The following is a 56,370-nucleotide window of genomic DNA, read 5'->3' on the forward strand; positions in this document are numbered from 1 at the left end:
GCCCCCACCTCCCGCCGACAGCCGGATTCTCCGGCACACCGGCCCCCCTCCCGCCGACAGCCGGATTCCTCCGGCGCACCGGTCCCCCTCTCCCGCCGACAGCCGGATTCCTCCGCGCCGGTGCTCCACACGTCTCGCCGGCGCGAGCGCTGTCCCCTGTGTCCCGGCACGGGCCGCTCTCACCGGCATCGGCGCCCGCATCGTCGGACCATGAAGCTCATCACCGAACCCTTCACGCTCCGCGGAGCCGCCCGGCACGGCCTCGACACCTATGCACTCACCGAGCTCTGCCGCGCCGGTGAACTCATCCGTCCTCATCAGGGCGTCTACATTCCGGTGGACCTGGCTGACAACCTCGACGCACGCATCGCGGCCACCGCTCTCGTGCTGCCGCGAGGCGCCGCAGTGGCACGTGAGTCGGCGGCCTGGATCCTCGGACTGGACGTGCGACCGCCTGAACGGTGGCGGGCGCCACCGCTTCTCGAGTGTCTGGTTCCCCTCGGCGCCGTGCGCCCGGACCGCCCGGGGATCAACGCCTTCATCAGCGACCTCCCGCCGGAGGACATCGCCATGGTGAGTGGGCTCCCTGTCACCACGCCGACCCGCACGGGAATGGACCTCGCCCGCTACCGGCCGCGCTTCATCGGCCTGGGGTCTGTCGACGCCCTCACCCATGCCGGGTTGACGACGATCGACGAGCTCGCGGCGGCTGCCGAGCGGCTGAACGGAAGGCGCTTCATCCGTCGCGCACGTGATGTCATCGATCTCTGTGAGCCCGCTGCCGAGTCACCTCCCGAGTCCTGGTGCCGGCTGCGCCTCATCGAGGCGGGGCTGCCTCGCCCGGTGGTCCAGATCAGCCTCACCGATGAGCACGGCCGGGAGGTTTACCGCCTCGACATGGGGATCCTCAAGGAACGGGTCGGTATCGAGTACGACGGCAGGGAGCACCATCTCCGGACCGTTGCCCAAGAGCGGCATGACGAGAGGCGTCGACGCGACATCCACGACCGCTTCCGGTGGACCGCACTGGCCACGACCTCGCGAGACATTCTGGGCCGCGAGCCGCTGCTCGAGCATGCGGTCATGGAGCTTCTCGGCATCTCGCTGGAGGTGCGGAGAAGGCGCTGGGAGCACGAGTAGCCGATCCAGCGATGGGGGTCGAGCCGGACAGGCTGCGGAGGAATCCGGCTCTCGACGCACGATGGAACGCGGGCCGAGAGCGCGGCACCCGCTGTGGAGGAATCCGGCTCTCGGCGCACGAGGAGAAGGCAAGGCGCTGGTCGAGAGCCGGGCAGGGAAGGCGAGGGGGACGTCACTGGGAGCTCGCCCGCCCGTGGGGTGACAATGGTCGGATGCCTGATGGCCCGCTCATCGTCCAGTCCGACAAGACCCTCCTCCTCGAGGTCGACCACCCGCGCGCCCGGGACGCCCGCCGCGCGATCGCCCCCTTCGCGGAGCTCGAGCGCGCCCCGGAGCACATCCACACCTACCGGCTCACGCCTCTGGGGCTGTGGAACGCGCGCGCCGCAGGACACGACGCCGAGCAGGTGGTGAGCGCGCTCATCGACTTCTCGCGCTACCCCGTCCCGCACTCCCTGCTCGTCGACGTCGCCGAGACGATGGACCGCTACGGGCGCCTGCGTCTGGTCGCCCACCCGGCCCACGGGCTGGTCCTGGAAAGCACGGACAACGCCGTGCTCGAGGAGGTGCTGCGGTCGAGGAAGATGGCCGGCCTCGTGGGTGAGCGGCTCGACCCGAGCACCGTCGTCGTCCACGCGAGCGAGCGCGGCCAGGTCAAGCAGGTGCTCGTCAAGCTCGGCTGGCCGGCGGAGGACCTCGCCGGGTACGTCGACGGCGAGGCGCACCCGATCGCCCTCGAGCAGGACGGCTGGGCGTTGCGGCCCTACCAGGAGGAGGCCGTCGACACGTTCTGGCACGGCGGCTCCGGCGTCGTCGTCCTCCCCTGCGGGGCGGGCAAGACCCTCGTCGGCGCGGGGGCGATGGCCCGCTCTGCGACGACGACGCTCATCCTCGTCACCAACACCGTCTCGGCCCGCCAGTGGCGCGACGAGCTGCTGCGCCGCACGACCCTCACCGAGGACGAGATCGGTGAGTACTCCGGGGCGCGCAAGGAGGTGCGACCGGTGACGATCGCGACCTACCAGGTGCTGACGACGAAGCGAAAGGGCCTCTACCCGCACCTCGAGCTGCTCGACGCCCGCGACTGGGGCCTCATCCTCTACGACGAGGTCCACCTGCTTCCGGCGCCGATCTTCCGGATGACGGCGGACCTGCAGGCGCGCCGCCGGCTCGGGCTCACCGCCACGCTCGTGCGCGAGGACGGCCGGGAGGACGAGGTCTTCTCGCTCATCGGCCCCAAGCGCTACGACGCGCCGTGGAAGGACATCGAGGCGCAGGGCTACATCGCGCCCGCCGAGTGCACCGAGGTGCGCCTGACCCTCCCGGACGGCGAGCGGATGGTCTACGCGACCGCCGAGGCGGAGGACCGGTACCGGCTCGCCGCGACGGCCGGTGGCAAGGAGCGCGTCGTGGAGGACGTCGTGCGCCGGCACCCCGGGGAACAGGTCCTCGTCATCGGGCAGTACCTCGACCAGCTCGAGGACCTCTCCGCGCGGCTGGACGCCCCCGTCATCACCGGCGCGACGAGCGTGACCCAGCGCGAGCAGCTCTTCGGGCAGTTCCGCGCCGGTGAGCTGCCGGTACTCGTGGTGTCGAAGGTCGCGAACTTCTCCATCGACCTGCCCGAGGCCTCGGTCGCGGTGCAGGTGTCCGGGTCTTTCGGCTCCCGGCAGGAGGAGGCGCAGCGGCTCGGCCGGCTGCTGCGGCCCAAGGCCGACGGCAAGACCGCGCACTTCTACACGGTCGTCACCCGCGACACCGTCGACCAGGAGTTCGCCGCCCACCGGCAGCGTTTCCTCGCCGAGCAGGGCTACTCCTACCGAATCGTCGACGCCGAAGACCTCAGCGACCGGGCTCTGCCCGCCGACGGCTGATCCCTCGCCAGACGGCCGGCCGGCTGCCCGAGGAATCCGGCTGTCGGCGGGGGTGAGGTGAGGCCCCCGGTACCCGAGGAATCCGGCTGTCGGCGGGGGTGAGGAACCCGGTACCGGAGGAATCCGGCTGTCGGCGGGGGTGAGGTGAGGCCCCCGGTACCGGAGGAATCCGGCTGTCGGCGGGGGTGAGGCCCCCGGTACCCGAGGAATCCGGCTGTCGGCGGAGCGGGCCGGTCAGGCGTAGGCGAGCTGGGTGATGCGCTCGAGGGTCGCCGCGGTGCGGCGGGTGAGCGCGGCGTCCTCGGGGTCCGGCGTGCCGGTGCGCACGCGCTCGGCGAAGCGCGCGACCTCCGTGCCGTACTGGTCCCCCTCGACCTCGACGACGGCGGTCTCCTCACCGTCGCGCTCGACGACGATCCGCGCCCGCCCCTCCCGCTGGTCCGCCCGGAACACGTCCGGCAGGTGGATCGTGCCCGCGCTGCCGATGAGGCGTGCCTCAGCGCGGAAGGCCGCGTCGAAGGAGCAGTGGAGGTTCGCCGTCACCGTCCCGTACCGCGCCGCGACCGAGACCCGGGTGGCCGCGCCGCCCGGCTCCTCGACCTGCGCGACCACGCCGAGGTCGTCCGGCTCGGCACCGGTGAGCCAGCCGAGCAGGTCCACCGGGTAGCAGCCGATGTCGTTGTGGGCGCCGCCGCCCAGGTCGCGGCGCAGCCGGATGTCGAGCGGCTCGGTGCGCGCCTGGACGAAGTGGAAGGAGGACTCGACGGTGACGAGCTCGCCGATCTCCCCGCCGTCAAGCATCTCGCGCACCCGCTGCAGCTGGGGGTGGTAGCGGTACATGAAGGCCTCGGCGACCTGGACGCCGGCCTGCCGGGCCGCCGCCTCGACGGCGTCGAGCTCGGCCACACCCTGGACGATCGGCTTCTCGCACAGCACGTGCTTGCCGGCCTCGACGGCGGCGATGGTCCACCGCGCGTGCTCGGTGTTGGGCAGCGGCACGTAGACGGCGTTGACCTGGGGGTCGGCGAGGAGCTCCTCGTGGCTCGCGTAGTGCCGGGCGATGTCGAGCCGCTGCGCGTAGTCCTGCGCGCGGCCGCTGGCCGAGCTCACCGCCACGACATCACCGGCACCGGCTCGCCGGATGGCCGGGATCACGGCCTTCTCCGCGATCCGCGCCGCACCGAGCACGCCCCACCGCACCACGTCCACCATCGAGCTCCTCCTCCTTGTCACGGGCTGCGGCCAGGCTAGCGCGACGCACCGACGGGCCCGCCCGACCGCCGTCGTCGTCCCGCAACCGGGCATGATGGGGCCCGACATGACGACGACGGGAGGCCAGGTGGACGAGGAGCGCGTGAGCGCCGAGCTCGTCGCCGTCATCACCGCGGTGCAGAACGACGTCCCGCTCGTCCTCACCACGGCCGACGGCCGGCTCCTGCCCTCGGGCCCGCTCCAGCCCGGCGGCGGGTCCATGCAGGCCGGCATGCGCTCCTGGGTCACCCGCCAGACCGGCTACGAGCTCGGCTACGTCGAGCAGCTCTACACCTACGCCGACCGCAGCCGCGGACCCAGTCCCGTCCTGGAGATCTCCTACCTCGGCCTCACCACCGTCTCCGCGGTGACGCCGGGCTGGCGCAGCTGGCTCGAGTACTTCCCCTGGGAGGACCAGCGGGCCGGCGACGGCGTGGTCGAGGCGGTCCTCGCCCCCGCCCTGGAGCGGTGGGCCACGACGACGGCGGACGACGACCTGGCCCAGCGGCGCCGTCTGCGCACCGCGGTGACCTTCGGGCTCGAGGACCATCCGTGGCTGCCCGAGCTGGCCCTCCAGCGCTACGAGCTCCTCTACGAGGCGCACCTCGTCCCCGAGTCGGGGGGCGCCGGCGCCCCCGGTCTGCCGATGCAGCGTGATCACCGCCGGATCCTCGCGACCGGCATCAGCCGCCTGCGGGCCAAGATCCAGTACCGGCCGGTCGTCTTCGAGATGCTCCCCGAGAGCTTCACCCTCGGTCGGCTGCAGACGACGGTCGAGGCGGTGGCCGGGCAGCCGCTCCACAAGCAGAACTTCCGGCGGCTCGTCGAGCAGCAGGAGCTCGTCGAGGAGACGGGCGAGCTAGACACGTCCACCGGTGGCCGTCCGGCCAAGCTCGTCCGCTTCCGGCGCGCCGTCCTCGACGAGCGCGAGGCTGTGGGGACCAAGCTGCCCATCGCCCGGCCCCGGTAGGCGCATTGCGCTGCACCGACGGGGAGGCGAAGATCGCAGGGTGAGCCAGACCTCCCCGCGGCGCCTGCGCGCCGTCCTCGTCGCCCCCCTCCTCGTCCTGCTCGGGCTCCTCGCCGGGCCGGCGGCCGCGGAGCCGCCGCTCTACCTCCAGGACCAGGTCACCGACGAGGCCGGCGTGCTCGACGGCGGGCAGGCCTCGGACATCGAGGACGCGGTCAGCGAGCTCCAGGAGGAGCGCGACGTCGACCTCTTCGTCGTCTACGTCGACACCTTCGACGGCATGGATCGCGAGGCCTGGGCACGGGAGACGATCAGCACCTCCGACCTCGGCACCGACGACGTCCTCCTCGCCGTCGCCGTCGAGGACCGCAACTACTGCCTGTGCGGGGACACCACGACGATCTCCGAGCAGGGTCTGCAGGCCGTCAGCACCCAGCACGTCGAGCCGGAGCTGCGGCAGGACAACTGGGGCCAGGCGGCCGTCGCCGCCGCCGAGGGCCTGCGCGAGTGGGACGGCAGCGGCGCGGGGGCGCCCGGAGCGGGGAGCAGCAGCAGCGGCGGGATCGGCTTCGGGACCATCTTCGTCATCGGCCTGCTCGTCATCGCGGCCATCTCGCTCTTCTCCTGGGTGCGCGGGCGGGGCAGGCAGGGCGCGGCCCCGCGCGGGCCTCGCGGCCAGGAGCTGCCCGCCGACCACCCGCTGCGGCTACCCACCGAGGAGCTCAGCAAGCGGGCCGGCTCCGCGCTCGTCGCCGTCGACGACGCCATCCGGTCCTCGGAGGAGGAGCTCGGCTTCGCGCGCGCCCAGTTCGGGCTGCAGGCCACCGACCGCTTCAGCAATGCTCTCGCCGAGGCGAGGGCGAAGGCCGCCCGGGCCTTCCAGGTGCGCCAGCTCCTGGACGACGACCAGCCCGAGACGGAGCCCCAGGCCCGCACGATGATGGCCGAGATCCTCACCCTGTGCGACGACGTCGCCACCACTCTCCACGAGCAGGCCTCCCACTTCGCCGAGCTGCGCGACATGCAGTCCCGGGCGCCGCAGGTGCTCGGGGAGATGGAGATCCGCGCCGGGGAGGTCGAGGGCCGGCTGCCCACCGCACGTGTCGTCCTCGACGGGCTCGCCGCTCGCTACCCCGCCTCCGCCCTCACCTCGATCTCCCAGAACCCGCAGCACGCGACCGGCCTCCTCGCGGGGGCGCGGGAAGCCATCGCCGAAGGACGGCGGCACGTCGAGGCCGATGACCGGGCGGCGGCCGTCGCCGCTGCCTACACCGCGCAGGAGGCGATCGGCCAGGCCGCGACCCTTCTCGACGCCGTGGACCGCGCCGGGGACGACCTCGCCCAGGCGGGGCAGCGGCTCGATGCCGCCCTCGCCTCCATCGGCTCCGACATCCGGGACGCCGCGCGCCTCGCGCCGGACGACGCCGTCGTCGCGCCCCGCGTCGCGGAGGCGCGCGCCGCGATCGAGCAGGGAACCCGCGCCCGCCAGGGCGGGGACCCGCTCGCCGCCCTCGAGCGGCTCAGCGCCGCCGAGGACGCCCTCGACGCCGCACTCGCGCCCTCCCGCCAGCTCGACGAGCGCCGCGAGCGCGCCCGCACCCAGCTCACGCACCGGCTCGACGCCCTCAACGCCCGCATCGGCGCGGTCTCCGACTTCATCCGCACCCGCCGCGGCGCCGTCGGCAGCGAGGCCCGCACCCGGCTGTCGGAGGCCACCCGGCTCGCCGAGCAGGCCGCCGCCCTCGCCGGCAGCGACCCCGAGCGCGCCCTCCTGCTCGTGCAGCAGGCCGAGCAGCGCATCGCGGCCGCCCAGCAGCTCGCCGAGCGGGACATCAACTCCTTCGGCGGCTTCGGTGGCGGATTCGGAGGCGGCTACGGCGGCCAGCGCGGCGGCGTCGACGTCGGTTCTCTCATCCTCGGCGGCATCCTCCTCGGCGGCGGCAACCGCCACAGCGGCTGGGGCGGCGGCGGCTTCGGCGGAGGCGGCGGTTTCGGCGGGGGCGGAGGCGGCTTCGGCGGAGGCGGAGGCGGCTTCGGCGGGGGCGGCGGACGCTTCTGAGAACCCGCGCCCAACTCGGGCACTTTTGCAAGAATCCATCTGGACCACACGACGAAGGGCAGCACCATGACCGAGAAGCAGAGCATTCTGGGGCGTATCGCCCAGCTGACGCGGGCGAACCTCAACGCGCTCATCGACCGCGCGGAGGACCCGCAGAAGATGCTCGACCAGCTCGTGCGCGACTTCACGAACTCGATCGTGGAGGCCGAGGAGGCGGTGGCGGTGACGATCGGCAACCTGCGCCTCGCCGAGCAGGACCACTCCGCGGACCTCGAGGAGGCCCGCGACTGGGGCAACAAGGCCCTCGCCGCGTCGAACAAGGCCGACGAGATGCGCGGAGCGGGCAACGCCGCCGAGGCGCAGCGCTTCGACGACCTCGCGAAGATCGCCATCACCAAGCAGATCGCCGCCGAGCAGGAGGCCCGTGACGCCGAGCCGATGATCGCCTCGCAGAACGAGGTGGTCGACAAGCTCAAGACCGGCCTCACCCAGATGCGCACCAAGCTCGAGGAGCTGAAGTCCAAGCGCGACCAGCTCGTCGCCCGCGCCAAGACCGCCGAGGCCCAGGGCAAGGTCCAGAGCGCGATCTCCTCCATCAACGTCCTGGACCCCACGACGGAGATCTCCCGCTTCGAGGAGCAGGTCCGCAAGGAGGAGGCCCGCGTCGCCGGCCGCGCCGAGATCAACGCCGGCTCCCTCGAGTCGCAGTTCGCCGAGCTCGAGGACTACGGCACCAAGAGCGAGGTCGAGCTGCGCCTCGCCGCCCTCAAGCAGGGCAAGACGCCGGGCCAGATCGAGGCCTGAGCCACCAGCCGTCCCACCGTGTGGGGTTCGGGTCGGTGACCGACCCGGGCCCCGCACGGTCTCCCCGGACACGACGCGGCCCGGCAGCCGCCGTCGTCGTCCACTCGTCGCTAAGGTGACCCCATGCCCGACGCGCCGCGCACGTACCTGCTCATCGACGGTGAGAACATCGACGCCACCCTGGGGATGAGCGTCCTCGGCCGGCGGCCGGCCCCCGAGGAGCGTCCCCGCTGGGACCGCATCCTCGACTTCGCCCACGCCGCGTTCGACCAGCCGGCCAAGGGCCTGTTCTTCCTCAACGCGAGCTCCGGGCAGATGCCGATGAGCTTCGTCCAGGCGCTGCTCGCGATGAGCTTCCACCCGATCCCGCTGTCCGGCCTCTCCTCGGAGAAGGTCGTCGACATCGGCATCCAGCGCACCCTCGAGGCGATCGCGGACCTGCCCGAGGGCGACGTCCTCCTCGCCAGCCACGACGGCGACTTCCTCCCCCAGGTGGAGCAGCTCGTCGACGCCGGCCGCCAGGTGGGCGTCATCTGCTTCCGGGAGTTCGTCAACCACCAGCTCACCGAGCTGACCTCCCGCGGGCTGCGGATCTTCGACCTCGAGGACGACCTCGGCGCCTTCCAGACGCCGCTGCCCCGCGTGCGGATCATCCCGCTCACGAGCTTCGACCCGAGCCGCTACCTCTGACCGTGACGAGCCTGCTCGTACGGCGGGCACGGCTCGTGCCGGTCGCCTCCCGCCGCGGCGCCCCCTCCCCGGGCGGCGCCGTCGTCGACGTGCGGGTGACCGACGGGCGCGTCGTCGAAGTCGGGCCGGGGCTCGCGGCCGGTGGCGAGGAGCTGGACGCGGACGGCCGCTGGCTGATCCCCGGGCTGTGGGACCAGCACGTCCACAGCGGCCAGTGGGCGCGGTCCTTCACCCGCATCGACCTCACGACGGCGCGGAGCGCGGCCGACGCGGTGGCGACGGTGCGGGCGGCCGTTGCCGCCCGTCCGCCCGCCCCGGGCGTGCTCGTCGAGGGCTACGGCTTCCGTGACGCGCTGTGGCCCGACCTGCCGACGACGACGGCGCTGGACCGGGCGGCACCGGGCGTCGCCGTGGTCCTCGTCTCGGGAGACGTCCACTGCGGCTGGCTGAGCAGCGCCGCGATGCGGCAGCTGCGGGTCGCGCCCCGCGACGGGCTCGTCCGCGAGCACGAGTGGTTCGACGTCCTCGCCGCGATCGGGCGGCTGCCGCAGTCCGACGACGACGGGCTGCGGGCGGCGATGGCCGCAGCGGCGGCCCGCGGGGTGGTCGGCGTCGTCGACATGGAGTTCGCGGCCAACCACCGCGGGTGGCCCGAGCGGGTGGCCGCGGGTCTGGACGCGCTGCGGGTGCGCACCGGCGTCTACGCCGACGACCTCGACGACGTCCTCGCCGCCGGTCTGCGCACCGGCGACCCGCTGCCTGGCGGACGCAACCTGCTCACGATGGGGCCGGTCAAGGTCATCTCCGACGGCGCGCTCAACACGCGCACCGCCTTCTGCCACGAGCCCTACACCGCCGTCGGCGCCGACGCCGGAGCCGGGGCGGGGCACGGGGAGCAGACGGTCCCGCCGGCCGAGCTGCGTGAGCTCATGCACCGCGCCGCCGGGGCGGGGTTGACGACGGCCGTGCACGCCATCGGGGACGCCGCCGTCACGATCGTCCTGGACGCCTACGAGGCGACCGGTGCCCGCGGGACCGTCGAGCACGCCCAGCTGGTCGCCGCGGCCGACGTGCCCCGCTTCGCGTCGCTCGGGGTGGTGGCCAGCGTGCAGCCGGCGCACCTGCTCGACGACCGCGACCTCGTCGAGGCCGCGTGGCCCGGCCGCGCGGAGCGGACGTTCCCGCTGCGGCACCTGCTCGACGCCGGCACGGAGCTGCGCTTCGGCTCCGACGCACCCGTCGCGCCGCTCGACCCGTGGCTCGCCATGGCCGCCGCCGTCGCCCGCACCGCCGATGAGCGCCCGCCGTGGACCCCCGCCCAGTGCCTCACGCCCGCCGAGGCGCTCGCCGCGAGCACCGACGGGTGGGGCACCGTCGCCCCCTGCCACCCCGGCGACCTCGTCCTCCTCGACGCCGACCCACTCGCACCCGGCACCGACCTGCGCACCGTCCCCGTCGCCGTCACCATCCTCGCCGGCCGCGTCACCCATGCAGCGGGTGTTCAGGAAAGTTCCAGGTAGGAGCGGCAGACTTGGTTCATGACCGGGGACCAGGCACGCCTGCTCGTCGTCGACGACGAGCCGAACATCCGTGAGCTCCTCACGACGTCCCTGCGCTTCGCGGGCTTCGAGGTCGTCGCCGCCGCGGACGGCAACGAGGCGATCCACCTGGCCGTGGAGGCCGAGCCGGACCTCATCGTCCTCGACGTCATGCTGCCCGACATGGACGGCTTCACCGTCACCCGCCGCCTGCGCGAGCGCGGCCACCACACCCCGGTCCTCTTCCTCACGGCCCGCGACGACATGTCCGACAAGGTTACCGGCCTGACCGTGGGCGGTGACGACTACGTGACCAAGCCCTTCAGCCTCGAGGAGGTCGTCGCCCGCATCCGGGCGATCCTGCGCCGCACCCAGCAGCAGGAGCCGGACGAGGGCGTGCTGCGCTACGCCGACCTCGAGCTCGACGAGGACGCCCACGAGGTCCGTCGTGCCGGGCGTGTCATCGAGCTGTCCCCCACCGAGTTCAAGCTGCTGCGGTACCTCATGGTCAACGCCGGCCGCGTGCTGTCAAAGGCGCAGATCCTCGACCACGTGTGGGAGTACGACTGGGGCGGCGACGGCGCGATCGTCGAGTCCTACATCTCCTACCTGCGCCGCAAGATCGACGGCCGCGGCACCGACGGCGAGAAGCCCGTCCCGCTCATCCACACCCGCCGCGGGGTCGGGTACATGCTCCGCGAGCCCACCGGATGACTCTGCACGAGCGCCTGAGCGCGGTCCCGATCCGCCACCGGCTCGTGCTCATCGTCGTCGTCGTGCTCGGCCTGGGCCTCACCGTGGCGGGGACGGCCACCGGCACCCTCCTCCGTGCCTACCTGCTCGAGCGGACCGACGAGCAGATCGCGACGGCGGCACGGAACGTCAACGTCGACACCCTCGAGCGGCTGAGCGCCGAGCCGGACGCGGGGTCCGTCATGCCGTCCGACTACTTCCTCAGCCTCCGTCTGCCCGGCACCACCCCGTTCGACATCTACGCCAAGTGGACCCCATCGCGCTTCGGCACGCCGGAGCTGCCCGACACAGTGTCGACGCTCGGTGAGGCCTACACCGTGGGCAGCGACGTGTCCGGCCAGCGGTGGCGCGCCGTCACCTACGGCGTGCAGGACGCCCCCACCGGCACGACGCTCACCGTCGCCCTCCCGCTCGAGGGTGCCGACGAGACCGCGTACCAGGTCGCCCGGACGATCGTCGTCTCCGGGGTCCTCATCATCCTCCTCGGCGCGGCGCTCAGCTGGTTCGCCGTCGAGCGCGCCCTGCGTCCGCTGCGGCAGATCGAGCAGACGGCCGGCGCGATCGCCGCCGGCGACCTCTCCCAGCGGGTGCCGGAGAAGAACCCGCACACCGAGGTGGGGCGGCTGTCGCACTCGCTCAACACGATGCTCGCCCAGATCGAGCAGGCCTTCGCCGCCCAGGCGGCCTCGGAGAGCCGCATGCGCCGCTTCGTCTCCGACGCGAGCCACGAGCTGCGCACCCCGCTCGCCACGGTCCGCGGCTACGGCGAGCTCTACCGGATGGGCGCGATCCCCGGGGCTGAGCTGCCCGCGGCGATGGCCCGCATCGAGAGCGAGGCGAGCCGCATGGGTGGCCTGGTCACCGACCTCCTCCAGCTCGCCCGCCTCGACGAGGGCCGTCGCCTCGCCCGCGAGCCCGTCGACCTCGCCGTCCTCGCCCACGACGCCGTCGCGGACCTCCGCGCTCTGGACCCCGGGCGCACCGCGGCGCTCGTCCCGCTGGCGGAGGGCATTCCCAGCCCGGACGCGATGGTCGTCCTCGGCGACGAGAACGCCCTGCGCCAGGTGCTGTCCAACCTCACCGGCAACGTCGTACGGCACACCCCGGCGCGCACTCCCGTCGAGGTGGCGGCCGGACGAGAGGGCCGACACGTCGTCGTCGAGGTCCGTGATCACGGGCCCGGCATCTCGCCCGAGCACGCAGAGCGAGTCTTCGAGCGCTTCTACCGCCTCGACGACTCCAGGGCACGCTCCTCCGGCGGCTCCGGACTCGGGCTGGCGATCGTCTCCGCCCTCATCGCCGCGCACGGCGGCACGGCGCGGGTGCTCCCCACCCCCGGGGGCGGCACGACGGTCCGCATCACACTCCCGGCCGCCGGGTAGCCGCCGGTCCTGGCGGGTCCCTGACAGATCGCGCCACAACGGCGCCGGCAGTGACGCGACACGCCGACGACACGCCGATGCTGGCCGTCCCCCCGCCGGCGTCGGAAGCTCCTTGTGGCGGGATCCGGACGCCGGCGCGGGCGCGGGCCGCGCGGCGGGGTACCAGCCGGTCCACAGCGGAGACCTGCATCTGCGCTGCCCACAGTTATTGCTCGTCTTCCGACCCGCGATCGGGCTCCGGTCCACGCTTCCGTCATGGATGTGGTCGAGAGGCTGGCCGAGCTGGGCGGCGTCGCCCGCCGCTCGGAGCTGGTCGGTTCAGCGGCGGACCGACGTGCGCTCGCAGAGGCAGTCGCCCTCGAGGCTCTGCGTGACCTCGGAGGTGGCTGGGTCGCCGCCGTGGACGCCGATGCGGCCGTCGTGGCCGCCCGCCGGTTCAACGGCACCATCACCTGCGTCAGCGCGGCCCCCTTCTACACGCTGCAGCAGCTCAGAGCTCCCGAGCGCGTGCACATGGCCGTCCCGCGCGTCCGAGGCGCTCGTCCGACGCCTCTGCGTCGTGAGGTCGTCGTGCACCGCGAATCGAGATGGACCCGCCCGCCCGGCCTCGGTCCACCAGTTGCACCACTGGCGGAGGTCCTCGCCCGGGTCCTCCGGTGCCGCGCCGAGGAGGAGGCGGTCACCATGGTCGACTCCGCGCTGCAGCTCGGACAGATCACGGTGGACGAGATCGACCGCATCCTCGAAGGTCCCGGCAGTCTCCGGGCACAGACGGCGCTCCAGCGCTGTGACGGCCGCAGCCGTTCGGCGATCGAGACGCTCGCGCGGCTTGCCCTCCGTGCTGCGGGGTACAGCGTCGAGGCCGGCGTCCCGATCGCAGGCGTCGGCGAGGTCGATCTGGTCGTGGCCGGAAAGGTGGTCGTCGAGTGTGACGGGTTCAGCTACCACTCGGGCCGGCACGAGTACCGGGAGGATCGCCGGCGAGACCGAGCTCTCGCCGCACTGGGCTACGTCACCCTGCGGTTCACCTGGGAGGACATCATGAACAATCCCGGGGTGGTCGTCGCTGCCGTCAGGGCCGTGCTCGAGCGGAAGCAATCGGCACGCTAGAGACGGGCCGCGCGCGGATCGCGCCACAACCACCGCCAGACGGGCCGTGGATCGCCGGCATCACGCGAAGCCTCGCGCTCGCTCACTGCCTGATGAGCCTCTTTGTGGCGCGATTGGCGAACTGAGTGGCTAGGCGTCGTAGATCTCCACCTCAGCGGCCTTGACGACGAGGACGACGTCGTCTCCCACTCCGATCTGCAGGGCGCTGAGAGATGCCGGGGTCACGTCCGCGGCGAGGCGGGAGCCCGACGCCGTCTCCCCGCGCACCCGGACGAGGGCTCCCTGCTGCTCCAGCCCCGTCACCCTTACCGGCAGCACGTTGCGCGGACTGCCGCCCGGGGCGGCCCGGTGAACCGCCACCGCGCGCGGGGAGAACGCAGCGGCGGCGCGACCCGTCGTCGCCGGCTGCGCGTTCGCGAGCCCGTGGACGACGTCGTCACCGGCCCGCACGGCGGCCGTCGCCACCCGCTCGCCGAGGAGCAGGTTGACCCCCGCGAGCCGCGCACCGAAGCCGGACCGCGGCCGACCGAGCACCTCCGCCGTGGTCCCCTGCTCGACGACGCGGCCTCCCTCGAGCACGATGACGTCGTCGGCGAAGGCGAGGACGTCGAGGAGGTCGTGGGTGACGACGACGGCGGCCCGCCCGGAGCCACGCAGCGCCGCGCGCAGGACCTGGCGCAGCTGGGCCGCGGCGTCGACGTCGAGGGCGGAGAGGGGCTCGTCGAGCAGGAGGAGGTGCGGGTCCGGCGCGAGCGCACGGGCGAGGGCCACGCGCTGCGCCTGCCCGCCGGACAGCCGGTGGACGCGCCGCTCGGCGAGCGCCTCCGCGCCCACCTCCGCCAGCCGGGTCCGCGCCACCTCGTCGGCCGCGCGGCGTGCCACCCCGCGGGCGCGGGGGCCGAAGGCGACGTTGGCGAGGACGTCGAGGTGGGGCAGGAGGAGCGGCTCCTGGGCGAGGAGCGAGATCCGGCGCTCGTGCGGCGGCACCCAGGCCCCCTCCCCCGCCACCCGCCGCCCGGCCACCTGGACCTCACCGCTGCCGGGCCGTACGGTGCCCGCCGCAAGCCCGAGCACCGTGGACTTACCCGCGCCGTTGGGCCCGAGCAGCGCGAGGACCCGGCCCGCCGGGACGGTCAGCTCGACCTCCACGTCCCGCTCCGGGACGGCCGCCCGGACGCTGAGGGCCGACGCGCTCACGAGCCCGCCCCGCCGCGCCGGGGGCGCTGGGTGAGCAGCACGATGCCCGCCGCCACGACGACGAGCACGAGCGACAGGGCGATCGCGGCGTCGGGGTCCGTCTCCCGCTGGAGGTAGATCTCCAGCGGGAGGGTCCGGGTGACGCCCTGGAGGGAGCCGGCGAAGGTGAGCGTGGCGCCGAACTCCCCGAGGCAGCGGGCGAAGGCCAGTGCCGTCCCCGAGCCGAGGGCGGGCATGAGCAGCGGAATCGTCACGCGGCGCAGCACGGTCGTCGGGCGGGCGCCGAGAGTGGCGGCCACGACCTCGTGCCGACGCCCGGCAGTTCGCGCGGCGCCCTCGACGGCGATGACGAGGAAGGGCAGGGCGACGAAGGTCTGGGCGAGCACCACCGCCGTCGTCGAGAAGGCGATGTCGATGCCGAGCACCTCGAGCCGCTGCCCGAGGAGGCCACGGCGGCCGAAGGTCGTGAGCAGGGCGAGCCCGGAGACCACGGGCGGCAGGACCAGCGGGAGGAGGACCACCGTGCGTACCACCCGGGCGCCGGGCAGCCGGCCCCAGGCGAGCACGAGGGCGAGGGGCACGCCCAGCACGACGGCGAGGACGGTGGCGGCGGCCGAGGTCCGCAGGCTGAGGGCGAGCGCAGCGAGCGAGGCCTCGGAACCGAGGAGGGTGGGCAGCTCCACCCACGGCACGCGCAGCAGCATCCCGAGCACCGGCAGGGCGATGAGCAGGACGCCGACGGCGGCGGGCACGATTGCCCAGCGCGGCAAGCCACCGAGGTGGTCGCCGGGCAGCGCCACCCCGCGGCGGTCCCGGACGGCGGTCACGGCGCGCCGAACCCGGCGTCGCCGAGCAGCGCACGGCCCTCCGGGCCGACGAGCAGCTCGACCCACGCGCCGGCCAGCTCGGGGCCGGCGGCGCCGGCGGTCAGGGCCACCGGGTACCGGTTGACGACCTCCTCCGCCCGGGGGACGGTGATCGTCTCGACGGTGTCCCCCGCGGCGGCCGCGTCGGTCCGGTAGACGAGCCCGGCGTCCGCCTGCCCGCTCGTCACCTTGCCGAGGACGTCCGTCACGCTGCCCTCCTCGCTCACCGGCGCGAGGGAGGCCCCGAGGAGGTCGGCGAGCGCCGCGGTCGCCGCGCCGCACGGCACCTGCGGTGCACAGACGACGAGGGCGGCGTCCTCGAGGCTCTCGTCCAGGCCGGTCACGCCGGCCGGGTTCCCGCTCGGGACGACGAGCGTGAGGACGTTGCGCGCGAAGACCTGCGGCTCGCCGGCGACGGTCCCGGCCGCGACGGCGCGCGCCATCGTCGTCTCGTCCGCGGTGGCGAGCACGTCGGCCGGGGCGCCGGCGTCGAGCTGTGCGACGAGGTCGGAGGAGCCCGCGAAGGAGAGGATCACCTCCGTCCCGGGGTGCTGCTCGGTGAAGACCTCGGCGAGGTCCTCGAACACGCCGTGGAGGGACGCCGCAGCGAGGACGGTGAGGCGCTCGTCCGGCGCCGCGGCGCTCCCCGCGTCCGCCCCGCCGCAGGCCGCCAGGCCCAGGGCCGCGACGACGGCGGCGGCGAGGCCCGGCCTGCGCGTCACCGGGTCTCCCGGGGTGCTTCCACGATGACGGTCGTCGCCTTGACGACGGCGGAGGCGAGGGAGCCGGGCTCGAGCCCGAGCTCCTCGACGGCCTCGGCGCTCATGAGGGAGACGACTCGGAAGGGTCCGCACTGGAGGTCGACCTGGGCCATGACGCCGTCGGCCCGGACCCTGGTAACCAGTCCGGTGAAACGGTTGCGGGCGGAGCTGGAGACCCCACCGACCTCCTGCAGCTGGCGCCGCTCGGCAAGCTCCTGGGCGTAGCGGGCGAGCTCGGCGCCGTCGAGGACCTTGCGCCCGGCGTCGTCGGTGCCGGCGGTGAGGTGTCCGTCGTCGACCCAGCGACGGACGGTCAGCCCTCCACCTCGCTGGCGAGGTCGGACTCGTAGAGGCTCTCGAGCTCGGTCTGGACCGTGCCCATCTCCTCCGCCACGTCGACGTCGGAGGTGAGGATCCGCTGGAGCGTCTGGGAGAGCAGGAGGTCACCACCGGGCACGAAGACGCGCGCGAAGTCCTGGACGCGGGCCCGGCTCAGCTGCTCGACCGCCGTCTCGAACTGCGGCCGCTCCGCGTAGACCTCGGACATGTCGGCCTCCGTGTGCACCGGGACGTACCCGGTCGCCGCGGAGAACTTCGCGGTGGACTCCGGGCTCGTCATGTGGCCCATGAACATCGCCGCGGCGAGCTGACGCTCCGGCGTGCTGTCCGAGGCGATCATGAGGCCCGCGCCGCCTGTCGGCGTCTCCCCCTCGGCGGCCGGACCGCCGGGCAGGAACGCGGTCCCGACCTCGAAGCTCGCGGTCTCGAGGATGCCTCCCAGCGACCCGGTGGACTGGACGATCTGGCTGGCCGCACCGGAGGAGAAGTTGTCGGCCGGGTCGCCAGAGGCGACCGAGGCCCAGTCCCCCACCGCGCCCTGGGCGAACTCCAGGGCCTCGACCGTCTCCGCGGAGGCGACCGGGGAGAAGTCCCACTCCTCGGACCAGGAGCCGCCGTAGCCCCAGACGATGTTGGCCATCCACCACGCGGGGTACTGGTCCTGCGGCGGGAAGGCGAAGGCGGTGTCGGCGACCCCGGCCTCCATCAGCTGGCGGGACACCTCGGCGACCTCGTCCCACGTCTCCGGCGGGGCCTCGATGCCCGCCTCCTCGTAGTGGTCGACGTTGTAGTAGAAGAGCGGGGTCGAGCGGGCGTAGGGCACGCCGTAGTGACTGTCCTCGTAGAGATAGTCCTCGTAGAGCGCCTCGACGTACCCGGACGTGTCGACCTCGGCGGCCTCGAGGAGGTCGTCGACCGGCGTGAGTGCGTCGTTGAGGTAGTTGGGGAACCAGGTGGCGTCGGACAGGACGACGACGTCGACCTCGGCGCTGCCCTGCGCCGTCTGGAAGCGGGTGGAGGTCTCCTCGTAGTTGGCCCCGGAGGTCACGACGTTGACGGCGATGCCGGTCTCCTCCGTGAACTCGGCGATGAGCTCGTTCTCGACGTCGGCCGAGCCGCCGGGGTGGTTGGTCCAGAAGGTGATCTCGTCGGCGGGCTCGACGCCCTCGAGGTCGGTCCCTGTCGGGTCATCGGTGGCGTCGCCGCCGCCGCTCGTGTCGGGACCGCAGGCGGTCAGGGCCAGGGCGGCGACGCCGAGGACGGCGGCGCCGCGGGTGACGCGGCGAAGTGGCTTGCGCATTGGGCGTTTCTCCTTCAGATCGGTGTGGGCGAGGGGCAGGGCGTCACTTGACGGCGCCCTGCGTGAGGCCGGCGACGACGTAGCGCTGCAGCGCGGCGAAGATGACGAGGACGGGGACGGTCACCATGACCGCACCGGCCATGAGGATGCCGTAGCTACCGGTCTGCGACTCGATGGACTGCAGCAGGTTGAGGCCGACCGGCAGGGTCATCTTGTCCGGGGAGTCGATGATGATGAGCGGCCACAGGAAGTTGTTCCACTCGTTGACGATGGTGACGAGCGCGACGGTGGCGATCGCGGGCACGGACACGGGGACGGCGATCTGGAAGAGCTTGCGCCCGTGGCCCGCGCCGTCGAGCTCGGCGGCCTCGAAGAGCTCCTTCGGCAAGGCCTTGAAGTGCTGGCGCAGCAGGAAGGTGCCGAACGCGGTACCCAGGCCGGGCAGGATGATGCCCCACAGCGTGTTCCGGCCACCGAGGGCCGTGACGGTGAGGTAGTTCGGCAGCATCGAGACCTCGGGCGGCACCATGAGGGCCACGAGGATCCCGAGGAAGATGAGGTTCGCCCCGGGGACCCGGATGAACACGAGGGCGTACGCCGTCGTCACCGCGAGCAGCACCTTGATGCCGGCCCCGACGACCGTGACGACGACGCTGTTGCCCAGCACCGTGAGCAGCGGCACCCGCGCGGCGACTGCCCCGTAGTTGTCCAGGGTGGGGTCCTGCGGCAGGAGCGCCGGGCTCAGGGTGACGATCTCGCCCGCGGGCTTGAAGCTCGACAGGATCATCCACACCAGCGGCAGCACGATGATGACGAGCGCGATGAGGATCGGCAGGTAGCCCGCGAGGATCGTGTCGGTGAGGTTGCGCGGGGCGAAGGCCTTGGCGAGGTCGGACGTGCGACGGCGGCGCGGGTGCGGGGCGGCCGTCCCGCCGGCCGCGGGCACGGGGCTCACCACGGTTCGATCGGTCACTGGTAGTGCACCTTCCGCTCGACATAGCGCAGCTGCACCGCGGTGATGAGGAACAGGGTGAAGAAGAGGACGACGGCGATGGCCGCGGCGTAGCCAGCCCGCTGGTAGGCGCCAAAGGACTGGAGGTAGATCTCGAAGATGATCGTGTTCGTGCCGTGCCCGGTGGGCGTCATCGTCCGCAGAATGTCGAAGGCGTTGGTCATCGAGAAGATGATGTTGGTGACGAGCAGGAAGAACACCGTGGGCGTGAGCAGCGGCAGCACGATGGAGAAGAAGCGCCGCACCGGCCCCGCCCGGTCGAGGGTGGCCGCCTCCATGAGGTCCTGGGGCACCGACTGCAGGCCCGCGAGGAAGACGACGGCGCAGTAGCCGAGGTTCTTCCAGACGTAGACGATGAGGACCATGACCAGGGCCCAGTCCTCGTCGAGGTACCACTCCGGGGACGCGATCCCGAAGAAGCCCAGGATGTGGCGCAGCGCGCCGATGCTCGGGTCGAAGATGAAGTTCCACACCATGGCCACGCCCACGCCCGAGAGCACGTAGGGCGCGAAGACGGCGGTCCGGGCCACCGTGCGGCCCGGGATCTTCTTGTTGAGGACGAGGGCGATGAGCAGCCCGAGGACCATCGACCCGAGGACCGCCCCGGCGGTGAACAGACCGGTGACCCGCCAGACCTCGAGCCCCGAGGGCGAGGTGAAGAAGCGGGCGTAGTTGTCCAGCCCGACCGGCGTGGCGCGCGGTGAGCCGAGCCGCCAGTCGAGCGTCGAGTAGTAGATGTTGCTGAACAGCGGGTAGTAGATGAACGCGAGGATCAGCAGGATGTTGGGCCCGGCGAAGAGCAGGAACAGCGACCAGTTCCGCGACAGCCGCTTGCGGCGGGCTCGGGTGCGTACCCGGGCCCGTTCGGTCTGCTCGTCCAGTTCTGCGGGCATCTCACGTCCGATCTGCGCCGTCCGCGTAGATCGGGCGCTGCTCGTCGCACTGTAGCGCCCGGTCACCCCGTCTTCTCCGTGTACACGGGGAGGACGGTAGCGCCACCGGGTGACCGGGCGATGACGCGCAGGTGAACAGGACCAGGAGCTCAGAGCTCGGTGCTGGTGGGGGTGCTGCGGCGCTTGCGGTCCTGCGGAGTGCCCACGGGCTCCCAGCCGCGGCCGGGCTCGCGAGTGCCGCGGGAGACCGAGCCGCGCGAGCGGTAGACGACGAGCGGACGCGTCGTGTAGCCCACCGGCGCGGAGAAGGCGTGGACCAGCCGGGTGAAGGGCCACACGAGGAAGAGCAAAAAGGCCGCGATGATGTGGAGCTTGAACTGGAAGGGCACGTCGGCCATGAGCTCGGGCTGCGGCTGGAAGTAGAACAGCGAGCGCAGCCACGGCGAGATCGTCTCGCGGTAGTCGTAGCCGTGACCGCCGGCGGCGATCTGGTTCTGGATCGTCGCCCACATGCCCAGCGCGATCGGCATGGCCAGCAGGACGTACATGAACTTGTCCATGCGGGTGGTCGCGAGGAACACCGGACCGGTCTTGCGGCGCCGGTAGATGAGGATCGACAAGCCGACGATCGTCATGATCCCGGCCAGCGCCCCCATGTACGTGGCGATGAAGTGGTAGAAGTCCTGCCCGATCCCCACGGCCTCGGTCCAGCTCTTGGGGATGAGCAGGCCCATGAAGTGGCCGGCCGCGACGAAGAGGATGCCGAAGTGGAACAGCGGCGAGCCGAGCCGCAGCAGCGCGTGCTCGTAGAGCTCGGAGGACCGGGTGGTCCAGCCGAACTTGTCGTAGCGGTAGCGCCACAGCAGGCCGACGACGAAGACCGCCATCGACACGTAGGGGAAGACCACCCACGCGATCGTGCTGAGCCCGTTCATGCCCTGACCTCCATCTGTGCGGCGCCACCGGGCGAGTAGGGCTCGAGGGGCCCCAGCGCGTTGAGGCCGACCATCTCGGTCGGCGGCCCGGACGTGATGAGCTCGAGGTACCGGTCGCGGACCTCGTCGGTGACCGGTGGGAGCGTGAGGCACACCGCCTCGACGACGGCGGCCCACGGGCTGGACATCGTGGTGAGCGCCGAGCGCAGCACCTCGATGCCCTGCCGGTGCGAGCCGAGGAGCGCTCCGGCGATCTCGCCGTCCCCGCGCGCGGAGAACTCCAGGACGATCGGCAGGAAGTCGGGCAGCTCGGGGCGGTCGACCTCCCAGCCGGCGGCCCGGTAGGCCTCGACGAAGCGCACGAGCGCCGTCCCCCGCTTCCGGGTGTCCCCGGTGAGGAAGTAGGACAGGTACATCGAACACTTGCGCTTGAGGTCGAAGGTCGCGACGTAGTCCTGCGCGAGCGCCTCGTCCCCGACGGCCGCGGCGTGGTCGAGGAAGCCCCACAGCCGCTCCCGGACCGCGCCCGGCAGGTCCTCGACGGCGTCCCGGACGGTGCCGTACGCGGCCAGCCGCTCCGGCGTCGGGTAGTCGAGGAGGATGGAGGCGGCCATGTGCGCGAGCGCGCGGTCCCGGTCGCTCACCCGCACCGGCTTGAGCGGTGTCAGCTCGGGGGCGCGGATGAAGCCGCTCATCGCGGGGCTCCCGGCCGGGGCTCGTCACCGGGTGACTGCTCGCGCACCCGCTCGGTGCCGAAGGCCTCCGGGCCGGGGTCGCCGGCCGGGTAGGGGTCCTCGGCGTACACGGCGGGCCCGGAGTCGATGTCGCCCGAGTGCAGGTCCTCCCCGCCCTCGGAAGGGGCGTCGTCGATGGCGACGGCGACGCTCGCGCTGCCGCTCACCTCGTCGGCGCTCTCGTCGGCACGGGGCGGGAAGAGCCCGCTCGCGCCGCGCCCGTCCCAGTTGAGCAGGTTGGTGCGCCCGGCGGTCGAGGGCGAGTGGGGCGAGGTCTGCCGGTCCTTGAGCGCGTGGAAGTTCTCCACGGTGGCCGGGACGTCCGGTCCGGAGCCGGTGCCGAAGGGCCCGCCGCCACCCATGCCCGGGCCGCCGTGGACGTCGAGCGAGCACGCCATCTCCTCGAGCTCGCGGCTGATCTCGGCGTGGGCGGAGGGGATGACGTAGCGGTCCTCGTACTTGGCGATGGCGAGCAGGCGGTACATCGCCTCAATCTCCTCGCCCGTCATGCCGACGGCGGCGGCTGTCTCCTCATTGGGCTCCTCACCGAGGTTGATGTCGCGCATGTAGGAGCGCATCGCGGCCAGGCGACGCAGCACCCTCTCGACGGGGGCCGGGTCACCGGCGGTGAAGAGCTCGGCGAGGTACTCGAGCGGGATCCGCATGGTCGATAGCGCGGTGAGGAGCGTCTTGGCGTCCTCGCCGTCGTTGCCGGAGGCGGTGACCACGTCGACGACGGGGCTCAGCGGCGGGATGTACCAGACCATCGGCAGCGTGCGGTACTCCGGGTGGAGCGGCAGCGCGACCTCGTACTCGGTGATGAGCTTCCAGATCGGGGAGTTCTGCGCGGCCTCGATCCAGTCCTCGGGCATGCCCTCGCGGCGGGCCGCGGCGATGACCTCGGGGTCGAAGGGGTCGAGGAAGACGCCGCGCTGGGCGGCGAGGAGGTCGTGCTCGTTGGGGGTGGCGGCGGCCTCGGCGACGCGGTCGGCGTCGTAGAGGACGAGCCCGATGTAGCGCAGGCGGCCCACGCAGGTCTCCGCGCACACGGTGGGAAGTCCGGCCTCGATGCGCGGGTAGCACATCGTGCACTTCTCGGCCTTGCCGGTCTGGTGGTTGAAGTAGACCTTCTTGTACGGGCAGCCGGTGACGCACATGCGCCAGCCGCGGCACTGGTCCTGGTCGACGAGGACGATGCCGTCCTCGGCGCGCTTGTACATCGCGCCCGAGGGGCAGGAGGCCACGCACGAGGGGTTGAGGCAGTGCTCGCAGATGCGCGGCAGGTAGAACATGAAGGTCTCTTCGAACTCGGCCTTCACCTGCGTGTTCATCTTCTTGAGGATCGGGTCGTCGGCCATCGTCTCGGTCGAGCCGCCGAGCATGTCGTCCCAGTTGGCCGACCACTTGATGTCGATGTTCTCGCCGGTGAGCAGCGACTTCGGCCGCGCCACGGGGGTGTGCCGCGAGTCCGCGGGCGCGTTGAGCAGCATGTCGTACTCGTAGGTCCACGGCTCGTAGTAGTCGTGGATGGTCGGCATCTTCGGGTTGGAGAAGATCGTCGCGAGCTTCTTCGCCCGGCCGCCGGCCTTGAGCTTGAGCTTTCCGCGCCGGTTGAGCGTCCAGCCGCCCTCCCAGACCTCCTGGTCCTCGTAGGTGCGGGGGTAGCCGAGGCCCGGGCGGGTCTCGACGTTGTTGAACCACACGTACTCGGTGCCGGTCCGGTTCGTCCACGCCTGCTTGCACGTGACCGAGCACGTGTGGCAGCCGATGCACTTGTCGAGGTTCATCACCATCGACATCTGCGCCATGACCTTCATCAGTACTGCACCTCCTGGCTGCGACGGCGGATGACCGTCACCTCGTCCCGCTGGTTGCCGGTGGGCCCGGTGTAGTTGAACGCGTACGCCAGCTGGGCGTAGCCACCGATGAGGTGGCTGGGCTTCATGAGCACGCGGGTGAGGGAGTTGTGGATGCCGCCGCGCTGACCGGACGTCTCCGCCACCGGCACGTCGACGACCCGCTCGGTCGCGTGGTGCATGTAGACCGTGCCCTCGGGCATGCGGTGGGAGACGACGGCGCGGGCGACGACGACGCCGTTGCGGTTGTAGGCCTCGATCCACTCGTTGTCCCGCACGCCGATCTTGTCGGCGTCCTGCGGGGACATCCAGATGTTCGAGCCGCCGCGGGACAGGGACAGCATGAAGAGGTTGTCCTGGTACTCGGAGTGGATCGACCACTTCGAGTGCGGCGTGAGGTAGCGGACGGCGACCTCCGCGTGCCCGGCCGCTGCCGGGTCACCGGTGGGGGTGGTGTCACCGGGGACGGCGTCCCCGTAGAGGCGGTGCATGTCCAGCGGTGGACGGTAGACGGGCAGCGTCTCGCCCATCTCCTCCATCCAGTCGTGGTCGAGGTAGAAGTGCATGCGCCCGGTGAGCGTGTGCCACGGCTTGAGCCGCTCGACGTTGGTCGAGAAGGCGGTGTAGCGCCGCCCGCCGGTCTCCGAGCCGGACCACTCCGGGGAGGTGACGACGCTCGTGGGCCGGGTCTGGGTGTCGCTGAAGGTCACCCGCACCGACTCCGACTCCGCGGCGAGGTCCGCCAGCTTGGTCCCGGTGCGCTTCTCCATGTCCTCGAAGCCCTGGGTGGCCAGTCGCCCGTTCGTCGTGCCGGACAGCGCGAGGATCATCTCGATCGCCTTGGTGTCCTTGTCCAGCGACGGGCGGCCCTTGGCGATCCCGGAGACGACGCGCCCGTTGCGGGCGGCGAGCTCGGCGACCTCCTTGTCTGGCATGAACTTCACCCCCTTGGTCTGCATGCCGAGGGTGTCGGTGAGCGGGCCGAGGGCGTTGAACTTCGCCAGGGTCTTCGTGTAGTCGCGCTCGACGGTGATGAGCTTGGGCATCGTCACGCCCGGCACGAGGGGCGTCTCCTCCAGCGGCCTGACGGCGCCGTGGGGGGTGGCCAGGGCGTCGGCGGTGTCGTGGTTGAGCGGTGCGGCGATGACGTCGCGCCGCGCGCCCAGGTGCCCGACGCTGAGCTCGGAGACCTTCCCGGCGAGGTCCTGGAAGATCCGGAAGTCGGTGCGGGTCTGCCAGGGCGGGGAGATCGCCGGGTTGAAGGAGTTGACGAAGGGGTGCATGTCCGTCGTCGAGATGTCGTGCTTCTCGTACCAGGTGGCGGCCGGCAGGACGATGTCGGAGTAGATCGTCGTCGAGGTGTTGCGGAAGTCGATCGTCGTGAGGAGGTCGACCTTCCCCTCGGCGGCCTCGTCGCGCCACACCATCGAGCTGGGCCGGCGCCCGGGCGGGGACTGCTCGTTGCGCACGGCGGACTCCGCGCCGAGGAGGTGCTTGATGAAGTACTCGTTGCCCTTGCCGGAGGAGCCGAGGATGTTGGAGCGCCACACGGTGAGCACCCGGGGGAAGTTCTCCGGGGCGCCGGGGTCCTCGACGGCGTACTTGAGCCGCCCCTCGCGCAGCTCGTCGACGATGTGCTCGGCGACCTCCTTGCCCGCGGCCTGCGCCTCGTCCGTGAGGTCGAGGGGGTTGCGGTTGAAGGTGGGGAAGCTCGGTACCCAGCCGCGCTTGGTCGCCTCGACGAGGGTGTCCGCCGTCGTCTTCCCCTCGAGCTTGCCGGTGGCGAGCGGTGAGGTGAGGGTCTGCGCGGGCAGGCCGTCGTAGCGCCACTGCTCGGTGCCGAGGTACCAGAAGGCGGTGGAGATCATCTGGCGGGTGGGGCGCTGCCAGTCCAGGCCGAAGGCGTACTGCTGGAAGCCGGTGATCGGGCGGACCTTCTCCTGGCCCACGTAGTGCGCCCAGCCGCCGCCGTTGACGCCCTGGCAGCCGGTGAGCTGGACGAGGGCGATCATCGCGCGGTAGATCGTGTCGGAGTGGAAGTAGTGGTTGGTGCCGGCGCCCATGACGATCATCGAGCGGCCCTTGGAGCGGCGGGCGTTGTCCGCGAACTCCCGGCCGATGCGGATGATGGCGTTGATCGGCACGCCGGAGTGCTCGGCGGCCCAGGCGGGGGTGCCGGGCTGGGCGACGTCCTCGTAGCCCTCGGGCCACTCCCCCGGCAGGCCGGGGCGGCTCACGCCGTACTGGGCGAGGAGGAGGTCGAAGACGGTGGTGACGAGCCGGCCGCCGACCTCGCGGACGGGCACGCCGCGGCGCAGCACACCGGTGCCACCGACGTGGAGGCCCACCTCGCCGGTCTCCTGACCGGGGGCGACGTCGAAGCGCGGCAGGAGCACCTCGACGGCGCCCGCGCCCTCCCCCTGGACGGACAGGAGCGGGTCGCGGCCCTCGAGGTCGAGGTTCCAGCGGCCCTTGCCCTCGTCCCCGAAGCGGTCACCGAGGGTGCCCTTCGGGACGAAGGGGGTGCCGTCGTCGTCCATCATCACGGTCTTGAAGGCCGCGTTCTCGGTGCCGGCGTGCTCGGGAAGGTCGGAGGCCGTGAGGAACTTGCCCGGGACGTAGGCGCCGTCGCGCTCCTCGAGGGAGACGAGGAACGGGGAGTCGGTGTACCGCTTGACGTAGTCGGTGAAGTACGGCTCGGGGCTGTCGACGTGGAACTCGCGCAGGATGACGTGGCCCATGCCCATGGCGAGCGCGCCGTCGGTGCCGGGGTGGACGGCGAGCCACTCGTCGGCGAACTTCGTGTTGTCCGCGTAGTCCGGGGAGATGCCCACGACCTTCTGGCCGCGGTAGCGCGCCTCGACCATGAAGTGCGCGTCCGGGGTGCGGGTCACCGGGATGTTCGAGCCCCACATGATGAGGTAGCCGGCGTCGAACCAGTCGGCGGACTCGGGCACGTCGGTCTGGTCCCCGAAGATCTGCGGGGAGGCCATCGGCAGGTCGGCGTACCAGTCGTAGAAGGACAGCACGTTGCCGCCCATGAGGGAGAGGAAGCGCGTGCCGGCGCCGTAGGAGACCTGCGACATCGCCGGGATGACGGTGAAGCCGGCCAGGCGGTCCGGGCCGTACTGCTTGGTCGTGTAGACGTGGGCGGCGGCCATGATCTCCATGACCTCCTCCCACTGGGCGCGCACGAGACCGCCGCGGCCGCGGGCCTTCTTGTAGCTGCGCGAGCGCTCGGGGTCCTCCACGACGTCGGCCCACGCGAGCACGGGGTCACCCAGGCGGGCCTTGGCCTCGCGGTAGTAGTTGAGGAGCTTCCCGCGCACGTAGGGGTAGCGGACGCGGGTGGGGGAGTAGGTGTACCAGCTGAAGGCGGCGCCGCGCGGGCAGCCGCGGGGCTCGTACTCCGGCTTGTCCGGGCCCGTGGTGGGGTAATCCGTCTGCTGCGCCTCCCACGTGATGATGCCGTCCTTGACGTACACCTTCCACGAGCAGGAGCCGGTGCAGTTGACGCCGTGGGTGGAGCGGACGACCTTGTCGTGGCTCCAGCGGTCGCGGTAGAAGGAGTCACCCTCGCGCCCGCCCTTGAGGAAGAGGCGGGACAGGTCCTCCGAGGCCTCCCCGCGGCGCAGGAAGGTCCCGAGCTTGAGCAGCGCGTCGGTCGCCGCGGTCTGCGGCTTCTCCGGTCTCGTCGTCGTCATCGCGTCGTCCTTTCCGTGGTCTGTCGGGAGGCTCGGCGGACGGGCCCCCAGCAGAAGGCGGCCACGCCCAGCGCGCTGAGCGCGAGGAGGACGAAGCCGAGGGTGTAGGCGTCGGTCGCGCCGTAGACGGCGCCCATGACGAGGGGCGGGAAGAAGCCGCCCAGGCCGCCGGCCGCACCGACGATGCCGGTCACCGAGCCCACGGTGCCGGGAGGAGCGACCTTGGCGACGAGCGCGAAGCACGCCCCGGAGGCCGCGCCGAGGGTGGCGGCCATCGCGAGGAAGGCGACCGTGCCCGCCGGGAGCAGCTCCAGGCGCAGCGCGGCGAGCACCGCCATCGCCCCGGCGATGATGAAGGCGATCGTGAGCACCGGGACCGGGTGGAAGCGGTCGGAGAGCCAGCCGCCGACGGGCCGGGCGATGACGGCGAGCACGATGAACCCGGCGGTGCGGAAGGACGCGTCGGAGCGGTCGAGGCCGAAGTCGTTGATGAGGTAGGTCGGCAGGTAGACGCTGAAGGCGACGAAGCCACCGAAGCCCATCGCGTAGATGAGCGAGAGCTGGAGGGTGGCGGGGATCTTCAGGGTGGTCCACGTGCGGCGCAGCATCGACCCGGTGGCCGGCGCCGGCCGGTCGGGCGAGTCGCGGAGCATGACCCGGGCGACAGCGGCGTAGACGGCGAGGACGACGGCGACGAGCACGTAGGGCGCGGGACGGCCGTAGTCGTCGGCGATGCGGACGGTGGTGAAGGCGGCGACGGCGGTGCCGGCCGTGCCCATCCCGAAGATCCCCAGGGCCAGGCCGCGGCGTGCTGGCGGGTACCAGGCATTGACGAAGGGCACCCCGACGGCGAATGCGGTGCCCCCGATACCGAGGAAGAACCCGCCGATGATGAGCATGGTGAAGCTGTTCGCGACGAAGCCCACGAATAGCGTCGGGATGATCGTCACGAGGCTGACGGCGGGGAACATCACGCGTGCCCCGAAGCGGTCGGTGAGGGCGCCGACGGGAATTCGTCCGAGTGAGCCGACGATGACCGGGACGGCGACGACGACCGACACCTGGAAGGCGGTGAGGTCAAGCTCCCCGCCGTAGGTGTTGCCCAGCGGCGCGATGAGGTTCCAGGCCCAGAAGTTCACCAGGAAGCCCACGGTGGCCAGCGCGAGCATGAGCCCGGGTGAGCGGGCGGCCCCCTCTGTCGGCCTCGTTGCGACGTCGTCCTTGCTCACGTGCCCTCCCGATCCGGGCGGGCCGTGTGACCTGCCCCCGGGGCGATTATGCACATGTTTCTCGAGTGTTGCCGTCGAGATTGCCGAAGGCCCTAGTTGTGCAATACCGGCATAACTTTAAGGTTCACTCGATCGAGCGTCCGGTCGTATTTGTCCCGGTATTTTCACAGAGGTAGTCGTCGCGGTCCGCCCACGTGTCGATGTCGCGCACCTCACCCTGCGCGGCGGGGACCGCGAGGAGCAGGAGCGGTCCCACGAGGGCCCGCACCGGCGCGCCGCGCACCCCGCCGGCAGCGGCGACGGACGCGATCGCGGCCTCGAGCGCGGGGCGCGCGTAGAGCCCCAGCAGCCACTGCTCGCGCCCCCCGTCGTCGCTCAGCACCACCCCGTCCCCGTCGGCGATCCGTCCCTCCGCCGCCGCAAGCAGGCGCGGCACGGCGGCCGCGGCACCCGGCAGGTCGCAGGCCAGCACGAGGACGAGCGCCTCCCCCTCCCCCAGCGCACGCAGGCCGGCCGCGATCCCGGCGACCGGCCCACCGTGGGGCGGGTCCTCCAGGGTGCGGGTCACGCCGTCGGGCACGGGCACCGCCTCGGGCGCGACGACGACGACGCGGCTCGCCGCCGTCGTCGCGTCGAGCACGTGGTCGAGCAGGCGCCGTCCCCCGACCTCGACCTGCGGTTTGAGCACCCCACCGAGCCGCCGCCCGGTCCCCCCGGCCAGCACGACGGCGTCGTGGGCTAGGACCACCGGAGCAGCCCGACCTCGTCCCCGGGGGCGACGGCGTCGATGTCCTCGGCCACGACGGCGAGCGCCTGCGCCGCCGCGAGCGAGGCGACGAGGTGGGAGCCGGACCCGCCCGCGGAGGCGGGACGCACGGAGGGCACCGGTCCGTCGTCGACGAGGACCGGCAGGTACTGGCGCCGGCCGGGCGGGCAGCGCCAGCCCACGGCCGCGCGGGCGGTGGCGAGCGGCACGCGGGCGGGCAGCCCGAGCAGCCGTCGCAGGGCGGGGGCCACGTGGACGTGGAAGGAGACCATGACGCTCACCGGGTTGCCGGGCAGCGCGAAGACCGGGACGCGGCCCTCGAGCAGGCCGAAGCCCTGCGGTTTGCCCGGCTGCATCGCGACGGTGGCGAAGTCCAGCTCGTCGGTCAGCGCGGCCTTGACGACGTCCTTGGTGCCCACGCTGACGCCGCCGGACGTGACGAGCGCGTCGAGGCCGGGCAGCGCCGCCTCGACGACCGCGCGCAGCACCTCGGGGTCGTCACCGACGGGCCCGAGCGGGACCGGCTGCCCGCCCGCCTCCCGCACGAGGCCCGCGACGAGCATGCTGTTGGAGTCGGGGATGCGGCCCGGACCCGGGTCGGTGCCCGGCGGGCACAGCTCGTCGCCGGTGGCCAGCACGCCCACCCGCGGGCGCGCGTGGACGAGGAGCTCGCCGTGGCCCGCGGAGATGGCGGCGGACAGGTGCGTGGCGCCCAGGACCGTCCCGGTGCCGACGACGACGTCGCCCGGGCGGACGTCCTCCCCCCGGCGGCGCACGTGCGCGCCCGGTGCGGGCTCGCGGCGGAGCAGCACCTGCTCGGGCAGTGCGGTGGCGCCCGGCGGCTGGTCGCTGAGCTCGACGGGCACGACGGCGTCCGCACCGGGCGGCAGCGGCGCGCCCGTCATGATCCGCACGGCCCGGCCGGGGCCGACGGGCGTGGGCAGGGTCGTGCCGGCGGGGACGTCGCCGTCCACCGGCAGCGCGACGGGACGGTCCTCACCGGCGCCGGCGAGGTCGGCGGCCCGCACGGCGAAGCCGTCCATGGCGGAGTTGTCGAAGGGCGGCACCGCGAGCACCGCGGTGACGTCCTGCGCGAGCCGCAGCCCGTGGGCCTCTGCGACGGGCACGCGCCGCGGGGCGAGCGGCTCGACCTGGCCGAGCACTCGCGCCTGGTACTCCTCGACGGTGATCACGGCTGTCCCCTCAGTAGACCGGCAGGCTCGGGTCGACGTCGCTCACCCACGCGCGGACGCCGCCGTCGAGGTTGGTGACGTCGGTGTACCCGGCCCCGTGCAGGATGCGCTGGGCCTGCGCCGAGCGCCCCCCCGACAGGCAGTGGACGACGACGGCGGTTCCCGGCTCGACCCCCGCCGCGGCGGCCGCGAGAGGGTCGGCGACGAGCCGTTCGAGCGGGACGGTGAGCGCACCGGGGATCTGGACGATGGCCCGCTCGGTCGGCTCCCGGACGTCGAGGAGGACGAAGTGGTCCTCCCCGCGCTCGCGGGCGGCGAGCCTCGCGGCCAGGTCGCGGGCGGTGAGCGTGGGGCCGGTGTCGTCGGCGGCGGGCTCGGGCCCGGCGGCGAGGACCGCGGCGGCGTGGGCGGTGACGGGCAGGCCGAGCGGGTCGTAGCCGAGCTCGGCGCGGGAGGACGGGACGAGGGGGCGCGGCTGCGGGCGCAGCGGCAGCTCGCTCCACCGGGCGGCGAGGACGTCCAGGACGGCCACCCGTCCCAGCAGCGGCTCACCGACTCCGGTGACGAGCTTGACCGCCTCGGCCGCCATGAGGGAGCCGACCTGGCCGCACATCGCCCCGAGCACCCCGGCCTGTCCGCACGAGGGCGTGGCCCCGGGCGGCGGCGGGGCGGGGAAGAGGTCGCGCAGCGTCACGGCGGGGTAGCCGGCGTCCCGGGGCGGGCGCGACCAGAAGACGGCGACCTGCGCGTCGAAGCGCAGGATCGAGCCCCACACGAGCGGCAGGCCGAGATCGGCGCAGACGTCGGCGACGAGGTAGCGGGTGGGGAAGTTGTCGGTGCCGTCGAGGACGAGGTCGTAGCGGCCGATGATCTCACGGGCGTTCGTCGCGTCCAGCCGGAGGTGGTGGCGGGTGACCGCGACGTCGTCGTTGAGGGCGCGGAGGTGCTCGGCGGCCGAGTCGACCTTGGGCCGCCCGACGTCCGCCGTCGTGTGGAGCACCTGGCGCTGGAGGTTGGTGGCCTCCACGACGTCGTCGTCGACGATGCCGACATGCCCGACGCCCGCGGCGGTGAGGTAGTGGAGGATCGGTGAGCCGAGCCCACCGGCGCCCATGACGAGGACCCGCGCCGCCCGCAGCCGGCGCTGCCCGAGGTCCCCGAGCTGCTCGAGGAGCAGGTGGCGCGAGTAGCGCAGGACCTGCTCGCGCTCGAGCGGCGAGCCCGGCGGGACGAGCGGCGGAAGGGGCATGGGCCCCACTGTAGGAGGCCGCTGCAAGGACGGGGCACGTCGAACGTCCCGTGCCGCGCGGCGCGGAACGGTGAGACGCTGGCCCCATGACCTTCACCCACCTCGACCGCAGCGGTCACGCACGGATGGTCGACGTCACCGAGAAGAGCCCGACGGTCCGCGCCGCGACCGCCATCGGCCGGGTGCGCTGCTCCCCGGAGCTCGTCGCCACCCTGCGCGAGGGCACCGTCCCCAAGGGGGACGTGCTCGCCGTCGCCCGGGTCGCCGGTATCGCGGCCGCCAAGCGCACCCCCGAGCTGCTGCCGCTTGCCCACGTCATCGGCGTCCACGGCGTGACGGTGGACGTCGAGGTCGAGGACGACGGCGTGGCGGTCACCGCCACCGTCCGCACGGCCGACCGCACCGGGGTGGAGATGGAAGCGCTGACGGCGGTGAGCGTCGCGGCGCTCAACGTCGTCGACATGGTCAAGGGGCTGGACCGCTCGGTGACGATCACCGACGTCCAGCTCGTGGCAAAGTCCGGCGGCCGCTCGGGTGAGTGGCGCCGGCCCGGCACGGAGGAGGACGGACGATGAGCACGGTGCGGTACTTCGCGGCGGCCGCCGAGGCGGCCGGACGGGAGCAGGAGCCGGTCGAGCCGGCGAGCGTGGGCGAGCTGCGCGCCGCCCTGGCCGAGCGGCACGGCGAGCGCCTGGCACGGGTGCTGGAGCGTTGCTCGGTGCTCGTCAACGGCGTGCGCAGCGAGGACGACGCCCCGGTGGCCGCCGGCGACGTCGTCGACGTCCTGCCGCCCTTCGCCGGCGGCTGAGCCACACCCCCACACCCCCACACCCCCACAACCCGACATATGCGCGATCTCTGCGGCGAGGAAGCCTCTCCTGCCGCAGGAATCGCCCATATGCGGGTGGGTGGGCGGACGGCGGTCAGCCGCCGATGGCGCTCATCGGGCGGTCGGGCTGGAGGAAGCCGGGGTCGTTGATCCCGTGCCCCGGGAGCTTGCCGGTGATGCAGCGGTGGAGCACGCGGGCGAGGTCGTCGTCGGTGCCGCCGCCGCGCAGCGGGGTGAGGAGGTCGGACTCCTCGCGGGAGAACAGGCAGTTGCGCAGCTGACCGTCGGCGGTGATCCGCACCCGGTCACAGGTCCCGCAGAAGGGCTTGGTCACCGAGCGGATGACGCCCACGCTCGTGGGCCCGTCGTCGAGGAGGAAGCGCTCGGCGGGGGCCGACGCGCGGCCCGGCAGCGGGGTGAGGGTGAACTCCGTGGCGAGCCGGTCGAGGATCTCCTCACCGGTGACCATCTTGACCCGCGACCAGATGTGCCCGGCATCCAGCGGCATCTGCTCGATGAAGCGCAGCTCCAGACCCCGCTCGACGGCGAAGCGTGCGAGGTCGACGATCTCGTCCTCGTTGACGTCGCGCATCGCGACGGTGTTGATCTTGATGGGCGCCAGGCCGGCATCGCGGGCGGCCTCGATGCCGTCGAGGACGTCGGTGAAGCGGTTGCGCCTGGTGAGCTCGTGGAAGCGGTCCGCCTGCAGGGTGTCGAGGCTGATGTTGACGCGCTGCAGACCAGCGTCCGCCAGGTCCTGGGCCAGCTTGGGCAGCAGCAGCCCATTCGTCGTCATCGACAGCTCGAGCGGCCCCTCCGCTCCTGCGACCTGCGCCAGCCGGGCGACGACGTCGACGACGTCCTTGCGCAGCAGCGGCTCGCCGCCGGTGAGCCGGACCGTGGCGATCCCGAGCGCCGCGGCGACCTCGGCCACCCGGACGAGCTCGTCGGTCGTGAGGATGGAGTCGCGGTGCAGCCACGGCACGCCCTCGGCCGGCATGCAGTACGTGCACCGCAAGGAGCACTTGTCGGTGAGGGAGATGCGCAGGTCGGTGTGGACGCGGCCGAAGCGGTCGACCAGCGGCCGGCGCAGCTCGGGGGAGATGGTCACGCTCATGCCGATCCCACCCACGTGTGGCTGCCGTCGTCCAGGACCTGCTTCTTCCACACCGGCAGCCGGGCCTTGACCTGCTCGACGAGCTCGCGGCACACGGTGAAGGCGAGGTCGCGGTGGGAGCTGGCGGCGCAGGCGAGGATCGCGACGTCACCGACGTCGAGGACACCGGTGCGGTGGCTGACGGAGACGCGGACGTCGTCGTGCTCGGCGGCGACCTCCGCCGCGATCTGCGCGAGGGCCTCGGCGGCGTCCGGGTGGGCGCTGTACTCGAGCTGGACGACGGGTCCGGCCGCGTCGGGGCTGTGGTCGCGGACCTGCCCGGTGAAGGTGGCGACCGCGCCCGTGGCGGAGGTCGACACGGCGGCGAGGTGGGCCGCCAGGTCCAGCGGTTCCCCGCTCATCGCGGTGAGCATGACGTCCCCCATCAGTGGTCGCCCCCGTCCAGCTGGTCGAGGATGTGGCCGAGGAGCGGGCCGACGACGGCGACCGTGTCGCTCACCCCGCCCGCGCTGCCCGGCGCGTTGACGACGACGGCGCTCCCCACGGTGCCGACGAGCCCGCGGCTGAGGACGGCGGCGGGCGCGGTCCCGTGACGGCGTACGGCCTCGGCGACCCCGGTGAGCTCGCGCTCGAGCAGCGGGCCGGTGGCCTCGGGGGTGCGGTCGGTGGGGCTCACGCCCGTGCCTCCGGTGGTGAGGACGACGCGGGCGCCGCCGGCGAGTGCGGTCCGCAGCGCGTCACGGACGGGCGCCTCGCCGTCCGGCACGACGCGCACCGGCCCGACGGCGCAGCCCAGGTCGGTGAGCAGCCGTACGGCGAGGGGGCCGGACTCGTCCGTCCGCTCCCCCTGGCTGCACCGGGTGGAGACGGTGAGGACCGTCGCGGGAACGTTGTCCAGCATTCCGCCAGGCTACGTGATCCCCACCGGTCGGCACACGTACCGAGGTCCCGGCTGACGCGCCGTGCGGACGGGTCTACGATGACCAGTCGATGAGGGGAGGGCCGGGTGAGCCTCGCCGACGCGCCACAGTGGCTCGTCTCCGCGTTCGTGCGCAGTGCTGTCGCCGTCGGTGCGACCGCTTCGCGCGAGCAGATCCAGCGCACCGCGCGTGAGCTCGTGGAGCGCTGGCAGGAGCCGGAGCGCCGCTTCCACAACCTGCGTCACCTCATCGACGTCCTCGCCCGGGTCGACGAGCTCGCCGAGGAGACGCACGTCCCCGACGTCGTCCGGCTGGCGGCCTGGTACCACGGCGCCGTCTTCAACAGCTCGGCCCAGGTGGCCTACGCGCGCCGCGGCGGGGAGGACGAGGTGGCGAGCGCCGCGCTGGCCGGTGAGCAGCTGGCCGCGCTCGGCATCCCGTACGCGGTGACCGAGCGCGTCCAGGAGCTGGTCCGGGCCCTCGCCCGGCACGACGCCGACGAGCACGACGTCGACGCGCTCGCCCTGTGCGACGCCGACCTCGGCACGATCGCCGTCGAGCCGCAGCGCTACGCCGCCTACCGCCGGGCGATCCGTGAGGAGTACGCCCACATCCCCGAGCCTGACTACGTCGCCTCGCGGCTGGCGATCCTCACCCGGCTGCTGCAGCGGCGACGGCTCTTCGTCAGCCCCTTCAGCCTGTCGTGGGAGGAGCCGGCCCGGGAGAACCTCACGGCCGAGCTCAGCCACCTGCGTGCCCGGCTCGCGGAGCTCGGCGGCTCGGAGCAGCCGGCCGAGGAGTGCTCTCCCCGGCACGGCTCCGCGACCAGCTGGCCGAGCCGCGGCACGGCCACGTCCGCCCAGAGGGCCGCCGGGGCCGGCCCGGGCGACGCGGCGACGGACCGGCGCGACGCGCCGGCGCCTGCCGCACCTCCCGCCCCGCCGGCCGGGGTGCCGGTCGCCGCGCCGGCCCCGGAGGACGCGCCCGCGGCTGCCGTGACGCCGGACGAGCCCGACCTGCCCGAGGACGGCGAGCAGGTGCTGTCGGGCATCGAGCGGGACCCGGAGTTCGAGCTGCGGCGCCGCATCCGCCGCAAGCGGCGCGAGCGCGCTGCCGCACAGCTTCCGGACGAGGCGGCGCCGTCCCCAAGTGCGCTCTTCCGGCCCCCACCCAAGCTGCCGCGCTCCTAACGTCGACCTCAGCGCCGCGCCACGAGGGTGCGGCCGACGGAGGGAGACGACCATGACCCGCTTCGAGGTCGACAGTGTCGAGGTGGAGGCGGCCGCCGCGCGCGCTCGGGCCAGTGCCGGCACCATCCACGCGGAGGTCGCGGGGATGATGACGCAGCTGCTGGACCTGCAGAGCACGTGGAGCGGTGCGGCCGCGGAAAGCTTCGCGGGCGTGGCCCAGGACTGGCGGGCCACCCAGCAGGTGGTCGAGCAGTCGCTCGACCAGATCACCGAGGCCCTGGACCTGGCGGCCCGCACCTACGTGGACGCCGAGATCAGCGCGCACGGGCTCTTCGCCCGCTGACTCAGCCCGCGCGCAGGAGGGCGAGCTCGGCGCCGACGTTCCGGCGGGCGGCGGCCTCCCACAGCAGGGTCCCCGTGGGCGTCGCATAGAGGCGGGGGCGGTCGAGCAGGCGCGCGAGCACGGCCGCGCGCCCGCACCGGAAGGCCGGCTCGGCCACGTGGCGGTACTCCGCGCGCACCCGCGCCGTGTAGCGCAGGTACGCCTCGGGCGTGCCCCCGAGCACCCCGAGGTCGGCGTCGCACAGCACCTGCCCCTGCGCGTCGTCCGGGCCGGGGGCGTGGTCGGCGGTGACGCGGACGAGGCGGGCGACCTCGGCCGCCTCGGCGTCGCCGACGGTCGGGCCGAGGAGCGTGGAGGCCAGCGCGGCGGAGGCCTCCTCGTCGGCGGGGGTGGCGCCGTCGTGGACGGCGTCGTGGCACCACGCCGCCAGGTCGACGGCACGGCTCACCGGCTCCCCGCCGTCGGCGAGGAGCCGGAGCCGGTCGAGGACCTCGAGCAGGTGGTCCACGCCGTGGTAGACGCGGTGCGGCTCGCTCCAGCGGACGGCGAGCTCCTCCCCCACCTCGGGGCGCTCGGGCAGCAGCTCGGCCCAGCGCCGGGTGAGCTCGCTGCGCGCTGGGCGCTCGGTGGCGCGCACGCGCAACCCACTGGCACGCAGGCGACGGACGAGCTCGCGGCCCTCGACGTGCTGGGCACCGGCCGCGACGAGCTCGGCGTGCCGGGCGGCGGGCACGTCGTAGTGGTCGAGATCGAAGGAGCGGCGGGGGACGCCGCACCGGACGGCGAAGGCGTGCAGCTCGGCGAGGCTGGTGTCGGAGACGAGGTGCGCCCACAGCGTGCCGTGCGCGGGCCAGCGTGGGGTATCGAGCAGGACCGCCACGCTCCGCCTCCGTCCTCGCGGTGCCGGCGCACCGTCATCCCTCATTGTCCATGCCGCTCGCGTCGGGCCGCCCCCTCGCCACAGACGCCGACAGCCGGACTCCTCCGAGGAGGAGTCCGGCTGTCGGCGCTGTCCGGGGGGTGGGGGTGGCCGGCGTGGCCGGTCAGTCCCCGGGTGGGATCAGAACCCGCCCATGCCGCCCATGTCGTCGCCACCGGCCGGGGCCGAGGAGGCCTTCTCCGGCTTGTCGGCCACGATGGCCTCGGTGGTGAGGAACAGGCCCGCGATCGAGGCGGCGTTCTCCAGCGCGGAGCGCGTCACCTTGACCGGGTCGGCGATGCCGGCGGCCAGCAGGTCCTCGTAGTCGCCGGTAGCGGCGTTGAGGCCCTGGCCCGCGGGGAGGTGGCGGACCTTCTCCGCCACGACGCCGCCCTCGAGGCCGGCGTTGACGGCGATCTGCTTGAGCGGGGCGTCCACGGCCACCCTGACGATGTTCGCGCCGGTCGCCTCGTCGCCCGTGAGGCCGAGGTCGCCCTCGAAGGCGTCCTTGGCGGCCTGGATGAGGGCGACGCCACCACCGGCGACGATGCCCTCCTCCTGGGCGGCCTTGGCGTTGCGGACCGCGTCCTCGATGCGGTGCTTGCGCTCCTTGAGCTCCACCTCGGTGGCCGCGCCCGCCTTGAGGACGGCGACGCCGCCGGCGAGCTTGGCGAGGCGCTCCTGGAGCTTCTCGCGGTCGTAGTCCGAGTCGGAGTTCTCGATCTCGGCGCGGATCTGCGCGACCCGGCCCTCGATCTGCTCGGGGTTGCCGGCGCCCTCGACGATGGTCGTCTCGTCCTTGGTGACGACGACCTTGCGGGCCTGGCCCAGGAGGTCGAGCTCGGCGGTCTCGAGCTTGAGGCCGACGGTCTCGGAGATGACCTGACCACCGGTGAGGATGGCCATGTCCTGCAGCATCGCCTTGCGGCGGTCGCCGAAGCCCGGGGCCTTGACGGCGACGGACTTGAAGGTGCCGCGGATCTTGTTGACGACGAGCGTGGCCAGGGCCTCGCCCTCGACGTCCTCGGAGATGATCGCGAGCGGCTTGCCGGACTGGATGACCTTCTCCAGGAGCGGCAGCAGGTCCTTGACGTTGGAGATCTTGGACTCCACGAGCAGGACGTAGGCGTCCTCGAGGACGGCCTCCTGGCGCTCGGCGTCGGTGACGAAGTAGGGGGAGATGTAGCCCTTGTCGAAACGCATGCCCTCGGTGAGCTCGAGCTCCAGGCCGAAGGTCTGGGACTCCTCGACGGTGATGACGCCCTCGGCGCCCACCTTGTCGATGGCCTCGGCGATGAGCTCGCCGATGGCCGGGTCGCCGGCCGAGATCGCGGCGGTGGCGGCGATCTGAGCCTTGGAGTCGACCGGCTTCGCCTGGGCGAAGAGCTGCTCGATGACAGCCTGGACGGCCTTGTCGATGCCGCGGCGCAGCGCGATGGGGTTCGCACCGGCGGCCACGTTGCGCAGGCCCTCGCGGACGAGCGCCTGGGCGAGGACGGTGGCCGTCGTCGTGCCGTCACCGGCGACGTCGTCGGTCTTCTTCGCGACCTCCTTGACCAGCTCGGCGCCGATCTTCTCGAAGGGCTCCTCGAGCTCGATCTCCTTGGCGATGGACACGCCGTCGTTGGTGATCGTGGGGGCGCCCCACTTCTTCTCGAGCACGACGTTGCGGCCCTTGGGGCCGAGCGTGACCTTCACGGTGTCGGCGAGCTGGTTCAGCCCGCGCTCCATACCGCGACGGGCCTCCTCGTCAAAGGCAATGATCTTTGCCATGGGGATAGATCCTCCGCTTGTAGCGTGGCTGGGACGGCCAGTGCCCGCGACGGACGGCCCGCACGCCGGGCGGTCACGTCCCGCCGGCCCGCGGACCTCACTGATCGGCCCGAGTCTGTTGTCACTCTCAGCACGAGAGTGCTAACTCGATCTTGGCACTCTCCACCCGAGAGTGCAAGCACGAGGACGGCCGGACGAGGTGGGCCGGGCCGGCGGTCACGGGGACTGCCGGCCCGGCGATCCCCACGACGCTGTGGAGGGACGGCCCCACCTTAGATGTGAGTCTCCTCACGGTCAATGTCCGGTGAGACGGAGGTCAACGTCCGGCGAAGTCCGAGCGCAGCACGAGGGCGATCTCGACGTTCTGCGTGGCTGAGGGCGCCTCGACGAGGTTGCCGACGCCGAGGAGCTCGCCGATGGCCTCCGCCGTCGCGGCGAGGTCGGCGTTCCGGTAGTAGAGCGTGGTGACCTCCGGGGAGCCGGCGCCGTAGTCGGCCGCGCCCACCGTGGTGAAGCCGGCCTCGCCCAGCTGGGCGGCGACGTCGCCGGCGAGCCCGTTGATTCCGGCGCCGTTGAGCACGGAGATCGACGCCGTGAAGACGGCCTCGTCGACGGGCTCGGTCGTCTCGCCCTCCGGCGTCGGCTCCTCCTCCGTCTCCTCCGCCGTGGGCTCCTCGGGCGAGGTCTCCTCCTCGGAGGTGGCCTCGTCGGAGGGCTCGGCGGTGGTCTCGACGGGCGTGGGGTCGGCTGCGGGCTCGCCGTCGTTGCCGGCGAGCAGACTCACCGCGCCCCACGCGAGGAGCGGGACGATGACGATGACGGCGAGGAAGGGCGCAAGGGCACGCAGGAGGGACCGCGGCTCGCGGTGCACGCCCTGGGGGCCACGGTCGCGGCCGGCGGCGTCGAACTCGTCCTCGGGATACTGACTCACGCGAGCAGGCTAACCGTTCGCGGACGCGACCCGGGGCGGGACGCTCAGCTCGAGGGGGTCAGGCGGCGCCCGGAGCGCTCACGCTGGCGGGCGTCGCGCATGCGCCGCAGCCGCTTGACGAGCATGGGATCGGTGGCCAGGGCGGCCTCGGTGTCGATGAGGGAGTTGAGCACCTGGTAGTACCGGGTGGCGCTCATGCCGAAGAGGTCGCGGATCGCCGTCTCCTTGGCGCCTCCGTACTTCCACCACTGACGCTCGAAGGCGAGGATCTCGCGCTCGGTGTCCCCGATCGCGGCCTGCGGACCCAGCGCGTAAGCGGTGTCCATGTCTCCTCCTCCTGCCCGGCGCGTCGAGTTCGGCGCCGCGACCACCCCATGCTAGAGGGGAATGACAGCGATGTCATTACTCCCCGCGGGTGGGTGACCGTCCCGGTTAGGCTGCCCGCGTGACTGCGCTCGCCGACATCCTCGACCCCGGCTGGGCCCGGGCGCTGGCGCCCGTGGAGGACCGGGTCCACGCCATGGGCGACTTCCTCCGCGCCGAGGTCGCCGCCGGCCGAGGCTACCTCCCGGCCGGCGCTGACGTGCTCCGCGCTTTCAACCGACCCTTCGAGGACGTCCGCGTCATCGTCGTCGGCCAGGACCCCTACCCCACCCCCGGCCACCCGATGGGCCTGTCCTTCTCGGTCCAGCCCGACGTCCGTCCCATCCCGCGCAGCCTCGTCAACGTCTTCCGCGAGCTCGTCGACGACGTCGGCACCCACCCGCCGACCACCGGTGACCTCTCCCCGTGGGCGGCCGACGGCGTGCTCCTCCTCAACCGGGTGCTCACCGTGCAGCCGGGCCAGCCCGCCTCCCACCGGGGCAAGGGCTGGGAGGAGGTGACCGAGCACGCGATCGGCGCACTCGTGGGGCGCGGGACGCCGCTCGTGGCGATCCTGTGGGGCAACCAGGCCCAGACGCTGCGCCCGCTGCTCGGCGAGGTGCCCGTCGTGGCCTCGGCGCACCCCAGTCCCCTCTCGGCGTCGCGCGGCTTCTTCGGCTCGCGCCCCTTCTCCCGCGCCAACGCGCTGCTCGAGGAGCAGAACGGTCGCCCGGTCCGCTGGACGTTGCCCTGAGTGCGCGCCCGACCCGGGACCGCCCCCCGGGCGCCCCACCCGCCGGTGGTGGCAGGATTGTGACGTGAGCGCCTCCACCGTCCCTCCGTGGGCCCGCTACGTCGCCGTCGGGGACTCCCTCACCGAGGGCATGGTCGATCCCGACCCGGCCGACCCCACCCGCCACCGCGGCTGGGCCGACCTGCTCGCGGGGGCGCTCTCGCGGCGCCGGGTCGCGGCCGGTCAGGCGCCGCTGGAGTACGCCAACCTCGCCGTCCGGGGTCGGTTGCTCGTGCAAATCCTCAGCGAGCAGCTGCCCACCGCGCGCGACCTGCGGCCGGACCTCGTGTCCGTGACCGGGGGCGGCAACGACATCCTGCGCCCGGGCGCGGACGTCGACGCCCTCCTGCAGTCGCTCGAGGACGCCGTCGCCGGGCTGCGGGCGGCGGGCAGCGACGTCCTCCTCGTCACCGGCTCCGACCCTGCCGGGGCGCCTGTCATCCGGCGCACCCGGTCCAAGGTGGCCGTCTACAACACCGGCCTGTGGTCGATCGCCCACCGGCACGGTGCGCACGTCCTCGACCTGTGGGGGATGCGCGCGGTCCAGGACTGGCGGATGTGGGCGGAGGACCGCATCCACCTGTCCACGGCGGGCCACGAGCGGGTGGCGCAGGCTGCTCTCGTGGGGCTGGGTCTCGTCCCGGACCTCGAGGCATGGGACGACCCGCTCGCTCCCCTGCCGCCGGAGGCGCGAGCCGAGCGTTGGCGGGGGAACGCCCGCTGGGCACGGGCCTACGCCCTGCCCTGGGTGCAGCGCCGCCTGCGCCGGCAGTCCTCCGGTGACCTGCGCCGGGCGAAGTACCCGGAGCCGGTCACCGTCGAGACTCCCTAGCGCAGGCGCAACTACCGCAGCACCACCGACAGCAGGCCGCTGCCGTAGCCCTGCACGTCGACGGTCGTGTCGAGGCGGGGGCCGTAGCTGCGCAGCCAGGTGGCGACGTCGGCGGGGAGCGGCCCGGTGCCGGAGTCGTGGACCGACTCCAGGCGCAGGTGCGGGGCGTTGCCGACGTTGAAGAGCGCCGAGGTGACGTTGAGGACCTCGGTGACGTTCTCCAGGAGAGTCTCCGGCAGCGGGCCGAGGGACGCCTGCGCGGCGCGCGGCGGGATGAGCGCGATCGCTCCACCGAGGGCCGCCGCGAGGTGGGTGTCGACGGCCACGAGCGCCTCGCCGCGGAGGAACTCGGTCACGTACACGCCGACGACGACGCCCGGCTCGGTGGCCGGGGTGACCGACTCCTCGGCGACGGCGATCTCGCAGTCGCGCCCCACGAGCATGGTGAACAGGTCGCGCAGCTCCTTGAGCGGCGGGAGCGGGGTCGTGGCGCTCATGCGAGGAGGGGGTCGATGGTCGAGCGGAACGCGTCCGGCGTGAAGGGCTTGGCGATGAGGAACAGCGCCCCCTCGCTCTCCGCGAGCTCGCGCATCTGCGGGGACCCCTCGGAGGTGACGAAGCCGAGTGGGACCTCGCTGCCGGAGGCGTTCAGCCCGCGGAGCAGCTCGATGCCCGTCATCTCGGGCATGTTCCAGTCCGAGAGCACGAGGTCGGGCTGCTGGGCGAGCGCGAGCTCGAGCGCCTCGGCGCCGTTGGTCGCCTCGGTCACCTCCCAGTCCCCGTACCCGGCCTGGCGGAGAGTGCGGATGACGATCTGCCGCATGACCTTGCTGTCGTCGGCGACGATGACTCGCAGGCTCACTGCGTGTCCTCCTTGGCGTCGGTGGTGGTGTCGGGTTCCCAGACGGAGATGACGAGGGGCGCCTCGTGCCAGTGGAGTGCGCGCTCCCACACGAGGTCCCCGTCCGGCTGGGTGTCGTCGAGGGTGACCACGGGCAGGCTCAGCGCGTTGCTTCCCGTCATGAGGCCCTTGAGGTTGCCGCCGATGACGTTGGCGATCTCCCCGAGGGCGTCGCGCACGTCCTCGACGGCGACGGGCTCGGCGGGGCCCATGGCGAGCAGGGCGCGGGCGATCCGGTCCGCGGTGGCGCGGTCGGTGGCCACGACCGTCCGCACGGAGGGCTCGCCCTGGATCTCCACCCAGGCGCGGACGGGATTGGCGAGGACGACGACGTCGCTCGCCCGGTCGGTGAGCAGTCCCGGCTCCCCGTCGATCATCGCGGTGAACATGTCCTGCGCGATCGTGACGACGTGCTCGGCCATCGTGGCGGTCATGCGATCTCCTTGACGGGCAGCAGTCCGAGCATCTCGAGCTTGCCCTTGAGGGCGTCCGGCGTGAACGGCTTGATGAGGTACTCGTGGGCGCCGGCCGCGAGGGCCCGCACGATCTGGCCGTGCTCCGACTCGGTCGTCACCATCATGAGCGTGATCCCGCGCCACTCCCGGCGCTGACGGACGGCGTAGACAAAGGCCAGGCCGTCCATGACGGGCATGTTCCAGTCCACGCAGGCGAGGTCGTAGCCGCTGTCGGCCTCGAGCAGCGCCAGCGCCTGCGAGCCGTCGGCCGCCTCGTCGGTGGTGTACCCGAGGTCCTGCAGCAGGCGGGAGACGATCCGGCGCATCGCGCGCGAGTCGTCGATGACGAGAGCTCTCATGAGATGCCTCCTGGCACTCGGTAGACGGAACCTTGGGCGGTCGGGACGCGCTCCCACGCGTCGTCGATGCCCACCATGGACTCGGCGGCACCGAGCACGAGGTGTGCGCCGGGCCGCATGGCACGGCGGGTGCGGGAGAGGATGTCCCGCTTGGTCGCGGCGTCGAAGTAGATGAGGACGTTGCGGAGGAAGACGACGTCGAAGGGTCCACCGGCCGGCGGCGGCTGGAGGAGGTTGTGCTGCGCGAAGGTGATGGTGCGGCGCAGCTCGTCCTTGACGCCCCAGCCGGCGCCGGCCCGCTCGAAGTAGCGCACGAGCATCGCGGCGGGCAGGCCGCGGTTCATCTCGAGCTGGCTGTACTGCCCGGCCCGCGCCTGGGCGAGGACGGCGGTCGACAGGTCGGTCGCGAGCACCGAGAAGCGCCGCTCGCCGTTCTCGAGGAGCGTCATCGCGATGCTGTAGGGCTCCTGGCCGGTGGAGCAGGCCGCCGACCAGATCCGCAGCGTGCCCGGGTTCTGTGCGCGAGCCGCCGGAGCGACGTGCTGGCGCAAGGCCGTGAACGGCGAGGTGTCCCTGAACCACGAGGTCTCGTTCGTGGTGAGCGCCTCGACGACGCGCGTGAGCTCGCCGCGGTCGGGGCTGCGGCGCACGTCGCGCACGTAGCTGTCCACCGCCGCGGGCCCGGTGAGGCCCTTCTCGCGCGCGAGCGGCAGCAGCCGACTCTCGACGAGGTACTCCTTGCCGGGCACGAGCTGGATCGCACTGTGGGTGCGCACGAGGTCCGCGACGTACCCGAAAGTTTCTGCTGACACGCTCATCGTCGTGCCTCCCCCATGGCTTTTCTCATTGCGCTGGCGATCTCCTTGAGTGGAAGGACGGCGTGGGCGTGCCCGGCGGCGGCTGTCGCCCCGGGCATCCCCCACACCACGGACGTCGCCTCGTCCTGCACGAGGACGGTGCCGCCGGCGTCGGCGACCTGGCCGGACCCTGCCGCGCCGTCGGCGCCCATCCCGGTGAGGACGACGGCGAGCAGCTCACCGCCCAGCGCGGCGACGGCGGAGCGGAACAGCACGTCCACGGAGGGGCGGCTGTAGTTGACAGGCGGGGTGTCGGTGAGCCGCGCCCGCAGGCCGCCCCGCTCGGCGGCGACGAGGAGGTGGCGCCCGCCGGGGGCGACGTAGACGTGCCCGGGCAGCAGCGTCTCGCCGTCGCTGGCCTCGACGACCGTCGCCGGCCCGATCCGGTCGAGCCGGTCGGCGAGCTGGCGGGTGAAGACGGCGGGCATGTGCTGGACGATGGCGACCGGCACCGGAGGTGCCTCGGTGAGACCCGCGACGAGCTCGGCGAGCGCGGCCGGGCCGCCCGTGGAGGAGCCGAGGACGACGGCGCGCACCGGCGTGGTCCGGGGCGTGGCCGGGCGCAGGCGGACGGGTCCGCGAGTGGTGGCGGCCGGTGGCGTGGCCACCGCCGTCGCCGTCGTCGGGACCGAGGCGAGGCGCTCGGTGCGGCGCCGGCCCGGGACGAGGGCGTGGACCTTGGGGACGAGCTCCTCGGCCACCCGCCGCAGCCCTTCCTGGAGGCCGCCCACGCCGGACGGCTTGGCGACGTAGTCCGTCGCGCCGGCCGCGAGCGCCTCCAGGGTGGCGGCGGCCCCGCGCTCGGTGAGCGTGGAGAACATGATGATCGGCATCCGGTGCCCGGCGGCCCGCAGCGCCCGGACGGTGGAGATGCCGTCGAGCTCGGGCATCTCGATGTCCATGGTGACGAGGTCGGGAGCGAGCTGCTCGACCTTGCCGAGGGCGAGGCGCCCGTTGGCGGCGACGCCCACGACCTCGATCGTGGGGTCGGCGCCCAGCGCCTGGGTGACGAGGCGGCGGATGACGACGGAGTCGTCGACGACGAGGACTCGCACGCTCACGCGGGGTTCCTCCTCTCTCGGGTCATCGGTGCGTCGCCGGAGCGGCGCGGGTGGGTGGTGGTGGGCAGGCTCAGGCCTGCCCGTGCTCAGTAGGCGAACTGGGTGACGCGGTCGCGCAGCTCGGTGGACAGCCCCGCGAGGTCGCCGACCTCGGTGCTCATCCCGCTGAGGACGGCGTCGAGGGTCTCGGCGGCCGAGGCGAGGACCGTGACGTTCTGGGCGATCTCGCCCGAGCCGGCCGCCGCCTCGGACAGTCCGCGGCTCATCTCGTTCGTCGTCGCCGTCTGTTCCTCCACCGCCGAGGCGATGGTGAGCTGGAGGTCGTTGATGGCCCCGACGATGCGGGCGATCTCGTCGATCTCGCCGACGGCGGCGCCCGCGTCGGCCTGGATCGTCTCGATGCGGCGGGCGATGTCGTCGGTGGCGCGCGCGGTCTCCTGCGCGAGCTCCTTGACCTCTCCGGCGACGACGGCGAAGCCCTTGCCCGCCTCACCGGCCCGCGCGGCCTCGATGGTCGCGTTGAGCGCGAGGAGGTTGGTCTGCTCGGCGATCGAGGTGATGACCTTGATGACGTCACCGATCTCCTGGGAGGAGGTGCCGAGCTTCGCCACGGTGTGGTTCGTCGACTGGGCGACGGTGCTGGCGCGGGAGGCGACGGAGGCCGCCTCCCCGGCGGTGCGGGCGATCTCACGGATGGAGGCGCCCATCTGCTCGGCGCCGGCCGCGACGGTCTGCACGCTCGCCGAGACCTGCTCGGCGGCGGCCGCGGCGGCAGTGCTCTGGGCGGAGGACTGGGCGACCTCGCCGGCCACGCGCTGGGTGCGCGCCTCCAGCTCCCCGGTGGACCCTGAGACTCGGTGCGCGGAGTCACCGACCGCGCTGACGAGGTCCCGGACTGCCGCCACCCCCTCGTCGAGGGCATGGCCGACGTCACCGAGCTCGTCGGTGCGGGCGAGCTCGGTCCGAGCGGTGAGGTCCCCCGCGCTCAGCCGCTCGGCGACGTGCCGCAGCCGGGTGATCCGACGCAGCAGGAGCCGGGTGGTGCGCGCGGCGAAGAGCGCCGCGAGGAGGATGCCGATGACGCCGGTAGCCACCAGCCGCTTGGTCGCGGTCGCCTGGCCCTCCGCCTGCGCGGCCTGAGCCGCGGCCACCTCCTCGTCAGCGAGCGACTGCGCCTCGTCCGCGATGGCGAGCACGGTGGAGTACGCCTCCCCCGCCTCTCCGCCGTTGATCGACTCGAGGGCGGTCTCCTGGCCCTCCTGCGTGTCGAGAGCGAGCCACTCGACCACCTGCGCGTCCCAGGTGAAGAAGTCCTCCCAGGCCGGGCGCAGCCCGCCGAAGGCCTGCTCCTCCTCGGGACGCAGGTCCACGGCGTCGAGCTCGTCGAGCCAGGCCTCCACGGCCTGCCGCGACTCCGCCATGCCGGCCATGTTGTACGAGTCGGCCGCGAGGCCCACCTCGGCGCCGAGCACGGCCACGTCACCGAGGTAGAGGCCCTGCCAGCCGGTCACGTCGGCGATCTGGAAGCGCGCCTCCTCGGCCAGCTGGGCGATCGACTCGGCGCGCGCGAGCTCCGCGGACTGCTCCCGCTGCTGAGCGATGGCGGTGAGGCCGATGCCGGCGGCGGTGAGGACGAACAGGGCGACGACGCCGAAGGTGACGTAGAGCCGGGTCGCGACGCCGGTCCGGCGCAGGCGCGTGGGGGACTGGGACATGGGCGTGGAGGAGGACATGGGAGCTCCGATCAGAAGCGGAACTGCGCGAGGCGGTTCTGGAGGCTGGCGGACATGCCCGCGAGCTCCTGCGCCGCGGCGGTCAGCTGGAGGAGGGTGTCGTTCGCGGCGGCGCTGGAGGTGGCGACGGCGGTGATGTTCCCGGCGATCTCCCCGGACCCGGTGGCGGCCTCGGTGATGCTGCGCGTCATCTCATCGGTCGTCGCGTGCTGCTCCTCGACGGCGGAGGCGATCGTCAGCTGGTAGTCGTTGATGGCGCCGATGATCCGGGAGATCTCGGCGATGGCGTCGACCGCCCCGGCCGTGTCGACCTGGATCGTGTCCACCCGGCGGGCGATGTCCTCGGTGGCCCGCGCGGTCTCCTGCGCGAGCTCCTTGACCTCTCCGGCGACGACGGCGAAACCCTTGCCCGCCTCCCCGGCCCGCGCGGCCTCGATGGTCGCGTTGAGCGCGAGGAGGTTCGTCTGCTCGGCGATCGAGGTGATGACCTTGACCACCTCACCGATCTCGCGGGAGGACGTCCCCAGCTTGGCGACCGTCTCGTTCGTCGTCTCGGCCACGCCGGTGGCCTGGGCAGCGACCTGGGCGGCCTCGGCGGCGTTCTGTGCGATCTCCCGGATGGAGGCGCCCATCTCGTCCGCGCCGGCGGCCACCGTGCGGACGTTGCCGGAGACCTGCTCGGCCGCGGCGGCGACGACACCGGCCTGCGAGGAGGTGCCCTCGGTCGTGGCCCGCAGCGAGCCGCCGCTGGCGGAGAGCTGCTCCGCGGCCGCGGCGACCGCCTGCGCGGTGCCGGAGGCCTCGGCGATGAGATCGCGGAGGTTGTGCTGCGCCGCGTCGAGCGCCTGGCCGACCTGGCCGAGCTCGTCCCGGTCGGTGACGTCGGTCGTGGTCGTGAGGTCGCCGGACGCCATCGCCGTCGTCGTCCGGACGAGGCGCAGGGCGTTGCGGGAGACGCGGCGGCCGATGAGCACACCACCGGTCACCATGACGACAGCGCCGACGACTGACCACAGGACAGCGGAGATGATCGCCGTCCTCGCTGTGGCCTCCATCTCCTCCAGGCCCTTCGTGGCCTCGGTCTCGTGGATCTCCGCGACGGCGGCGAGGTCCTCGGAGATGGAGGCAGCCTGTGCCTCCATCTCGCCGACCAGCTCCTCGACCTCGGGGCCGGCGGCTCCACCGCCGCGGACGAGGTCACCCGTGGCTGCCGCCGCCGCGAGGTAGCCCTCGACCGCGGTCTCGACGTCGACCACGAGGGCCGCGGCCTCGGCGTCCGGAGCGAGCTCGGCCCGGTACTCCCCGGCGAGCGCGCTCAGCTCGGTGAGCCTCGCGCTGCGCTCCTCCAGGACCTGCTCGGCGAGCTGTGGGGTGGGCGCGACGAGGCTCGCCGCCCCGAGGTACTGCGCCTGGGAGAAAGCCACGCGCATCTGTCCGATGACCTGCTCGGAGCGCACGTCGTGCTCCAGGGTCTCGGCCGCGAAGTCCGCGGCACTGAGCGTGCCCCAGACAGCGACGCCGGACATGCTGAGGACGAGCGCGGCCGCCCCGAGGGAGCTGCCGATGATCTTGGTGCGCAGCGAGACGTCGCTGATCCGCAGCCTGCGGGCAGGGGCGGGCGCGGTGGGCGCGACGATCGGCGAGGGCGCCGGTGCGGTGCGCGTCCGCTCGGGGGCGAGGACGGCCATGGGGTTCTCCGGGGGTGAGAGTCGGTGTCAGGCCGCGGTGACGGCGTCGACGTCGAGGGCGAGCAGGAGGCGGCCGTCGAGCTTGTAGGCGCCGCGGATGACCTCGCGGAGCTCGGGCGTGAGGGTCTGGGGCGGGGCCTCGAACTGCGCGTCGTCCACCTCGGCAACGTCGCCGATCGCGTCGACGAGGAGCGAGACGGGCTCCCCGCCGAGCTTGACGACGACCATCATCGGCTCGCTCGTCCCACCGGACGCGAGGCCCAGGCGGGTGCGCAGGTCGAGGGCGAGGACCACCTGGCCGCGGAGGTTGACGAGGCCGGCGACCTCCGCGGGCGCGAGCGGCACGCTGGCCGTGGCGCGGTAGGGCAGGACCTCCTGCACCTGCCCGACGCCGATGCCGTAGAGGTTGTCCCCGAGGGCGAAGGTCACGTACTGGGTGCTCATCAGATCCTCACCAGGTCCTCGTCGAGAGCGGAGGCGTCGAAGGGGGCGATTCCCACCGCGTGCAGCAGGTCGCTGACGTCGAGGAGCTCGGTCACGCGGTCCTTGATGACGGTCGAGCCGGTGAGCCCGGTGTCCTCGAGCCCGCTGCGGCTGGCCGGGTCGTCGGTGACGATGTCGACGATCTCGCCGACGACGACGGCGACGGTCACGCCACCGGAGGTGAGCACGATGACGAGGAGCTCCTCGGGCTGCTCGTAGCTCATAGCGCCGAGCACCCGGTCCAGGCGGGCGACGGGCAGGAGGTCGCCGCGGTACTGGACGACCTCGCGGCTCCCGACGCGCTCGAGGCGGTCGGCGGGCATCCGCTCGAGGCGGGTGACGTCGGCGAGCGGGATCGCCACGCGCCGGCCCTCACCGATGGCGACGACGAGCAGCTGCTGCTCGGTGCCGCTCACGCGGGCCTCGGGCGCACGGCTGGCGCGGACGAGCTGGCCGAGCTCCCCGATGAGGGCGCGGCGGGCAATGGCCTGGACGTCGAGGATGAGGGCGATGTCGCCGTCACCGAGCACCGTCGCGCCGGAGTAGAGGCCGATCTGCTTGATCCGCGAGGACAGCGCCTTGACGACGATCTCCTCGTTGTTGAGCACCCGGTCGACGAGGAGGCCGAAGCGCTGCTCGTCGGCCTGGAGGACGGCGATGGTGTGCGACGACTGCTCCTCCCGCTCCATGCCGAGGACCTCGGCGAGCGAGAGGAGGGGCAGGAGCGCGCCACGCAGCCGGTAGACCGGCGCGGTGCCGACGTACTCGAGCTGGCTCGAGTCGACGGCGACGAGCTCGAGGAGGTTCGTCTGGGCGATGGCGAAGGTGCGGGGTCCGCAGGTGACGGTGAGCGCCGGCATGATCGCCAGGGTGAGCGGGATGCGCAGGCGCCAGGTGGTGCCGGCTCCCGGCTGCGAGTCGACGTCGACGGAGCCGCCGATCGCCTCGATCTTGGTGCGCACGACGTCCATACCCACACCGCGGCCGGACACGTTCGTCACGGCCTTGGCGGTGGAGAAGCCGGGCAGGAAGAGCAGCTCGTAGATCTCCTGCGGGCTCATCGCCCGCACCTGCTCCTCGGTGCGCACCCCCTTCCGGACGGCGCTGGCTGCGACGGCGTCGGGGTCGATCCCGTGGCCGTCGTCGGCGATCTCGACGATGACCTGCCCACCCGCGTGGTAGGCGCGCAGCGTGACCTGGCCCTGCTCGGGCTTGCCGGCCGCCACACGGTCGGCGGGCGCCTCGATGCCGTGGTCGACGGCGTTGCGCACGAGGTGGGTGAGCGGGTCCTTGACGGCCTCGAGGAGTGAGCGGTCCAGCTCGGTCTCGCCCCCGAGCATGGACAGGGAGACCTTGCGGCCGAGCGTCGAGGCGAGGTCGCGCACGACGCGGGGCATCTTGTTCCACACGTGCTCGATGGGCTGCATGCGCGTCTTCATGACGCCCTCCTGCAGCTCGGTGGCGATGAGGCTCAGGCGCTGGGCGGAGCGGGCGAGCTCGGTGTCCTCCCCGCGGTCGGAGAGGCGGTCGAACTGGTTGCGGACGAGGACGAGCTCACCCACCTGGCGCATGAGACTGTCGAGCAGCTCGACGTCCACCCGGATGGAGCTTTCCGCCGCGTTGCGGTGGTGCTCGGGCTCGGGGTGGGGCTCCGCCTGCTCGGCGGCCGGCGCGGCGGGCGTGGGAGCCACGGCGGTGGGCACGGGTGCCTCGGCGGTGCGGCGCTTGCCGATGACCTTCCGGGCCGGCTCGGGAGCGGGTTCCGCCTCGCGGACGGGCTCGGGCTGCGGTGCGGCCGGCTCGGGCGCGACGACGGCGGTCTGCTCCGGCTGGGGCGGGCTCACGCCCTCCTGGACGGCGACGATCCGCGTGATCGTGGGCTCGACGTCGTGGTCGTCGCCGCGGCCGGCCTCGATGGACGCGAGGATCGCGCGCAGGGTGTCGACGAGGGCGAGAAGGACGTCGGTGGTCGCCTGGTCCATCCGGCGCGCGCCGTCGCGGAGCTCGGCAAGCAGGCTCTCACCCGTGTGGGAGACCCGCTCGAGGTTCGCGTAGCCCAGGAAGCCGCTCGTTCCCTTGATCGTGTGGACCGTGCGAAAGATGCTGCTCAGCAGCTCGCGCGAGGTCGGGGCGCCCTCGAGCGCGACGAGGTCCTGGTCGAGCTGGTCGAGGTTCTCGTAGCTCTCGACGAGAAACTCGTGGACGATCTCATCCATGCCATCCACCGGCGGACCTCCATGCATCCGTGTCGGTCTGTGCACTTCCTGTGCACTCCCTCCTCATCGGTGCCCGCGCACGGTTTGTGAGACGTCGGGGTGAACGCACCACGGGCGGGCCTGCCGGTGGCAGGCCCGCCCGTGGCGGAGGGTGGCTCAGACGTGGAACGCGGACACCTGGGCACGCAGGCCCTCGGAGATGCTCGCGAGCTCGGCGACGGCGCTGCTCATCTGCGTCATCGTCGCGCTGTTGTCCGCCGCGGCGGATGCGATGCCGGTGATGTTGCCGGCGATCTCGGTGGACCCGGTCGCCGCCTCGGTCACGCTGCGCGACATCTCGTTCGTCGTCGCGGTCTGCTCCTCGACGGCCGAGGCGATCGTCATCTGGTAGTCGTTAATCTGCCCGATGATCTCGGTGATCTCACCGATGGCGGTGACCGCGCCCTCGGTGTCGTGCTGGATCGCCTCGATCCGACGCGCGATGTCGTCGGTGGCCTTGGCGGTCTCCTGGGCGAGGTCCTTGACCTCGCTGGCGACGACGGCGAAGCCCTTGCCGGCCTCGCCGGCCCGAGCGGCCTCGATGGTCGCGTTGAGCGCGAGGAGGTTGGTCTGCTCGGCGATGGTCGTGATGACCTTGACGACGTTGCCGATCTCGACCGAGGAGGCCCCGAGCTTCTGCACGGTCTCGTTGGTGACCGCGGCCTGCGTCGTGGCGCGGGCTGCGACGGCGGCGGCCTCGCTGGAGCTCTGGGCGATCTCCCGGATCGAGGCGCCCATCTGCTCCGCGCCGGCGGCCACGGTGTGGACGTTCTGACTCACCTGCTCGGCAGCGGACGCGACCACGCCGGACTGGGCAGAGGTCTCCTCGGACGCAGCGACCACCTGCGTCGTCGAGGCAGCGAGCTCCTCGGCCCCGGACGCGATCGTCACGGCGGCCTCGTTGACCGCCCCGACGGTGCCGCGCAGCTGGCGCATCGAGCGGCCGAGGTGCTCGGCCATCTGGCCGAGCTCGTCCCTCGTGCTCACCTCGGGCTCGGCGGTGAGGTCGCCGTTGCCGAGCGCCTCCACGGCAACTCGGACAGTCTCGACCGTTCGCATGATCTGCCGGATCACGAACACCGCCACAGCTATCGCCACGCCGAGGCCGACGACGAGGACAATGATGAGGAGCGTCTGTGTGGTCGCCGCCTGTGCTGCCGCCGCCGCGTTGTCCGCATCAGCGCGATCCACCTGGGCGTCCAGACCAGCACCGACGGCTACAGCCAGCCCCTCACCTTGCACCGCGAGACTTTCGTTGTAGAACTCCTCCATTGCGTCCATGTCGCCAGTTCTGATGATCTCCACCCATCGCCCAGCGACATCGTCCTGATAGACGTCGACGGCCGCGATGAGCTCGTCGATGTCTGAATCGTCCTCCGCGTACTGGCGGTAGTTGTCCAAGATGTCGAACACCTGCGCTTCAAGCTCTCCAATACGCGTCAGGTAGGTGTCGCTGTCCGCGGCTTGACGCAACGGGAGGGCGTTCGCCTGCACGCGCATCTCCTGGATCAGCGCGCGGACGTTGGCGAGCTGCACCAGGGGCTGGACCCGCTCCTCGTACATCTCGTCCTGCCCGGCCGCCAGGTCGCGCACCTGGACGATTCCGAGCACCCCGATGACGAGCGCGACGAGTGCCGCCACCCCGACTGCGGCGGCGATCTTCACGCGGACGGACGCGTCCCGGAGGGAACGGCGGCTCTTGGCGGGTGCGAGGGATTCTGTGGACATCGGTCTTCCTTGTGGGTCCGTGGCCGTCCTGCAGCGGGCACCGGCGCTTTTGTAGGCTCGTCCCACAGCGCCGGCAGTCCTCGGGGACGAGGGCCGGCCGTGCGCATCCTGCGCACACCCCACCCGTCGGCAGCGACGCCGCCGTTGTGAGACGTCGGTCCGGGGGACGTCTCCTCCTCAGTGGGTGAACTGCGCGACCCTGGCCTGCAGATCGGCGGACATCCGGGCCATCTCGTCGGCCGCTCCGTTGAGCTGGCCGAGGACCTCGGTGGTCGAGGCCGCGGCGGCGGCCACCCCCGTGATGTTCGACGCGATCTCCCCCGAGCCGGTCGCGGCCTCTGTCACGCTGCGCGCCATCTCGTTGGTCGTCGCCGTCTGCTCCTCCACCGCCGAGGCGATGGTCAGCTGGTAGCCGTTGATCTGTCCCACGATGCGTGAGATGTCCCCGATTGCGTCCACCGCGCCGGCTGTGTCGACCTGGATCGCCGCCACCCGACGGGCGATGTCCTCGGTGGCCTTGGCCGTCTCCTGGGCGAGGTCCTTGACCTCCCCCGCCACCACCGCAAAGCCCTTGCCGGCCTCGCCGGCGCGCGCGGCCTCGATCGTGGCATTGAGAGCCAACAGGTTGGTCTGCTCGGCGATCGAGGTGATGACCTTGACGACGTCCCCGATCTCCTGGGAGCTCGCTCCCAGCTTGGCCACCGTCTCGTTCGTGGCCGCGGCCACCGCGGTCGCCTGGTGAGCGACCCGGGCCGCGTCGTTCGAGCTCTGGGCGATCTCCCGGATGGAGGCTCCCATCTGCTCGGCCCCCGCCGCGACCGTCTGCACGTTGCTCGACACCTGCTCGGCGGCGGCAGCCACCACACTCGCCTGCGTCGAGGTCTCTGCCGACGTCGAGCCGAGCTGGCTCCCGCCGGCCGACAGCTCCTCCGCGGCCGCGGCCACCGCCTGCGCCGTCCCGGAGACCTCACCGACGAGTGCCCGGAGGTTCGTCTGCGCCGTGTCCAGCGCCTGCGCCATCTGACCGACCTCGTCGGCGCTGTCGACGTGCGCGCGCACGGTCAGGTCCCCGGCGGCCATCGCCTGGAGCGCCGTGCTCATCCGGCTCACGGGGCGGGTCACCGAGCGCTCGGTGAGCCGGCTGATACCGAGGACGAGGGCCAGGCCGACGATGGCGACGACGAGGCTGACGCGCTGTGACGTCGCCATCGCGTCGGAGAGGTCGTCCCCAGCGGCGGCGGTGGCAGCCGCGGACCCGTCAGCCACGGCCGCGACGGCGTCGTCGGTCAGGGCGTTGGCCTCCTGGATCTCCTCCCAGCGCGATGCCGTGCCCTCCGAGTCGGTGATGGCGTCGTCGATGAACGCCGCCGTCGTCGCGAGGTACTCGCGGAAGGTGCTCTCCAGGTTCGCCACGCCCGCCGCTCGATCTCCCTCCAGCGGCAGCGCTGTCAGCTGGCCGAGGAGGTGCTCGACCGTGGCGGTGTCCTCCTCGAGGGCGACGACCTGCTCCTCGGGGTCGTCGCGGACCAGCACCATGTAGGCACTGACCTTGAGCTCGCTGGCGCGGGTGTCGAGCAGCAGCACGCTCTCCTGGATACGTTCCTCGAGGGCCACCCGGGCGCTGGCGCGCTCGACGCTGCCGTTGCCGACGACCGTCGCGGTGAGGAGCCCGCCGAGGGAGAGCAGGACAACCCCGACGAGCAGGACGAACTTGGTGCCGATTTGCGTGTCGGCAAAGCGGCGACGCCGGCGTGGCATCGGTGCCGCGGCCACCGGGAGCTTTCGAGGGGCGTGCCCGTGAGAGGTGTTTGAGCGTTCTGGAGCCAGCGCGACCATGCGGGTGTCCTTTGCGTCCGGGCCGCCTGGCATCATCGAGGACCTGTCGGGACGACATCGGCGACCTCGCCGACCTGGTGTGGGACGCACGTGTCCGACCAGGGAACGTCTTGACGATCTCGCCGGTGCCACACAGCGCTTCGTACGCTTCATGCGCACGCCCGGAACCTTCGGCAGGACACGCCCGGTGTTGAGTGGATACCGGTGTCCTCTCTCGGCTCGGCGGCCGGGGGTCCGCCGGCGCTCAGTCCTCGGGCGTGGGCGGGCGCAGGGTACGGAGCGCCTCGAGGTCCTCGTCGTCGGCGCGAGCCGCTTCGCGGTTGGCCTCCTCGACGGCGCGGAGCACCTCGGCACGGTTGACCGTCACGTGCCGGGGAGCGGCGATACCCAGTCGGACGGTGTCGCCGCGCACATCGACGACGGTGAGGACGATGTCCACACCGATGACGATCTGCTCCCCGACCTTGCGGCTCAGTACCAGCACGGGTCCGACCCTACCGTCCGCCCCGGCTCTTGACCGACCGGGCGCTCGCCGCGCGCGCCGCCCTGCTCGCCTCGGACTCCATCCGCTCGGCCGCCTCGGCGGCGCCGAGGAGGGCGTCGATGCCCGTCCGGGGCGCACGCGGCGGGGCCGGTTGGGCCGCCGGGCGGGCCGACAGCCGGGTGACGGGTGCCGGCGCGGGGCTCGGGTCGGGCACGGCCACGGTCACCTCGTACCACTCGCGCATGAGCAGCCCCTTGCGCAGCCGCTGGGCGCGCACCACCCGGCCACCGAGCTCCTCGGCACGCGCGAGGAGCCCGGTCAGGTCTGGACCGTCAAGCAGCAATCGCCTGTCCGACACCCACGGCTCCCACGGTCTCGATCGTCAGCGACGTACCCGTCACCTCCGTGTAGGACAGCACGGGAAGGCGCGGGACCGCCAGCCCCGCCACCCGACGCAGCGCCGCACGGATGGCCGGCGAGCACACGAGCACCGCCTGGCGTCCGGTCGCCTCGAGCGTCTCCACCTGGGCACGCAGCGAGGCGAGGAGCCCCTCGACCCGGTCCGGTGCGAGCGAGATCTGGGTGCCACCCTCCCCCGGCCGCAGCGACTCGAGGAGCAGCTGCTCGGTGGCCGGCTCGAGGGTGAGGACGCGCAGCACGCCCCCCTCGCGCTGGCGGTCGACGATGACGTCCGCAACCGCTTGGCGGGCGGCCTCGACAAGGCCCTCGGGGTCGGTGGAGGCCTTCGCCCGCAGGGTCAGCGCCTCGAGGATCCGGCCGAGGTCGAGGATCGGGACCTGCTCGACGAGCAGTCCCTGGAGGACCCGCTGCACCTCGCCGAGGCTGAGGACCGCGGGGACGAGCTCCTCGACGACCGACGGGTTGGTCTGCTTGAGACCCTCGACGAGCACCCGC

54 protein-coding genes (1 of these 54 only partly in view) are annotated in these 56,370 nt (G+C 72.7%); 16 read left to right on the plus strand and 38 right to left on the minus strand.

The features are described 5' to 3' along the window. Positions 1-210 precede the first annotated feature (210 nt). On the plus strand, positions 211-1,140 hold the full coding sequence (locus M3148_RS12965; RefSeq protein ID WP_251305127.1) for a type IV toxin-antitoxin system AbiEi family antitoxin domain-containing protein: 930 nt from the start codon (positions 211-213) through the stop codon (positions 1,138-1,140). Between the two features lie 212 nt (positions 1,141-1,352). Next, the gene (locus M3148_RS12970; RefSeq protein WP_251305128.1) at positions 1,353-3,014 is read left to right on the plus strand and encodes a DNA repair helicase XPB; all 1,662 of its coding nucleotides are present in this window, start codon (positions 1,353-1,355) and stop codon (positions 3,012-3,014) included. Positions 3,015-3,248: 234 nt separating this feature from the next. Here the strand turns inward: M3148_RS12970 and M3148_RS12975 are convergent, their stop codons facing one another. Continuing rightward, positions 3,249-4,226, minus strand: coding sequence for a Gfo/Idh/MocA family protein (locus M3148_RS12975; RefSeq protein WP_251305129.1), 978 nt, complete (start codon positions 4,224-4,226; stop codon positions 3,249-3,251). A 106-nt stretch (positions 4,227-4,332) separates the two neighbouring features. Here M3148_RS12975 and M3148_RS12980 point away from each other — a divergent pair, with 106 nt between their 5' ends. From M3148_RS12980 to M3148_RS13020, 8 genes are all read left to right on the plus strand, one after another. Continuing rightward, complete coding sequence (locus tag M3148_RS12980) at positions 4,333-5,235, plus strand: NUDIX hydrolase (RefSeq protein ID WP_251305130.1); 903 nt, start codon at positions 4,333-4,335, stop codon at positions 5,233-5,235. A gap of 40 nt (positions 5,236-5,275) precedes the next feature. Continuing rightward, positions 5,276-7,294, plus strand: a complete 2,019-nt coding sequence (locus M3148_RS18000; protein ID WP_308203250.1) for a TPM domain-containing protein — start codon at positions 5,276-5,278, stop codon at positions 7,292-7,294. Between the two features lie 66 nt (positions 7,295-7,360). After that, positions 7,361-8,098 (plus strand): PspA/IM30 family protein, encoded by a 738-nt coding sequence (locus M3148_RS12995; protein ID WP_251305131.1) that lies wholly within the window; start codon positions 7,361-7,363, stop codon positions 8,096-8,098. A 123-nt stretch (positions 8,099-8,221) separates the two neighbouring features. Next, positions 8,222-8,788 carry an NYN domain-containing protein gene (locus M3148_RS13000; RefSeq protein ID WP_251305132.1) on the plus strand — a complete coding sequence of 189 codons (567 nt, stop codon included), beginning with the start codon at positions 8,222-8,224 and terminating at the stop codon, positions 8,786-8,788. Positions 8,789-8,790: 2 nt separating this feature from the next. Next, positions 8,791-10,308 carry an amidohydrolase gene (locus tag M3148_RS13005; RefSeq protein ID WP_251305133.1) on the plus strand — a complete coding sequence of 506 codons (1,518 nt, stop codon included), beginning with the start codon at positions 8,791-8,793 and terminating at the stop codon, positions 10,306-10,308. Positions 10,309-10,326: 18 nt separating this feature from the next. Then, positions 10,327-11,040: a response regulator transcription factor gene (locus M3148_RS13010; protein WP_251305134.1), complete on the plus strand. Its 714-nt coding sequence runs from the start codon at positions 10,327-10,329 to the stop codon at positions 11,038-11,040. Further along, on the plus strand, positions 11,037-12,461 hold the full coding sequence (locus tag M3148_RS13015) for a sensor histidine kinase (protein ID WP_251305135.1): 1,425 nt from the start codon (positions 11,037-11,039) through the stop codon (positions 12,459-12,461). Before M3148_RS13010 ends, M3148_RS13015 begins: the two co-directional genes overlap by 4 nt. 255 nt (positions 12,462-12,716) lie before the next feature. Then, on the plus strand, positions 12,717-13,571 hold the full coding sequence (locus tag M3148_RS13020) for an endonuclease domain-containing protein (RefSeq protein WP_251305136.1): 855 nt from the start codon (positions 12,717-12,719) through the stop codon (positions 13,569-13,571). Between the two features lie 129 nt (positions 13,572-13,700). On the opposite strand, the gene M3148_RS13025 is transcribed toward M3148_RS13020, so the two are convergent. The 15 genes from M3148_RS13025 to M3148_RS13095 form a co-directional block, all read right to left on the minus strand. Next, positions 13,701-14,768, minus strand: coding sequence for a sulfate/molybdate ABC transporter ATP-binding protein (locus M3148_RS13025; RefSeq protein WP_251305137.1), 1,068 nt, complete (start codon positions 14,766-14,768; stop codon positions 13,701-13,703). Further along, complete coding sequence (locus M3148_RS13030) at positions 14,765-15,595, minus strand: ABC transporter permease (protein WP_251305138.1); 831 nt, start codon at positions 15,593-15,595, stop codon at positions 14,765-14,767. Before M3148_RS13030 ends, M3148_RS13025 begins: the two co-directional genes overlap by 4 nt. Further along, a complete protein-coding gene (gene modA, locus M3148_RS13035) occupies positions 15,592-16,356 on the minus strand; it encodes a molybdate ABC transporter substrate-binding protein (protein ID WP_251305139.1) in 765 nt (254 codons plus the stop codon). The genes M3148_RS13030 and modA overlap by 4 nt, the downstream gene beginning before the upstream one ends. Then, a complete protein-coding gene (locus M3148_RS18905; RefSeq protein ID WP_440136953.1) occupies positions 16,353-16,508 on the minus strand; it encodes a TOBE domain-containing protein in 156 nt (51 codons plus the stop codon). The genes modA and M3148_RS18905 overlap by 4 nt, the downstream gene beginning before the upstream one ends. Positions 16,509-16,708: 200 nt before the next feature. Next, positions 16,709-18,034 carry an ABC transporter substrate-binding protein gene (locus M3148_RS13045; protein WP_251305140.1) on the minus strand — a complete coding sequence of 442 codons (1,326 nt, stop codon included), beginning with the start codon at positions 18,032-18,034 and terminating at the stop codon, positions 16,709-16,711. Positions 18,035-18,077: 43 nt separating this feature from the next. Next, positions 18,078-19,007, minus strand: coding sequence for a carbohydrate ABC transporter permease (locus tag M3148_RS13050; RefSeq protein ID WP_440136954.1), 930 nt, complete (start codon positions 19,005-19,007; stop codon positions 18,078-18,080). Next, positions 19,004-19,939 (minus strand): carbohydrate ABC transporter permease, encoded by a 936-nt coding sequence (locus M3148_RS13055; RefSeq protein ID WP_251305141.1) that lies wholly within the window; start codon positions 19,937-19,939, stop codon positions 19,004-19,006. The genes M3148_RS13050 and M3148_RS13055 overlap by 4 nt, the downstream gene beginning before the upstream one ends. Before the next feature lie 149 nt (positions 19,940-20,088). Beyond that, a complete protein-coding gene (gene narI / locus M3148_RS13060; RefSeq protein WP_251305142.1) occupies positions 20,089-20,874 on the minus strand; it encodes a respiratory nitrate reductase subunit gamma in 786 nt (261 codons plus the stop codon). Then, the gene (gene narJ, locus M3148_RS13065; protein WP_251305143.1) at positions 20,871-21,569 is read right to left on the minus strand and encodes a nitrate reductase molybdenum cofactor assembly chaperone; all 699 of its coding nucleotides are present in this window, start codon (positions 21,567-21,569) and stop codon (positions 20,871-20,873) included. Before narJ ends, narI begins: the two co-directional genes overlap by 4 nt. Then, on the minus strand, positions 21,566-23,425 hold the full coding sequence (gene narH / locus M3148_RS13070) for a nitrate reductase subunit beta (protein WP_285884598.1): 1,860 nt from the start codon (positions 23,423-23,425) through the stop codon (positions 21,566-21,568). Before narH ends, narJ begins: the two co-directional genes overlap by 4 nt. Beyond that, positions 23,425-27,168: a nitrate reductase subunit alpha gene (locus M3148_RS13075; RefSeq protein WP_251305144.1), complete on the minus strand. Its 3,744-nt coding sequence runs from the start codon at positions 27,166-27,168 to the stop codon at positions 23,425-23,427. The genes narH and M3148_RS13075 overlap by 1 nt, the downstream gene beginning before the upstream one ends. Further along, entirely contained in the window at positions 27,165-28,397 is a 1,233-nt protein-coding gene (locus M3148_RS13080; RefSeq protein WP_251305145.1) for an MFS transporter, read from the minus strand. The genes M3148_RS13075 and M3148_RS13080 overlap by 4 nt, the downstream gene beginning before the upstream one ends. Positions 28,398-28,521: 124 nt before the next feature. Further along, positions 28,522-29,145 carry a molybdenum cofactor guanylyltransferase gene (gene mobA / locus M3148_RS13085; RefSeq protein WP_251305146.1) on the minus strand — a complete coding sequence of 208 codons (624 nt, stop codon included), beginning with the start codon at positions 29,143-29,145 and terminating at the stop codon, positions 28,522-28,524. Beyond that, the gene (locus tag M3148_RS13090) at positions 29,136-30,356 is read right to left on the minus strand and encodes a molybdopterin molybdotransferase MoeA (protein WP_251305147.1); all 1,221 of its coding nucleotides are present in this window, start codon (positions 30,354-30,356) and stop codon (positions 29,136-29,138) included. Before M3148_RS13090 ends, mobA begins: the two co-directional genes overlap by 10 nt. A 10-nt stretch (positions 30,357-30,366) precedes the next feature. Beyond that, complete coding sequence (locus M3148_RS13095; protein WP_251305148.1) at positions 30,367-31,605, minus strand: ThiF family adenylyltransferase; 1,239 nt, start codon at positions 31,603-31,605, stop codon at positions 30,367-30,369. 86 nt (positions 31,606-31,691) lie between these two features. On the opposite strand from M3148_RS13095, the gene moaC reads away from it, so the two are divergent. Together moaC and M3148_RS13105 are read left to right on the plus strand one after the other, a co-directional pair. Next, positions 31,692-32,180 (plus strand): cyclic pyranopterin monophosphate synthase MoaC, encoded by a 489-nt coding sequence (gene moaC, locus M3148_RS13100; RefSeq protein ID WP_251305149.1) that lies wholly within the window; start codon positions 31,692-31,694, stop codon positions 32,178-32,180. Then, a complete protein-coding gene (locus tag M3148_RS13105; RefSeq protein WP_251305150.1) occupies positions 32,177-32,413 on the plus strand; it encodes a MoaD/ThiS family protein in 237 nt (78 codons plus the stop codon). Before moaC ends, M3148_RS13105 begins: the two co-directional genes overlap by 4 nt. A gap of 115 nt (positions 32,414-32,528) precedes the next feature. Here the strand turns inward: M3148_RS13105 and moaA are convergent, their stop codons facing one another. From moaA to M3148_RS13120, 3 genes are read right to left on the minus strand one after another with little or no spacing between them, the layout of a single operon-like run. Beyond that, positions 32,529-33,551 carry a GTP 3',8-cyclase MoaA gene (moaA, locus tag M3148_RS13110; RefSeq protein WP_251305151.1) on the minus strand — a complete coding sequence of 341 codons (1,023 nt, stop codon included), beginning with the start codon at positions 33,549-33,551 and terminating at the stop codon, positions 32,529-32,531. After that, the gene (locus tag M3148_RS13115) at positions 33,548-33,952 is read right to left on the minus strand and encodes a molybdenum cofactor biosynthesis protein MoaE (protein WP_285884603.1); all 405 of its coding nucleotides are present in this window, start codon (positions 33,950-33,952) and stop codon (positions 33,548-33,550) included. The genes moaA and M3148_RS13115 overlap by 4 nt, the downstream gene beginning before the upstream one ends. Positions 33,953-33,975: 23 nt before the next feature. After that, complete coding sequence (locus tag M3148_RS13120; protein WP_251305153.1) at positions 33,976-34,452, minus strand: MogA/MoaB family molybdenum cofactor biosynthesis protein; 477 nt, start codon at positions 34,450-34,452, stop codon at positions 33,976-33,978. Positions 34,453-34,557: 105 nt separating this feature from the next. On the opposite strand from M3148_RS13120, the gene M3148_RS13125 reads away from it, so the two are divergent. Both M3148_RS13125 and M3148_RS13130 read left to right on the plus strand, forming a co-directional pair. Then, positions 34,558-35,661, plus strand: a complete 1,104-nt coding sequence (locus tag M3148_RS13125) for an HD domain-containing protein (RefSeq protein ID WP_251305154.1) — start codon at positions 34,558-34,560, stop codon at positions 35,659-35,661. 52 nt (positions 35,662-35,713) lie between these two features. Next, entirely contained in the window at positions 35,714-36,004 is a 291-nt protein-coding gene (locus M3148_RS13130; protein ID WP_251305155.1) for a WXG100 family type VII secretion target, read from the plus strand. A 1-nt stretch (position 36,005) separates the two neighbouring features. Here M3148_RS13130 and M3148_RS13135 read toward each other — a convergent pair whose 3' ends face one another. The 4 genes from M3148_RS13135 to M3148_RS13150 form a co-directional block, all read right to left on the minus strand. Next, entirely contained in the window at positions 36,006-36,884 is an 879-nt protein-coding gene (locus M3148_RS13135; protein WP_251305156.1) for a DUF4031 domain-containing protein, read from the minus strand. A gap of 180 nt (positions 36,885-37,064) precedes the next feature. After that, on the minus strand, positions 37,065-38,696 hold the full coding sequence (gene groL, locus M3148_RS13140; RefSeq protein WP_251305157.1) for a chaperonin GroEL: 1,632 nt from the start codon (positions 38,694-38,696) through the stop codon (positions 37,065-37,067). Between the two features lie 316 nt (positions 38,697-39,012). Next, on the minus strand, positions 39,013-39,627 hold the full coding sequence (locus M3148_RS13145) for a LytR C-terminal domain-containing protein (RefSeq protein ID WP_251305158.1): 615 nt from the start codon (positions 39,625-39,627) through the stop codon (positions 39,013-39,015). Positions 39,628-39,671: 44 nt separating this feature from the next. Continuing rightward, the gene (locus tag M3148_RS13150; protein ID WP_251305159.1) at positions 39,672-39,953 is read right to left on the minus strand and encodes a DUF3263 domain-containing protein; all 282 of its coding nucleotides are present in this window, start codon (positions 39,951-39,953) and stop codon (positions 39,672-39,674) included. 119 nt (positions 39,954-40,072) lie between these two features. Between M3148_RS13150 and M3148_RS13155 the strand changes: the two genes are divergently transcribed. Beyond that, entirely contained in the window at positions 40,073-40,744 is a 672-nt protein-coding gene (locus tag M3148_RS13155; RefSeq protein WP_251305160.1) for a uracil-DNA glycosylase, read from the plus strand. A gap of 64 nt (positions 40,745-40,808) precedes the next feature. Beyond that, entirely contained in the window at positions 40,809-41,615 is an 807-nt protein-coding gene (locus M3148_RS13160) for an SGNH/GDSL hydrolase family protein (RefSeq protein WP_251305161.1), read from the plus strand. 11 nt (positions 41,616-41,626) lie between these two features. Here M3148_RS13160 and M3148_RS13165 read toward each other — a convergent pair whose 3' ends face one another. From M3148_RS13165 to M3148_RS13235, 15 genes are all read right to left on the minus strand, one after another. Beyond that, entirely contained in the window at positions 41,627-42,112 is a 486-nt protein-coding gene (locus tag M3148_RS13165; protein WP_251305162.1) for a hypothetical protein, read from the minus strand. Beyond that, positions 42,109-42,471 carry a response regulator gene (locus M3148_RS13170; protein ID WP_110851675.1) on the minus strand — a complete coding sequence of 121 codons (363 nt, stop codon included), beginning with the start codon at positions 42,469-42,471 and terminating at the stop codon, positions 42,109-42,111. Before M3148_RS13170 ends, M3148_RS13165 begins: the two co-directional genes overlap by 4 nt. A gap of 2 nt (positions 42,472-42,473) precedes the next feature. Then, positions 42,474-42,950, minus strand: a complete 477-nt coding sequence (locus M3148_RS13175) for a chemotaxis protein CheX (protein ID WP_251305163.1) — start codon at positions 42,948-42,950, stop codon at positions 42,474-42,476. Further along, positions 42,947-43,330, minus strand: coding sequence for a response regulator (locus M3148_RS13180; protein WP_251305164.1), 384 nt, complete (start codon positions 43,328-43,330; stop codon positions 42,947-42,949). Before M3148_RS13180 ends, M3148_RS13175 begins: the two co-directional genes overlap by 4 nt. Next, positions 43,327-44,148, minus strand: coding sequence for a CheR family methyltransferase (locus M3148_RS13185; protein ID WP_251305165.1), 822 nt, complete (start codon positions 44,146-44,148; stop codon positions 43,327-43,329). Before M3148_RS13185 ends, M3148_RS13180 begins: the two co-directional genes overlap by 4 nt. Then, on the minus strand, positions 44,145-45,248 hold the full coding sequence (gene cheB / locus M3148_RS13190; protein WP_251305166.1) for a chemotaxis-specific protein-glutamate methyltransferase CheB: 1,104 nt from the start codon (positions 45,246-45,248) through the stop codon (positions 44,145-44,147). Before cheB ends, M3148_RS13185 begins: the two co-directional genes overlap by 4 nt. 86 nt (positions 45,249-45,334) lie before the next feature. Continuing rightward, positions 45,335-46,981: a methyl-accepting chemotaxis protein gene (locus tag M3148_RS13195; protein ID WP_251305167.1), complete on the minus strand. Its 1,647-nt coding sequence runs from the start codon at positions 46,979-46,981 to the stop codon at positions 45,335-45,337. 11 nt (positions 46,982-46,992) lie between these two features. Beyond that, a complete protein-coding gene (locus tag M3148_RS13200) occupies positions 46,993-48,669 on the minus strand; it encodes a methyl-accepting chemotaxis protein (protein ID WP_251305168.1) in 1,677 nt (558 codons plus the stop codon). A 27-nt stretch (positions 48,670-48,696) separates the two neighbouring features. Continuing rightward, positions 48,697-49,113 carry a chemotaxis protein CheW gene (locus tag M3148_RS13205; RefSeq protein WP_251305169.1) on the minus strand — a complete coding sequence of 139 codons (417 nt, stop codon included), beginning with the start codon at positions 49,111-49,113 and terminating at the stop codon, positions 48,697-48,699. After that, entirely contained in the window at positions 49,113-51,368 is a 2,256-nt protein-coding gene (locus tag M3148_RS13210) for a chemotaxis protein CheA (RefSeq protein ID WP_251305170.1), read from the minus strand. The genes M3148_RS13205 and M3148_RS13210 overlap by 1 nt, the downstream gene beginning before the upstream one ends. Before the next feature lie 156 nt (positions 51,369-51,524). Next, the gene (locus tag M3148_RS13215; protein WP_251305171.1) at positions 51,525-53,135 is read right to left on the minus strand and encodes a methyl-accepting chemotaxis protein; all 1,611 of its coding nucleotides are present in this window, start codon (positions 53,133-53,135) and stop codon (positions 51,525-51,527) included. Positions 53,136-53,312: 177 nt separating this feature from the next. Then, positions 53,313-54,893 carry a methyl-accepting chemotaxis protein gene (locus M3148_RS13220; RefSeq protein WP_251305172.1) on the minus strand — a complete coding sequence of 527 codons (1,581 nt, stop codon included), beginning with the start codon at positions 54,891-54,893 and terminating at the stop codon, positions 53,313-53,315. A gap of 322 nt (positions 54,894-55,215) precedes the next feature. Beyond that, positions 55,216-55,455, minus strand: a complete 240-nt coding sequence (gene csrA, locus M3148_RS13225; RefSeq protein WP_251305173.1) for a carbon storage regulator CsrA — start codon at positions 55,453-55,455, stop codon at positions 55,216-55,218. A 10-nt stretch (positions 55,456-55,465) separates the two neighbouring features. Beyond that, complete coding sequence (locus M3148_RS13230; protein WP_251305174.1) at positions 55,466-55,813, minus strand: hypothetical protein; 348 nt, start codon at positions 55,811-55,813, stop codon at positions 55,466-55,468. Then, positions 55,788-56,370: the 3' portion of a flagellar biosynthesis protein FlhA gene (locus M3148_RS13235; RefSeq protein WP_251305175.1), read on the minus strand. The gene runs 1,475 nt beyond the window's last position; only the last 583 of its 2,058 coding nucleotides appear in the window; its start codon lies off the right edge, out of view; its stop codon occupies positions 55,788-55,790. Before M3148_RS13235 ends, M3148_RS13230 begins: the two co-directional genes overlap by 26 nt.

Source organism: Georgenia satyanarayanai (assembly GCF_023715365.1).
GTDB classification, from domain to species: Bacteria; Actinomycetota; Actinomycetes; order Actinomycetales; family Actinomycetaceae; genus Oceanitalea; species Oceanitalea satyanarayanai_B.

What these genes read in the sequence shown, in the direction of transcription:
- M3148_RS12965 (WP_251305127.1), top strand. Translation starts at nt 211, where the DNA reads ATGAAGCTCATCACCGAACCCTTCACGCTCCGCGGAGCCGCCCGGCAC.
- M3148_RS12970 (WP_251305128.1), top strand. Translation starts at nt 1,353, where the DNA reads ATGCCTGATGGCCCGCTCATCGTCCAGTCCGACAAGACCCTCCTCCTC.
- M3148_RS12975 (WP_251305129.1), bottom strand. Translation starts at nt 4,226, where the DNA reads ATGGTGGACGTGGTGCGGTGGGGCGTGCTCGGTGCGGCGCGGATCGCG.
- M3148_RS12980 (WP_251305130.1), top strand. Translation starts at nt 4,333, where the DNA reads ATGACGACGACGGGAGGCCAGGTGGACGAGGAGCGCGTGAGCGCCGAG.
- M3148_RS12995 (WP_251305131.1), top strand. Translation starts at nt 7,361, where the DNA reads ATGACCGAGAAGCAGAGCATTCTGGGGCGTATCGCCCAGCTGACGCGG.
- M3148_RS13000 (WP_251305132.1), top strand. Translation starts at nt 8,222, where the DNA reads ATGCCCGACGCGCCGCGCACGTACCTGCTCATCGACGGTGAGAACATC.
- M3148_RS13010 (WP_251305134.1), top strand. Translation starts at nt 10,327, where the DNA reads ATGACCGGGGACCAGGCACGCCTGCTCGTCGTCGACGACGAGCCGAAC.
- M3148_RS13015 (WP_251305135.1), top strand. Translation starts at nt 11,037, where the DNA reads ATGACTCTGCACGAGCGCCTGAGCGCGGTCCCGATCCGCCACCGGCTC.
- M3148_RS13020 (WP_251305136.1), top strand. Translation starts at nt 12,717, where the DNA reads ATGGATGTGGTCGAGAGGCTGGCCGAGCTGGGCGGCGTCGCCCGCCGC.
- M3148_RS18905 (WP_440136953.1), bottom strand. Translation starts at nt 16,508, where the DNA reads ATGGCCCAGGTCGACCTCCAGTGCGGACCCTTCCGAGTCGTCTCCCTC.
- M3148_RS13045 (WP_251305140.1), bottom strand. Translation starts at nt 18,034, where the DNA reads ATGCGCAAGCCACTTCGCCGCGTCACCCGCGGCGCCGCCGTCCTCGGC.
- M3148_RS13055 (WP_251305141.1), bottom strand. Translation starts at nt 19,939, where the DNA reads ATGCCCGCAGAACTGGACGAGCAGACCGAACGGGCCCGGGTACGCACC.
- narI (WP_251305142.1), bottom strand. Translation starts at nt 20,874, where the DNA reads ATGAACGGGCTCAGCACGATCGCGTGGGTGGTCTTCCCCTACGTGTCG.
- narJ (WP_251305143.1), bottom strand. Translation starts at nt 21,569, where the DNA reads ATGAGCGGCTTCATCCGCGCCCCCGAGCTGACACCGCTCAAGCCGGTG.
- narH (WP_285884598.1), bottom strand. Translation starts at nt 23,425, where the DNA reads ATGAAGGTCATGGCGCAGATGTCGATGGTGATGAACCTCGACAAGTGC.
- M3148_RS13075 (WP_251305144.1), bottom strand. Translation starts at nt 27,168, where the DNA reads ATGACGACGACGAGACCGGAGAAGCCGCAGACCGCGGCGACCGACGCG.
- M3148_RS13095 (WP_251305148.1), bottom strand. Translation starts at nt 31,605, where the DNA reads ATGCCCCTTCCGCCGCTCGTCCCGCCGGGCTCGCCGCTCGAGCGCGAG.
- moaC (WP_251305149.1), top strand. Translation starts at nt 31,692, where the DNA reads ATGACCTTCACCCACCTCGACCGCAGCGGTCACGCACGGATGGTCGAC.
- M3148_RS13105 (WP_251305150.1), top strand. Translation starts at nt 32,177, where the DNA reads ATGAGCACGGTGCGGTACTTCGCGGCGGCCGCCGAGGCGGCCGGACGG.
- moaA (WP_251305151.1), bottom strand. Translation starts at nt 33,551, where the DNA reads ATGAGCGTGACCATCTCCCCCGAGCTGCGCCGGCCGCTGGTCGACCGC.
- M3148_RS13115 (WP_285884603.1), bottom strand. Translation starts at nt 33,952, where the DNA reads ATGAGCGGGGAACCGCTGGACCTGGCGGCCCACCTCGCCGCCGTGTCG.
- M3148_RS13120 (WP_251305153.1), bottom strand. Translation starts at nt 34,452, where the DNA reads ATGCTGGACAACGTTCCCGCGACGGTCCTCACCGTCTCCACCCGGTGC.
- M3148_RS13130 (WP_251305155.1), top strand. Translation starts at nt 35,714, where the DNA reads ATGACCCGCTTCGAGGTCGACAGTGTCGAGGTGGAGGCGGCCGCCGCG.
- groL (WP_251305157.1), bottom strand. Translation starts at nt 38,696, where the DNA reads ATGGCAAAGATCATTGCCTTTGACGAGGAGGCCCGTCGCGGTATGGAG.
- M3148_RS13150 (WP_251305159.1), bottom strand. Translation starts at nt 39,953, where the DNA reads ATGGACACCGCTTACGCGCTGGGTCCGCAGGCCGCGATCGGGGACACC.
- M3148_RS13165 (WP_251305162.1), bottom strand. Translation starts at nt 42,112, where the DNA reads ATGAGCGCCACGACCCCGCTCCCGCCGCTCAAGGAGCTGCGCGACCTG.
- M3148_RS13175 (WP_251305163.1), bottom strand. Translation starts at nt 42,950, where the DNA reads ATGACCGCCACGATGGCCGAGCACGTCGTCACGATCGCGCAGGACATG.
- M3148_RS13180 (WP_251305164.1), bottom strand. Translation starts at nt 43,330, where the DNA reads ATGAGAGCTCTCGTCATCGACGACTCGCGCGCGATGCGCCGGATCGTC.
- M3148_RS13185 (WP_251305165.1), bottom strand. Translation starts at nt 44,148, where the DNA reads ATGAGCGTGTCAGCAGAAACTTTCGGGTACGTCGCGGACCTCGTGCGC.
- M3148_RS13195 (WP_251305167.1), bottom strand. Translation starts at nt 46,981, where the DNA reads ATGTCCTCCTCCACGCCCATGTCCCAGTCCCCCACGCGCCTGCGCCGG.
- M3148_RS13200 (WP_251305168.1), bottom strand. Translation starts at nt 48,669, where the DNA reads ATGGCCGTCCTCGCCCCCGAGCGGACGCGCACCGCACCGGCGCCCTCG.
- M3148_RS13205 (WP_251305169.1), bottom strand. Translation starts at nt 49,113, where the DNA reads ATGAGCACCCAGTACGTGACCTTCGCCCTCGGGGACAACCTCTACGGC.
- M3148_RS13210 (WP_251305170.1), bottom strand. Translation starts at nt 51,368, where the DNA reads ATGGATGAGATCGTCCACGAGTTTCTCGTCGAGAGCTACGAGAACCTC.
- M3148_RS13215 (WP_251305171.1), bottom strand. Translation starts at nt 53,135, where the DNA reads ATGTCCACAGAATCCCTCGCACCCGCCAAGAGCCGCCGTTCCCTCCGG.
- M3148_RS13220 (WP_251305172.1), bottom strand. Translation starts at nt 54,893, where the DNA reads ATGCCACGCCGGCGTCGCCGCTTTGCCGACACGCAAATCGGCACCAAG.